General features: G+C 74.1%; 53 protein-coding genes, 2 tRNA genes, 2 pseudogenes and 1 riboswitch (1 of these 58 only partly in view). Of the genes and pseudogenes, 31 read left to right on the plus strand and 26 right to left on the minus strand.

Annotated elements, in window-relative coordinates; genetic code table 11:
- Positions 1–46 precede the first annotated feature (46 nt).
- A pseudogene (locus QWJ13_RS07820) lies at positions 47–1,369 on the minus strand (SpoIIE family protein phosphatase); the annotation flags it as partial.
- Between the two features lie 195 nt (positions 1,370–1,564).
- Entirely contained in the window at positions 1,565–2,968 is a 1,404-nt protein-coding gene (locus QWJ13_RS07825; RefSeq protein WP_316523916.1) for an NAD(P)/FAD-dependent oxidoreductase, read from the minus strand.
- 521 nt (positions 2,969–3,489) lie between these two features.
- On the opposite strand from QWJ13_RS07825, the gene QWJ13_RS07830 reads away from it, so the two are divergent.
- The gene (locus tag QWJ13_RS07830) at positions 3,490–4,365 is read left to right on the plus strand and encodes a TetR/AcrR family transcriptional regulator (protein ID WP_316521771.1); all 876 of its coding nucleotides are present in this window, start codon (positions 3,490–3,492) and stop codon (positions 4,363–4,365) included.
- Positions 4,366–4,703: 338 nt separating this feature from the next.
- Complete coding sequence (locus QWJ13_RS07835; protein WP_316521773.1) at positions 4,704–6,986, plus strand: sigma-70 family RNA polymerase sigma factor; 2,283 nt, start codon at positions 4,704–4,706, stop codon at positions 6,984–6,986.
- A gap of 75 nt (positions 6,987–7,061) precedes the next feature.
- Here the strand turns inward: QWJ13_RS07835 and QWJ13_RS07840 are convergent, their stop codons facing one another.
- The 3 genes from QWJ13_RS07840 to QWJ13_RS07850 all read right to left on the minus strand — a co-directional run bounded on the left by QWJ13_RS07840 (position 7,062) and on the right by QWJ13_RS07850 (position 10,736).
- Positions 7,062–7,766: a DsbA family oxidoreductase gene (locus tag QWJ13_RS07840; protein ID WP_316521775.1), complete on the minus strand. Its 705-nt coding sequence runs from the start codon at positions 7,764–7,766 to the stop codon at positions 7,062–7,064.
- A gap of 111 nt (positions 7,767–7,877) precedes the next feature.
- Complete coding sequence (locus QWJ13_RS07845) at positions 7,878–8,399, minus strand: universal stress protein (RefSeq protein ID WP_316521777.1); 522 nt, start codon at positions 8,397–8,399, stop codon at positions 7,878–7,880.
- Positions 8,400–8,606: 207 nt separating this feature from the next.
- Positions 8,607–10,736, minus strand: coding sequence for an asparagine synthase-related protein (locus QWJ13_RS07850; RefSeq protein ID WP_316521778.1), 2,130 nt, complete (start codon positions 10,734–10,736; stop codon positions 8,607–8,609).
- A gap of 785 nt (positions 10,737–11,521) precedes the next feature.
- Between QWJ13_RS07850 and QWJ13_RS07855 the strand changes: the two genes are divergently transcribed.
- The 10 genes from QWJ13_RS07855 (at position 11,522) to QWJ13_RS07900 (ending at position 20,936) form a co-directional block, all read left to right on the plus strand.
- Positions 11,522–12,949: an NsdA family TPR-like regulatory protein gene (locus QWJ13_RS07855; protein WP_316521780.1), complete on the plus strand. Its 1,428-nt coding sequence runs from the start codon at positions 11,522–11,524 to the stop codon at positions 12,947–12,949.
- Positions 12,950–13,074: 125 nt separating this feature from the next.
- Positions 13,075–13,905 carry a tRNA (guanosine(46)-N7)-methyltransferase TrmB gene (gene trmB, locus QWJ13_RS07860; RefSeq protein ID WP_316521783.1) on the plus strand — a complete coding sequence of 277 codons (831 nt, stop codon included), beginning with the start codon at positions 13,075–13,077 and terminating at the stop codon, positions 13,903–13,905.
- Positions 13,906–14,020: 115 nt separating this feature from the next.
- Entirely contained in the window at positions 14,021–15,274 is a 1,254-nt protein-coding gene (locus QWJ13_RS07865; RefSeq protein ID WP_316521785.1) for a PrsW family intramembrane metalloprotease, read from the plus strand.
- A gap of 86 nt (positions 15,275–15,360) precedes the next feature.
- Positions 15,361–15,434 (plus strand) — tRNA-Met (locus QWJ13_RS07870).
- Between the two features lie 193 nt (positions 15,435–15,627).
- Positions 15,628–16,428 (plus strand): hypothetical protein, encoded by an 801-nt coding sequence (locus QWJ13_RS07875; RefSeq protein WP_316521788.1) that lies wholly within the window; start codon positions 15,628–15,630, stop codon positions 16,426–16,428.
- A gap of 368 nt (positions 16,429–16,796) precedes the next feature.
- Positions 16,797–17,903 (plus strand): hypothetical protein, encoded by a 1,107-nt coding sequence (locus QWJ13_RS07880; protein ID WP_316521789.1) that lies wholly within the window; start codon positions 16,797–16,799, stop codon positions 17,901–17,903.
- A 142-nt stretch (positions 17,904–18,045) separates the two neighbouring features.
- Positions 18,046–18,852 carry a helix-turn-helix domain-containing protein gene (locus tag QWJ13_RS07885; protein ID WP_316521791.1) on the plus strand — a complete coding sequence of 269 codons (807 nt, stop codon included), beginning with the start codon at positions 18,046–18,048 and terminating at the stop codon, positions 18,850–18,852.
- Entirely contained in the window at positions 18,849–19,169 is a 321-nt protein-coding gene (locus tag QWJ13_RS07890) for a DUF397 domain-containing protein (protein WP_316521792.1), read from the plus strand. The genes QWJ13_RS07885 and QWJ13_RS07890 overlap by 4 nt, the downstream gene beginning before the upstream one ends.
- A 213-nt stretch (positions 19,170–19,382) precedes the next feature.
- On the plus strand, positions 19,383–20,261 hold the full coding sequence (locus QWJ13_RS07895; protein ID WP_316521794.1) for a hypothetical protein: 879 nt from the start codon (positions 19,383–19,385) through the stop codon (positions 20,259–20,261).
- Positions 20,262–20,294: 33 nt separating this feature from the next.
- Positions 20,295–20,936, plus strand: a complete 642-nt coding sequence (locus QWJ13_RS07900; protein ID WP_316521797.1) for a DUF6461 domain-containing protein — start codon at positions 20,295–20,297, stop codon at positions 20,934–20,936.
- An 18-nt stretch (positions 20,937–20,954) separates the two neighbouring features.
- On the opposite strand, the gene QWJ13_RS07905 is transcribed toward QWJ13_RS07900, so the two are convergent.
- From QWJ13_RS07905 to QWJ13_RS07920, 4 genes are all read right to left on the minus strand, one after another.
- Entirely contained in the window at positions 20,955–21,410 is a 456-nt protein-coding gene (locus QWJ13_RS07905) for a GNAT family N-acetyltransferase (protein WP_316521798.1), read from the minus strand.
- Positions 21,411–21,446: 36 nt separating this feature from the next.
- Positions 21,447–22,190, minus strand: a complete 744-nt coding sequence (locus QWJ13_RS07910; protein WP_316521800.1) for a hypothetical protein — start codon at positions 22,188–22,190, stop codon at positions 21,447–21,449.
- A gap of 78 nt (positions 22,191–22,268) precedes the next feature.
- Positions 22,269–22,997 (minus strand): sensor domain-containing protein, encoded by a 729-nt coding sequence (locus tag QWJ13_RS07915; protein WP_316521802.1) that lies wholly within the window; start codon positions 22,995–22,997, stop codon positions 22,269–22,271.
- A gap of 114 nt (positions 22,998–23,111) precedes the next feature.
- Positions 23,112–23,705 (minus strand): GNAT family N-acetyltransferase, encoded by a 594-nt coding sequence (locus QWJ13_RS07920; protein ID WP_316521804.1) that lies wholly within the window; start codon positions 23,703–23,705, stop codon positions 23,112–23,114.
- Between the two features lie 42 nt (positions 23,706–23,747).
- Here QWJ13_RS07920 and QWJ13_RS07925 point away from each other — a divergent pair, with 42 nt between their 5' ends.
- Complete coding sequence (locus tag QWJ13_RS07925) at positions 23,748–24,695, plus strand: hypothetical protein (protein WP_316521806.1); 948 nt, start codon at positions 23,748–23,750, stop codon at positions 24,693–24,695.
- Positions 24,696–24,747: 52 nt separating this feature from the next.
- On the opposite strand, the gene QWJ13_RS07930 is transcribed toward QWJ13_RS07925, so the two are convergent.
- On the minus strand, positions 24,748–25,581 hold the full coding sequence (locus QWJ13_RS07930) for a M23 family metallopeptidase (RefSeq protein WP_316521808.1): 834 nt from the start codon (positions 25,579–25,581) through the stop codon (positions 24,748–24,750).
- A 12-nt stretch (positions 25,582–25,593) separates the two neighbouring features.
- A riboswitch (cyclic di-AMP (ydaO/yuaA leader) is annotated at positions 25,594–25,752 on the minus strand.
- 195 nt (positions 25,753–25,947) lie between these two features.
- Between QWJ13_RS07930 and QWJ13_RS07935 the strand changes: the two genes are divergently transcribed.
- The 10 genes from QWJ13_RS07935 (at position 25,948) to QWJ13_RS07980 (ending at position 33,654) form a co-directional block, all read left to right on the plus strand.
- Positions 25,948–26,238: a YiaA/YiaB family inner membrane protein gene (locus tag QWJ13_RS07935; RefSeq protein ID WP_316521811.1), complete on the plus strand. Its 291-nt coding sequence runs from the start codon at positions 25,948–25,950 to the stop codon at positions 26,236–26,238.
- A 156-nt stretch (positions 26,239–26,394) separates the two neighbouring features.
- Positions 26,395–27,225, plus strand: coding sequence for an alpha/beta fold hydrolase (locus QWJ13_RS07940; RefSeq protein ID WP_316521813.1), 831 nt, complete (start codon positions 26,395–26,397; stop codon positions 27,223–27,225).
- Between the two features lie 51 nt (positions 27,226–27,276).
- Positions 27,277–27,843, plus strand: coding sequence for a TetR/AcrR family transcriptional regulator (locus QWJ13_RS07945; protein ID WP_316521815.1), 567 nt, complete (start codon positions 27,277–27,279; stop codon positions 27,841–27,843).
- 303 nt (positions 27,844–28,146) lie between these two features.
- Positions 28,147–29,355 (plus strand): ATP-binding protein, encoded by a 1,209-nt coding sequence (locus QWJ13_RS07950; protein WP_316523918.1) that lies wholly within the window; start codon positions 28,147–28,149, stop codon positions 29,353–29,355.
- A 51-nt stretch (positions 29,356–29,406) separates the two neighbouring features.
- Entirely contained in the window at positions 29,407–29,820 is a 414-nt protein-coding gene (locus QWJ13_RS07955; protein ID WP_316521817.1) for a roadblock/LC7 domain-containing protein, read from the plus strand.
- Complete coding sequence (locus QWJ13_RS07960; protein ID WP_316521820.1) at positions 29,817–30,164, plus strand: DUF742 domain-containing protein; 348 nt, start codon at positions 29,817–29,819, stop codon at positions 30,162–30,164. Before QWJ13_RS07955 ends, QWJ13_RS07960 begins: the two co-directional genes overlap by 4 nt.
- Positions 30,142–30,777 carry a GTP-binding protein gene (locus QWJ13_RS07965; RefSeq protein WP_316521822.1) on the plus strand — a complete coding sequence of 212 codons (636 nt, stop codon included), beginning with the start codon at positions 30,142–30,144 and terminating at the stop codon, positions 30,775–30,777. Before QWJ13_RS07960 ends, QWJ13_RS07965 begins: the two co-directional genes overlap by 23 nt.
- The gene (locus tag QWJ13_RS07970; RefSeq protein WP_316521825.1) at positions 30,774–32,258 is read left to right on the plus strand and encodes a cytochrome P450; all 1,485 of its coding nucleotides are present in this window, start codon (positions 30,774–30,776) and stop codon (positions 32,256–32,258) included. The genes QWJ13_RS07965 and QWJ13_RS07970 overlap by 4 nt, the downstream gene beginning before the upstream one ends.
- On the plus strand, positions 32,222–33,367 hold the full coding sequence (locus QWJ13_RS07975; RefSeq protein WP_316521827.1) for a cytochrome P450 family protein: 1,146 nt from the start codon (positions 32,222–32,224) through the stop codon (positions 33,365–33,367). Before QWJ13_RS07970 ends, QWJ13_RS07975 begins: the two co-directional genes overlap by 37 nt.
- A gap of 26 nt (positions 33,368–33,393) precedes the next feature.
- Complete coding sequence (locus QWJ13_RS07980; protein ID WP_316521828.1) at positions 33,394–33,654, plus strand: hypothetical protein; 261 nt, start codon at positions 33,394–33,396, stop codon at positions 33,652–33,654.
- Between the two features lie 124 nt (positions 33,655–33,778).
- Here QWJ13_RS07980 and QWJ13_RS07985 read toward each other — a convergent pair whose 3' ends face one another.
- Positions 33,779–34,636, minus strand: a complete 858-nt coding sequence (locus QWJ13_RS07985; protein ID WP_432277458.1) for an isocitrate lyase/PEP mutase family protein — start codon at positions 34,634–34,636, stop codon at positions 33,779–33,781.
- Positions 34,633–35,118, minus strand: coding sequence for a carboxymuconolactone decarboxylase family protein (locus QWJ13_RS07990; protein ID WP_316521829.1), 486 nt, complete (start codon positions 35,116–35,118; stop codon positions 34,633–34,635). The genes QWJ13_RS07985 and QWJ13_RS07990 overlap by 4 nt, the downstream gene beginning before the upstream one ends.
- 132 nt (positions 35,119–35,250) lie before the next feature.
- Between QWJ13_RS07990 and QWJ13_RS07995 the strand changes: the two genes are divergently transcribed.
- The 3 genes from QWJ13_RS07995 (at position 35,251) to QWJ13_RS08005 (ending at position 37,362) form a co-directional block, all read left to right on the plus strand.
- Positions 35,251–36,033: an NRDE family protein gene (locus QWJ13_RS07995; RefSeq protein WP_316521831.1), complete on the plus strand. Its 783-nt coding sequence runs from the start codon at positions 35,251–35,253 to the stop codon at positions 36,031–36,033.
- An 85-nt stretch (positions 36,034–36,118) separates the two neighbouring features.
- Positions 36,119–36,328 (plus strand): hypothetical protein, encoded by a 210-nt coding sequence (locus QWJ13_RS08000; protein WP_316521833.1) that lies wholly within the window; start codon positions 36,119–36,121, stop codon positions 36,326–36,328.
- Positions 36,329–36,435: 107 nt separating this feature from the next.
- Positions 36,436–37,362 (plus strand): undecaprenyl-diphosphate phosphatase, encoded by a 927-nt coding sequence (locus QWJ13_RS08005; RefSeq protein WP_316521835.1) that lies wholly within the window; start codon positions 36,436–36,438, stop codon positions 37,360–37,362.
- Here QWJ13_RS08005 and QWJ13_RS08010 read toward each other — a convergent pair.
- Positions 37,347–37,454 (minus strand): annotated as a pseudogene (locus QWJ13_RS08010) (alpha/beta hydrolase); the annotation flags it as partial. The gene QWJ13_RS08005 and the pseudogene QWJ13_RS08010 sit on opposite strands and share 16 nt — an antisense overlap.
- Positions 37,455–37,614: 160 nt before the next feature.
- Between QWJ13_RS08010 and pdxR the strand changes: the two are divergent.
- Positions 37,615–39,051, plus strand: a complete 1,437-nt coding sequence (pdxR, locus tag QWJ13_RS08015) for a MocR-like pyridoxine biosynthesis transcription factor PdxR (protein ID WP_316521837.1) — start codon at positions 37,615–37,617, stop codon at positions 39,049–39,051.
- Positions 39,052–39,218: 167 nt separating this feature from the next.
- On the opposite strand, the gene QWJ13_RS08020 is transcribed toward pdxR, so the two are convergent.
- The 10 genes from QWJ13_RS08020 to QWJ13_RS08065 form a co-directional block, all read right to left on the minus strand.
- Positions 39,219–39,392, minus strand: coding sequence for a DUF6126 family protein (locus QWJ13_RS08020; RefSeq protein WP_316521839.1), 174 nt, complete (start codon positions 39,390–39,392; stop codon positions 39,219–39,221).
- Positions 39,393–39,424: 32 nt separating this feature from the next.
- On the minus strand, positions 39,425–40,060 hold the full coding sequence (locus QWJ13_RS08025; RefSeq protein WP_316521840.1) for a helix-turn-helix domain-containing protein: 636 nt from the start codon (positions 40,058–40,060) through the stop codon (positions 39,425–39,427).
- A gap of 85 nt (positions 40,061–40,145) precedes the next feature.
- Positions 40,146–41,909, minus strand: coding sequence for a pyruvate dehydrogenase (locus QWJ13_RS08030; RefSeq protein ID WP_432277459.1), 1,764 nt, complete (start codon positions 41,907–41,909; stop codon positions 40,146–40,148).
- 103 nt (positions 41,910–42,012) lie between these two features.
- Positions 42,013–44,418 carry a glycoside hydrolase family 65 protein gene (locus tag QWJ13_RS08035; protein WP_316521845.1) on the minus strand — a complete coding sequence of 802 codons (2,406 nt, stop codon included), beginning with the start codon at positions 44,416–44,418 and terminating at the stop codon, positions 42,013–42,015.
- Between the two features lie 22 nt (positions 44,419–44,440).
- Positions 44,441–45,190, minus strand: coding sequence for an HAD family hydrolase (locus tag QWJ13_RS08040; protein WP_316521847.1), 750 nt, complete (start codon positions 45,188–45,190; stop codon positions 44,441–44,443).
- Between the two features lie 150 nt (positions 45,191–45,340).
- The gene (locus QWJ13_RS08045; protein ID WP_316521849.1) at positions 45,341–46,141 is read right to left on the minus strand and encodes a VOC family protein; all 801 of its coding nucleotides are present in this window, start codon (positions 46,139–46,141) and stop codon (positions 45,341–45,343) included.
- A 156-nt stretch (positions 46,142–46,297) separates the two neighbouring features.
- Positions 46,298–46,783 carry an SRPBCC family protein gene (locus tag QWJ13_RS08050; RefSeq protein WP_316521851.1) on the minus strand — a complete coding sequence of 162 codons (486 nt, stop codon included), beginning with the start codon at positions 46,781–46,783 and terminating at the stop codon, positions 46,298–46,300.
- 131 nt (positions 46,784–46,914) lie between these two features.
- Positions 46,915–48,582, minus strand: coding sequence for an LCP family protein (locus QWJ13_RS08055; RefSeq protein WP_316521853.1), 1,668 nt, complete (start codon positions 48,580–48,582; stop codon positions 46,915–46,917).
- A gap of 626 nt (positions 48,583–49,208) precedes the next feature.
- A tRNA-Lys gene (locus QWJ13_RS08060) sits at positions 49,209–49,281 on the minus strand.
- A 46-nt stretch (positions 49,282–49,327) separates the two neighbouring features.
- A complete protein-coding gene (locus QWJ13_RS08065; RefSeq protein WP_316521855.1) occupies positions 49,328–50,089 on the minus strand; it encodes a nucleotidyltransferase domain-containing protein in 762 nt (253 codons plus the stop codon).
- Positions 50,090–50,206: 117 nt separating this feature from the next.
- Here QWJ13_RS08065 and QWJ13_RS08070 point away from each other — a divergent pair, with 117 nt between their 5' ends.
- Together QWJ13_RS08070 and QWJ13_RS08075 are read left to right on the plus strand one after the other, a co-directional pair.
- Positions 50,207–50,968, plus strand: a complete 762-nt coding sequence (locus tag QWJ13_RS08070; protein WP_316521857.1) for an SDR family oxidoreductase — start codon at positions 50,207–50,209, stop codon at positions 50,966–50,968.
- A 102-nt stretch (positions 50,969–51,070) separates the two neighbouring features.
- The gene (locus tag QWJ13_RS08075; RefSeq protein WP_316521860.1) at positions 51,071–51,763 is read left to right on the plus strand and encodes a tyrosine-protein phosphatase; all 693 of its coding nucleotides are present in this window, start codon (positions 51,071–51,073) and stop codon (positions 51,761–51,763) included.
- 18 nt (positions 51,764–51,781) lie between these two features.
- Here the strand turns inward: QWJ13_RS08075 and QWJ13_RS08080 are convergent, their stop codons facing one another.
- The gene (locus QWJ13_RS08080) at positions 51,782–52,246 is read right to left on the minus strand and encodes an RICIN domain-containing protein (protein ID WP_316521862.1); all 465 of its coding nucleotides are present in this window, start codon (positions 52,244–52,246) and stop codon (positions 51,782–51,784) included.
- A 146-nt stretch (positions 52,247–52,392) separates the two neighbouring features.
- Here QWJ13_RS08080 and QWJ13_RS08085 point away from each other — a divergent pair, with 146 nt between their 5' ends.
- Entirely contained in the window at positions 52,393–53,487 is a 1,095-nt protein-coding gene (locus tag QWJ13_RS08085; RefSeq protein WP_316521864.1) for a hypothetical protein, read from the plus strand.
- A 74-nt stretch (positions 53,488–53,561) separates the two neighbouring features.
- Positions 53,562–53,897, plus strand: a complete 336-nt coding sequence (locus tag QWJ13_RS08090; RefSeq protein ID WP_316521866.1) for a hypothetical protein — start codon at positions 53,562–53,564, stop codon at positions 53,895–53,897.
- 60 nt (positions 53,898–53,957) lie between these two features.
- Here QWJ13_RS08090 and QWJ13_RS08095 read toward each other — a convergent pair whose 3' ends face one another.
- Positions 53,958–54,785 (minus strand): TIGR02452 family protein, encoded by an 828-nt coding sequence (locus QWJ13_RS08095; RefSeq protein WP_316521868.1) that lies wholly within the window; start codon positions 54,783–54,785, stop codon positions 53,958–53,960.
- Between the two features lie 166 nt (positions 54,786–54,951).
- A protein-coding gene (locus tag QWJ13_RS08100) for a DEAD/DEAH box helicase (RefSeq protein ID WP_316521870.1) crosses the window boundary here: on the minus strand, positions 54,952–55,371 show its final stretch. 1,836 nt of this gene lie beyond the right edge of the window; 420 of the gene's 2,256 nt are visible here — the last part of the coding sequence; its start codon lies beyond the right edge, outside the window — the gene reads right to left on this strand; the stop codon is at positions 54,952–54,954.

The following is a 55,371-nucleotide window of genomic DNA, read 5'->3' on the forward strand; positions in this document are numbered from 1 at the left end:
CCCCTGTCAGGCAGCTCGAAGAATACTAGACCTTCGGGCGGGCCGAGTCAACCGTTGCGTCGGGCGCAACCGGATTTTCGGCTTCCTCCTCCGCCGGCAGCTGGAAGGCCAGCACCGCGACGTCGTCGTCGTGCTCGGAGGTCACGCCCATCGCCCGCAGCAGCCGGGAGCAGACCACCTCGGGGGCGCCGATCGCGCCGGCCAGGGTGCGGGCCAGGAGGTCGAGGCCCTGGTCGATGTCCTCGTCGCGACGTTCGACCAGTCCGTCCGTATAGAGGACACCGGTCGTACCGGGGAGCAGGCGCAGGGTGTGGGAGACGTGCAGGCCGCCGCCGGTGCCCAGGGGCGGGCCGTTCTGCTCCTCGCTGCGCAGGATGGTGCCGTCGGGGCAGCGCAGCAGAACCGGGAGGTGTCCGGCGGAGGCGTAGGAGAGGGTGCGGCGCCGCGGGTCCCAGACGGCGTAGGTGCAGGTGGCGATCTGGTTGGCGTCGATCTCCATCGCGATGCCGTCGAGCAGGCGCATCACCTCGTGCGGGGGCAGGTCGAGCCGGGCGTAGGCGCGCACGGCGGTGCGCAGCTGGCCCATGACGGCCGCGGCGCGCAGGCCGCGGCCCATCACGTCGCCGATGACGAGCGCGGTGCGTCCGCCGTCGATGGCGATGACGTCGTACCAGTCGCCGCCGACGGCGGCCTCGGCGCCGCCGGGCTGGTAGGTGGCGGCGACCCGCAGGCCGGCCGGCTGGTCGAGCTTCTGCGGGAGCAGGCTGCGCTGGAGGGTGACGGCGGCCTCGCGCTGGCGGCGTTCGGCTTCGCGCAGCCGGGCGGCGGCGAGGACCTGGTCGGTGACCTCGGCGGCGAAGATCAGCACGCCGGTGGGCTGGCCCTCGGCCGGGGCCTCGCCGTTCTCGCCGGTGCCGAGCGGGACGCAGGAGACGTTGTAGTAGCGGTTGCCGGTGAGGCCGAGGATGCAGCGGGCCTTGACGCTGCGCGGGCGGCCGCCGCGGATGACCTGGTCCATCAGGGGCAGCACGCCCATGCTGCCGAGCTCGGGGAGCGCTTCCGCCGCCGGCAGTCCGGTGGGGCGGTCGCCGAAGAGTTCGCGGTACGCACGGTTGGCGTAGCCGAGCTGGTGGAGCGGGCCGTAGGTGACGGCGACCGGGGCGGGGATGCGGTTGAGGACCTCGCGCAGGTTCTGCGGCTTGTGCGGGTCGAGCAGCTCGACGGTGGCGGCGGGGCCGCTCGGGTCGCGGGGGCTGGGCACGACGACGCCGTCGGGGCAGGGCGCGCCGTCCTCGGTGCCGGTGCCGGTGGGCAGGGCGGCACGCCAGGGGACTCCGGTGAGCCGGGCGCTCCAGCGCATGAGGTTCAAACGACGGCCGCTTCCTCGTTTTCCAGTCATATCATCACTTTTTGTGCGCGCAGCAGCACACGGGGTAATGACCAGGTCGGGGCTGATCCTGTCAGGCGGAGGCCCGGTTCCGGAAGTCGCGCGCCCGGCGTGCCCGTCCCGTTCGCCCTCCGATCCGGCGCACGGCCGGTGGCCGGCCCGGATCGACGGGGGCGGTCACCGGGGAGCATCCGGTCCGGCGTCGGACGGCCGTCCGAACCTCGGGTCGAACCCCTCCTCGAAGGCCGAACGCGGATGCTCCATCGCGCCCAGCGAGACCGCTTCGCGGGCGAACACCCCGCCGAGCATCCAGTCCATCAGCACCCGCACCCGGCGTTCGGCGGTCGGCAGCCGCCGCAGGTGCCGGGCCCGGTGCAGCCACCAGGCCCGGCGGCCGGTGAGCTTGCCGCCGCGCCGGGTGTGCGCGACGGCGCGGCGCGGGCCGAGCGAGGTCGAGCAGGCGGCGGGGCCGGGGCGGTAGTCGGCCAGGCCCGGGGCATGCGGTCCGCCGTCCAGCGCCACCACGACGTTGCGGGCGAGCAGTGCGGCCTGGGCGAAGGCGTGCTGGGCGTTGGGCGCGCAGGGGGCGCCGTCCGCGTTCGGGTCCGGTACGGCGGCGCAGTCGCCGGCCGCCCAGACGCCGGGCAGGGCGCGCCCGTCCGGTCCGACGGCCTGCAGGGTCGCCAGGCAGCGCACCCGGCCGCGGGCGTCCAGTGGCAGGTCGGTCTCGCGCAGCAGCGGGGACGGCCGAATGCCCGCTGTCCAGACCAGGGTGCGGGCGCCGAACCGGCTGCCGTCGGAGAGCGCCACGACCCGGTCCGCGGCGGACTCCAAGGTGGTGCCCAGCCGGATGTCGACGCCGCGTTCGCGGAGTTCGCCGAGGGTGTGCTCGGCGAGTTCGGGCGACTCCTCGGCGAGGATCCGGTCGGTCGCCTCGACCAGGACCCAGCGCAGGTCCTCGACGCCGACGTTGTGGTAGCCCCGGATGGCGGTGCGGGCCATGTCCTCCAGCTCGGCGAGGGCGCCGACGCCCGCGTAACCGGCGCCGACGAAGACGAAGGTGAGCGCGGACTGGCGCAGCGCGGGGTCGCGGGTGGCGGAGGCGAGGTCGAGTTGCTCCAGGACGTGGTTGCGCAGGCCCACCGCCTCGCCCACGGTGGAGAAGCCGCGGCCGTGTTCGGCGAGGCCGGGCACCGGCGCCGTGCGGGAGACCGAGCCCGGGGCCACCACCAGGACGTCGTAGGGCAGTTCGACCGGCGCGGGGGCCTCGCCGGGGCCCGCGGCGTCGGCCAGGGCGCGCCGGGCGGCGTGTTCGATCCGGGTGATCCGGGCGGTGAGCACCCGGCAGTCCGGCAGGACCCGGCGCAGCGGGACGACCACGTGTCTCGGGTCGATCGAGCCGGCCGCCACCTCGGCCAGCAGCGGGTGGTAGGTGAAGTAGGCCTGGGGCTCGACGACGGTGATCTCCACCTCGCCGCGCCGCAGCCGCTCCCGTAGAGCGCGCTGGAGGTGGAGCGCTGCGGCCGTTCCGGCGCAGCCGCCGCCGGCGATCAGGATCCTGATGGTGCACCTCCTGCCGATGTGACGTTTCGTCCCGGCTTCGCGGCCCGGGGTGGCCCCCCGACACGCCCCCCTATGAAGGACCGACGGGGGTGGTCTTGTCCACAGTCCGTACGGGGCGGGTTGCGACGCGAGTGGCCTCCGTGGCCAGTTGTGCTTACTGGGCGACTTTCTGACGCACTTTCGGCCGCGAACAGTGGTGAACTATGGTCGGATTGTGTACCGGGGCGGCCGTCGCCATGACAATCGGCGGCGACGCACCGTGGAGCGGCCATTACGGCCAGTTCCAGCGTTGGCGTGAGAAGCCGACTGGGGCACGGTCATCCGGGGAAGGGTAGTTCCCGGACAGGGCCCCGGACGGTGCCGACGCGCCGAGCCGGACGTGGACCCGGCACGGCGGCACGAACCGTGGTCACCGGAACGGGACGGGCGGCACGAGCAATGGGTCATCGGGTCACTTCTGACGAGCTGAGCTGCACCGGGGGGTGCAGGGGCGGGCGACGACAGGGTCCGGATTCGGACGCCTGCGGGGGAGAGTTGGGATGATGGAGCAGGAGCAGGTGTTGGGGCGGGCGGGAGCACCGCAGGCCGGGCCGGGAACGGTCCCCGAGCAGCGAGGCCCGGTGGACCTGCCGCCGCAGGGCGGGGTGGGCTACTCGGCCGTCCCGTACCGGGCCGAGCCCGCACCGGCCACCGTGCCGGTGCCCGGGGCCCGGCTGCGGGTGGACGCCAGGCGGAACCTGGAGAGCGTGCTGCGGGCGGCCCGCGAGGTGTTCGGCGAGTTCGGCTACGGCGCGCCGATGGAGGAGGTCGCGCGCCGTGCGGGCGTCGGGGTCGGCACCGTCTACCGGCGCTTCCCGAGCAAGGAGGTGCTGGTCCAGCGGATCGCCGCCGAGGAGGTGGCGTGGCTGACCGCGCAGGCGCGGGAGTCGCTGTACGGCGGCGACGGCGCCTGGGACGCGCTGGCCGGCTACCTGGCCCGCGCGGTGAGCAGCGGGGCCGGCCGGCTGCTGCCGCCGGAGGCGTTCCGGTACGCGGAGGAGCTGGGCCGGGTGCCCGAGCAGCGGGCGCCGGAACCGCCCGCCGCGGTCCGGTTCGACCTGCGCAGCGAGGAGGCCAGGGCCGGCGGGGTGGTCGAGCCCTCGGCCGCCGACGCCGATCCCCGGCTGCTGCTCCAGCTGCTGGCCGCCCTGGTGGCGCGGGCCGGTGCGGCGGGCGAACTGCGGCCGGGCGTCACGGTGTCGGACGTGGTGCTGGTGCTGACGGCCTCGGTGCCGGTGCACGCGGCCCGTCCGTCGGTCTCCGCTCCGGCGGCCGGCGGGTTCTCGCCGATTTCTCCGCAGACGGACGGTCAAGCGGCCGCCGGGCCCTCGGACCGGCTGTTGCAGATCCTGCTGGACGGCCTGCGGGCGCGCTGAGGCCGGTCGGCCGATCGGGCCGCCACGCCCGGCGGGCAACGGAGTTGAAGGGATGACCGGCGCGCGGGCCATGGGCGCGCGCCGGGTGCGGGAGCCGCACACCCCGCCGTCGCACGCTGGGTGAACGCCTCCGCAACAGCCTCTCCGAGGAGTGGTAGATGGCCGGTCCGGCTACCGCCCGTCCCTGCGCTATGCCATCCTTTGCCCGTGGTTGGAGCCAATGTCCCGATGCGCGCCCTTCGCGCGCCGTCGGCGCCGTACACCGGGGATCCGTGCGCCCACGCACTCCCGCGCGCCCTTCCACGCTACGGGGGCAGTCGTGGAATCTGGGGTCCGTTGTGAGCGCCGAGGAACAGAACGACTACGGGTACGGCCTCGACTTCGGAGGCTTCTCCGGTCATAGCGCCGAGGGGTCCGCCGCGGGCCCGTGCAGCCTCGGCGGGGCGGCCCAAGTGCCGGGCTCCGCAGCGGGTTCGGCCGCCGGCCACGTTCCCGACCAGGGCGGGATGCCCGGCCGCGAGACGCTCTCCGCCTCCCCGCTGCCCCCGGGCCGGGTGCCCGGGCAGGCCCCCGCGGGCCTGGGCGGGGTCGCCCCCGAGGCGTTCGTCGGCGAACGGTTCACCGGGAGCCGCACCGCCCGGCCGACCGTGCCCGCCCCCGCCGACCCGGTGGACGGCGAGCGCCCGGCCTCCGACGCCGAGTTGACCGCCCGGGTCAGGGCCGGGGACGACACCGCGTACGAGGAGATCTACCGCCGGCACGCCGAGTCGGTGCGCCGCTACGCGCGCACCTGCTGCCGGGACAGCTTCACCGCCGAGGACCTCGCGGGCGAGGTGTTCGCCCGCACCCTCCAGGCGCTGCGGGCGGGCAAGGGCCCGGAGTTCGCCGTCCGCGCCTACCTGCTGACCGCCGTGCGCAACGTCGCCGCCGCCTGGCACCGCAGTGAGCGGCGCGAGCAACTCGTCGACGACTTCGCCGTGTTCGCGCAGACCTCGGCCGCCGTGGTCGACGTCGACCTGGCCGACCCGGGCGCCGACGCCTGGGCGATGGCGATGGCCGACCAGCGGATGGTCATGCGGGCCTACGCCGAACTGCCCGAGGACGACCGGGTGGTGCTCTGGCACACCGAGGTCGAGCGGGAGTCCCCGAAGACCGTCGCCGTGATGCTCGGCAAGACCGCCAACGCCACCGCCGTCCAGGCCCACCGAGCGCGTGACCGGCTCGCCGCCGCGTTCCTCCAGGCGCACGTCTCGGGCAGCCAGGACAGCGGGTGCGAGGCCTACGCCAACCGGCTCGGGGCGTACGCGCGCGGCTCGCTGCGCAAGCGGGCCTCGGCGGAGGTCGGACGGCACCTCAGGGAGTGCGACCGCTGCACCGCCGCTTGCCTGGAACTGACCGAGATCAACACCGGGCTGCGCGCCCTGCTGCCCGGCGGGGTGCTGGTCTGGCTCGGCGTCGGCGGCTTCAGCGCCGCGGCGGCCACCGTCGGCGGTGTCGCGGCGGTCGGCGGAGCGGCTGCCGGCGGCGCGGCGGCCGCCGGGACGGCCGGTGCCGGTGGTGCGGCAGGTGCCGCCGGTGCGGCCGGCGGGGCCTCCGGTGGGGCCGGGGCGGGTGCCGGCGCGGTCGGCGAGGGCCTGGGCACCGCCGCCAAGGCCGGGATCGTCGCCGCCATGGCGGTGGCCGCGGCCGCTGTCGCCGCCTACGCGTTCACCGGTTCGTCCGAGCCGGCGCCCCCGGCGGCCGCTCCCCCGGTCGCCACCGCTCCGGCCGCCGCCCCGGCGCCGCCCGCGCCCCCGGCCGGGACGGCAGCGGCCCAGGCTCCCGCACCTGCTCCGGCGCCCGCCGGCGCCGCACCCGCGGCCCCGGCGGCACCCGCCCCGGGCCCCTCGGGCAGCGCCCCGGCCGCCAAGACCGCGCCCGCACCGCCGCCCGCCACCACCCGGGCGCCGGAGTCGAGCACGCCCGTGGCCGACAGTCCGGAGGAGCCGGTGCCGGCCATCACTCCCCCGGTCGTGACGCTGCCGCCCCTGCCGACCATTCCGCCGCTGCCCGACGTACCGGTCGTGGAACTGCCGACCGTGCCGCCGGTGCCGACCCCGACACCGAAGCCGACGCCGAAGCCGACGCCGACGCCGACGCCGACCGCCAGCGCGCCCATCCCGCCCGTGCTCAGCGACTTCTGGGGCAACGCGCTGCCGGTGCTCAAGCCGGGCAACAACCGGGTGCCGCCGGACCAGCCGAGCATCCGGCAGAAGGGCAGCGACAAGTTCTGGCAGCGGGACGGCGGCTGGATCGACGGCACCTACCACCCGCACACGATCACCGTGCACGCCCCGGCGACCACCCTGATCGACCTCAACCGCAGTTGCACGTCCTTCGACGCGCTGGCCGGGGTGGACGATGCCACGCTGTCGCCCGGCGGAGTCGTCTTCTCCGTCCAGGGCGGCGACGGCCGCACCCTGTGGCGCTCCCACGCGCTGTCCGCCGGCGACGGCGCGGTGCCGGTGCACGTGCCGCTGAACGGGCAGACCTCGGTCAGGCTGGTGGTCACGCCGGTGAACGGGATCTGGTCGGCGCTGAACGTCGCGGACTGGGCGCAGGCCCGCTTCCGCTGCTCGTGACGTGGCCGTCGTGACATGACGAAGGCCCGCTCCGGGAGTCCTGGAGCGGGCCTTCTCGGCTCTTGGGCCGGGACGTCAGATGGCGCAGGAGCCGTCCGCGCAGGCCTCGCCCGCCGGGGCGACCTGGTCGAGGGCCGGGCGGCGCTCGCCGATCTCGTCGGCGACCTGCTCCAGCACCTTGCGGAAGGTCTCGGCGTCCTGACCGCCCTGGACCGCCCACTTGCCCTCGAAGACGAAGGTCGGCACGGCGTTGATGCCCAGCGACCGGCCCTCGGCCAGCTGGGCGTTGACCTCGGCGGTGCCCTCGTCGCCCGCCAGGTAGTCGGCCACCCGGGCCCGGTCCAGGCCGGCCGCCACGGCGACCTCGGTCAGCGCGGCGCGGTCGCCGACGTCGACGCCGTCGGTGAAGTGCGCCTTCAGCAGCGCCTCCTTGAGCCGCCCCTGGACGGCCGGGCCGTACTCCACCTCGGCGAGGTGCAGCAGGCGGTGGCCCAGGAAGGTGTTGGCGTGCAGCGCGGCGTCGAAGTCGTACGTGATGCCCTCGGCGAGGCCCAGCTCGGCCACCCGCGCGTCCATCGCCACCGACTGCGGGCCGTAGCGCTCGGCCAGCCAGGCGCGGTGCGGGCTCGCCGTCGCGGGGGCGTCCGGGACCAGCTGGTACGGGCGGTAGACGACCTCGACCTGCTCCCTGCCCGGGAAGTCCGCCAAGGCCTGCTCGAAGCGGCGCTTGCCGATGTAGCACCACGGACAAGCCACGTCGCTCCAGATTTCGACCTTCATTGCGGGTGACTCCAGGGCGTCTCGATCGGAACAGTACGAGATGGGTGAACGATGAACCATCTCGGTACATTCCCGGCACCCGGGCCGCGGGGGCGGGGTCAGGCGGCGGGGTCAGGCGGCGGGCGGCGCCGGGACCACCAGCACCGGGCAGGCCGCGTGGTGGACGACCGCGGAACTCACCGAGCCCAGCAGCAGCCGGGTGAAGCCGCCGTTGCCCCGGGTGCCGATCACCAGCGTGTGCTGCCGGGTCGCCGCCGCCAGCAGCACCTCGATCACATTGCCCAGCACCACGTGCAGCGACAGCTCCCCCGCGTACGGGGTGGAGCGCTGACGCTGCACGGCGGCCACCGAGCGGCGCAGCCCGTCCGCCATGCTCTCGACCAGCGTCTCCACGCTCTCCTGCACCAGCTCCGCCATCCCCGGCGGGTAGCCGGCCGGCGCCGGGTTGACCACGGCGAGCACGTACAGCGGCAGGCCGAACACCTCGGCCTCCGTCATCGCCCGGTCCAGCGCCCACAGCGAGCCGTCCGACCCGTCGCACGCCGCCAGCACGCCGGGCGGACGCCCCGTCGGCGGACGCCCGAGCACCGACAGCACGACGGGCACCTCCCGCCCCGCGCTCCCACCGGCCACCGCACATCCTCCTCACGCCGGGTCCACAACCCCGCCATCATCACCGGCCCGCCGACCAGCACCCGGCAACCGCGCCGCAGGGGGGCAGCGGGGAGAGGACCGGCGGGCGGGGCCGGGGACGGCGGGCAGGCGCGCCGTAGCGGCGGAGCGAGTGCGGGCGCGGGCTCTCGACGGAACGCGGCCGGGAGGGCGGCCCGGCGGACCGGGTCAAGGGGTGAGGGCCGGGAGGCGGGGAGTGGGGAGGCCGGTCCAGCAGCCGCCGTGGCGGCGGGCGTGGACGCGGCGGAGCCAGAGTTCGGTGGAGACGAGGTCGGCGAGGCCCGCGAGGGCGGCGGGTGGGAGGGGGGTGGCGGGGTCGGCGGAGTGGGCGAGGTCGGCGCGGACGGCGGGGAGGTCGATGAGGCCGGCTTCGGCGAGCAGCGGGGCGTCGAAGAGTTCGGCGAGGCCGTCGGCGGCGAGGCGCAGGCCGGCCCGGGTGGGGGCGGTGCGGTCGGGGCGGGGGCCGCGGCCCCAGTCGGGGGGCAGGTCGGTGCGGCCGGCGCCGGTGAGGACGGCGTGCAGGAGGGCGTGGCGGGCGCCGGGCTGGAGGCGGATGTCGTCGGGCAGCAGCCGGGCGGCTCGGACCACCTGGTTGTCGAGGAAGGGCGCGTGCAGCCGCTGGCCGGGCTGTTCGGCGGCGTGCACCAGCGTGCGGAAGGAGCGCGCCTGCCGGTAGAGGGCGTGCCGGGCCCGGTGCGCGCCGGGGTGTTCCTCGGGCGCCGGTCTGCGCGCCGCCAGGCGCAGCCGCAGGGCCACCGAGGAGAGTGCCTCGTCGGAGAGCCAGCGGGCGGCCGGGCCTGGCACGCACCAGGCGAGGTCGACGGCCGAGCGGCCCCCCGCCGTACCGCCGCCGTCCGGGACGTGCCGGGCGGTCAGCTTGGCGGCCGCTTCGTCCAGCGCCTCGGCGTAGCGGACCCGGGAGAGCCGGTGGGCGGCCCGGATCACGGTGAGCGGGGTGCGCAGGGTGCCGGTGAGGACGCCCGCGGCGGCCCGGTCGGCGCCGGCCAGGGCGGCGACCGGGGGCAGGAGTTCGCGGGTGCGCCCGGCCCGGATGAGGTCGGCGAGCCGGGCCGGGTGCCCGTCCAGGACCTGCCGGGCGCCGTAGCCGGTGAGGTGGTCGGTGCCGCCGGCGTCGAACCGGGCCTCGGCCCGGGCGGCGGCGACGAGTTCGGGCCCGGGCTCGTCGGTGAGCCGGCCGGTCTGCGGGTCGGCGCCCAGCCCGGCGTACGGGAGGGTGTCCGGGCCGGGGTCGAGCACGGTGTGCCGCAGCCGCGGGGTGTCGGGGGTGAGCGCGAGGCGGGCCGTGGGTTCGGTCTCGCCGAGCGTGACGGCGGCCAACTGCTCGGGGGCGCTGGGTCCCTGGGCGGCGGCGCGGGCCCAGGAGCCCTTCACCGCGCCGCTCCTGGCCGCGGCCTCGGCCGCCCGGGCCCCGACGGCGGTGGGCACCGGCGGCAGCGGTACCGCGGCGGCGAGCAGCGCGACGGTCGCGGAGGCCGTCCCGTACGAGAGGTCGACGCCGAGCCGGGTCCGCCCGGCTCGGTCGGGGGTCGGCGTGGTGCGGACCCGGGAGCGGACGGACTCCAGCAGGGCGCGGGTGAGTTCGCGGACGGCGGGCGCCTCGTCGCGCGGCTGTTCGGAGCCCGCCGGGTCGTCGTAGCCGGACAGGTACGGGCGGCCGCCGCGGATGCCGAGCACATGGCCGGGTGGCACCCGCTGGACGCCCAGGTACGGGGTGCCGCTGCCGAGCGCCTCGGGGGACTCCGGGCAGGCGAGCCGGGCGGCGAGGTGGCCGGTGTCCAGCGGGGCGCCGACCAGGTCGGCCAGTGGCAGGGCGGCGGTGGCGTACGCGGTGCCGCCGCCCCACGGGGTGTGGAAGACGGGCTGGGCGCCGGCGAGGTCGGTGAGCAGCAGGGTGGAGCGGGTGCCGGAGCGCAGCACGACGGTGTAGCTGCCGGGCCAGGCGGTCAGGTGGCGGACGGCGCCGCCGCGGGCGGCGGCGAGGCCGGCCGCGAGTTCGGCGTCGCTGGCACCGCAGTGGCCGAGGACGGCGAGCCGGGAGGTGGCGGGGGTGTCCTCGGCCTGGTCGGGGGCGGTGGGGCCGGTGCTGACCACGGCGGCGGCCCCGGGGCGGAGGGTGACCAGGCGGATCTCCGCGGGGCGCCAGTCGCCGACCGCCCAGAGCGGGTCGGGCCCGGTCCACAGCGGGCGTGCGGCGATCGGCGCGATCCCGCCGGGCGTCTCGTGCGCCGGGGTGCCCGCGCTCGGCGTGCCCGTGCACCAGCCCGTCAGCCACCGCATCGCGCCTCCACCGGACGAGGTCCTGCTCCCGTGTGGCGCGCTCGCCGCCCGCCGGGCGGCCGGGCGGGTGTGCCGTGGCGGCCCGTGCGCGTCCCGGCGCGCCCCCGCAGCTCGACGCACCGTCAGGAGACATCGTGCCACCGCGGGACGCCACCGTGGCCGGTGTTTCCGGGTTCCGTCTCTGTTCGAACCGCGCGCTCGACGGCGGCCCCGGCCGTGCGGGCCCGGTCCCGCACGGCCGGGGCCGATCGCGGGCGGCGGGCAAGTCCCGTGCGCTGAAGGAGAGTTCGATCATTCACGAACTCCGGGGGCGGGGCGGGCCGGGCCTCCCCCTCCCCGGCCCGGACCGCCCGGGAATGCCTTTGTCATGGGCATCGCGAGATGGCCGAAAGGCATCGCCCGGCCCGGGAGGGCATCCGCATGCCCTCCCGGACTTCACCGCCGCCCGCGGGGATTGAGGCGGCGGCTTCCCCGGCCCGCCGGGTCCTCGACGGCAGGCCGACCCACGGGCATCAGCGAATCGCCGACCAGCCGGTCGGGCCAGGGAGCACGGCCGGGCGCACATGAACACGGGACCGGAGCACAGGGCTCCGGCGCGCGGGAAGGACGGCCGGATCCGAGCGGTCCGGACCAACTTCCGTGCGGCGTCGGCGAGTGCGCGATCCCGCCATCCGGAATGCGACCTCTTAACCGTCGGAACGCGTCCGACTACTCTAGGTACAGCAGCTACGGCCCGGTGCCGCCCGGGCCCCGCGCACAAGGCCGCAGGAGGTGCCGCCGCCACCATGACCGTCAGCCCACGAGGACCGAACGAACGGCTCGGCACGCTCCTGACCCTCGCCCAGATCAGCAACGCCGGACTGGCCCGCCGGGTCAACGACCTCGGCGCACAGCGCGGGCTGACCCTGCGGTACGACAAGACCTCGGTGGCCCGCTGGGTCAGCAAGGGCATGGTCCCGCAGGGGCCCGTCCCGCACCTGATCGCCACCGCGATCGGCGGCAAGCTCGGCCGGCCCGTCCCGCTGGAGGAGATCGGCCTGGGCGACACCGACCCGGCGCCCGAACTCGGCCTGGCCTTCCCGCGCGAGGTCGCCGACGCGGTCCGCTCCGCCACCGACCTGTGGCGGGTCGACCTCGACCTGCGCCGGGGCCCCGGCGGCGGCCGCTGGAGCGACAGCCTGGCCGGCACCTTCTCGGTCGCCGCCTACGCGACGCCCGTCTCCCGCTGGCTGATCACCCCGGCGGACGGCTCGGTGGCCCGCGAGGCGCCGCGCTCCCCCAGTGACACCTCCTCCTACCGGGTCGGCCACTCGGACGCCGCCAAGCTCCGCGAGGCCGCCCACGAGGCCCGCCGCTGGGACTCCAAGTACGGTGGCGGGGACTGGCGTTCGTCGATGGTGCCGGAGTGCCTGCGGGTGGAGGCGGCACCGCTGCTGCTCGCCTCGTACAGCGACGCGGTCGGCCGGGCGCTGTTCGGCGCGACGGCCGAACTGACCAGGCTGGCCGGGTGGATGGCCTTCGACACCGGCCAGCACGAGGCCGCCCAGCGCTACTACATCCAGGCGCTGCGGCTCGCCCGGGCCGCCGCCGACGTACCGCTCGGCGGCTACGTGCTGGCCTCGATGAGCCTCCAGGCCGGTTACCGGGGCTTCGCCGAGGAGGCGGTCGACCTCGCGCAGGCCGCACTGGAGCGCAACCGGGGCCTGGCCACCGCCCGCACCATGAGCTTCTTCCACCTGGTGGAGGCCCGGGCCCAGGCCAAGGCCCGCAATGCCGCGGCGTGTGCGACGGCGCTCGGAGCGGCGGAGAGCGCACTCGAACGGGCGCGCGCCGGGGATCCCGATCCGGCGTGGATCGACTTCTACGCCTACGACCGGCTCGCGGCCGACGCCGCCGAGTGCTTCCGCGACCTCGGAGTGCCCTCCAAGGTCCGGCAGTTCACCCGCGAGGCGCTGGCCACGCCCACCGAGGGCTTCGTCCGCTCGCACGGCCTGCGGCTGGTGGTCTCGGCGATGGCCGAGGCGGAGGCGGGCAATCTGGACGCCGCGCTCGCCGCCGGCGAGCGCGCCGTCGAGGTGGCCGGCCGGATCTCCTCGCAGCGCAGCCGGGAGTACGTGGTGGAGATGCTGCGGCGGCTGGAGCCGTTCCAGGGTGAACGCCGGGTACGGGAGTTGACCGAACGGGCCCGGGCGGTGATCGTCGCCCCGGCCTGAGCCCGGGCGAACGCGGACGGGCGGGCGCCGGGAGAGGAGGCGGGCCCGAGTCCCGGCGGAGGCGGAATGAGCCCCGTCACAGGCCCGGTCGGAGAGCCCCGGCCGCCCCGTAGACTCGGTTGATTGTGACTGCCACCGCCCCGATCCCCCAGCCCTCGCCGTCCGCCCGGCTGTCCGCCGCGCCGGCCGCCTACCCCGCGCCGATGTACCCGCACAAGGCCACCGAGGCCCAGCACCGCGAGCGTCGCATCCGCAGCTTCCAGCCGCGCCGGGGCCGGATGACCAACGCCCAGGCGAGCGCCCTGGACCGCAGCTGGGAGAGGTACGGCATCCCGATCGACGGCAGCCCGCTGGACCTGCGGGAGCTGTTCGGCGGACTGCCGGTGACCCTGGAGATCGGCTTCGGCATGGGCGAGACCACCGCCGCGATGGCCGCCGCCGACCCGGCCATGGGCATCCTCGCCGCCGACGTGCACACCCCGGGCCACGGCAACCTGTTCGGCATGCTGGAGCGCGACGGCTCGGAGAACGTGCGGACGGCCGCCGGGGACGCGGTGATCCTGCTGCGCGACATGCTCCAGGACGCCTCGCTGGCCGGCCTGCGGGTCTACTTCGCCGACCCGTGGCCCAAGCCGAAGCACCACAAGCGCCGGCTGGTCCAGGCCGAGTTCCTCGACCTGGTGCTGCCCCGGCTCGCCCCCGGCGCCCTGGTGCACTGCGCCACCGACTGGGAGCCGTACGCGGAGCAGATGCTGGAGGTGCTGTCCGCCTCGCCGGAGCTGGAGAACCTGCACCCCGAGGGTGACGGGACCGGCTGGCTGGAGCCCGCGGACCACCCGGACGGCAGCGTTCCGGGCTACGCCCCGCGGCCGGACTGGCGCCCGCTCACCAAGTTCGAACGGGCCGGGATCGCCAAGGGCCACGTCGTCCACGACCTGCTGTTCCGCCGCCGCTGACCCGTCCTCAGCGTTCGAACGGGCCGCCTCCGGGCGGCCGTTCGGAAGTTCCCACGGTGGCCGGTTCGTCCCGGGTCCTCCCGACGGGCCTCCGCCGTGGCCTACCCTGTGCCGCATGGGCAGCCCGTCCGGCGACCGGCCCCGAACGAATGATCGGACGACTGTTCGAGCCGCCGCCGACGCACCGGAGACGGCCCCGAGCACCGGTGGCACCCGGACCATCCCGGGGCCCCGGAGGCACCGGGCCCACCGGCCGCTGCCCGGGCCGGTCGCCGCGCTCCTCCCGTCCTCGAACGCCCCGCCGGCCCCGCGCGGCCGCCCGACGGCGGTCTCCTCCGTCACCGCGACCACCGTCCTGACCCTGCTCGGCTGCGGGGTGCTGATCCTGCACCTGGTCCAGCGGCAGACCGGCACGGTCGGGCTGCTGGTCGGCCTGGGCCTGGCGATGGTGCCGCTGCCGTTCGTGCTCGGCGGCCTGGCCTGGCTCAACCTCACCGCCCGGGTGCCGCTGCGGCACACCGTGTTCTGCCTCGGCTGGGGTGCCTTCGCGGCCACCACCCTCGCCATCCTGGCCAACAACTGGACGGCGAACTACCTGACCCGGCACCGGGGCGCGTTCGGCGGACTGCTCGACGCCGGGATCGCCACCCCGGTGATCGAGGAGAGCGCCAAGGCCACCGCCCTGCTGATGCTGCTGCTCCCGCTCGGCCGACGGCTGCACTGCCGCGGCCGCCACACCGGGCGGCCCTGCGCGCCGTTGCTGCACCGGCTGCCCGCGCGCCCCGGTCGACCGCGGCCGCGCCCGTACCTGCGGCCGCTGCCCTACCTGCGCCCGGCCCCGCCCTCCGGCGGCGGGCCGCACCCCCGCTCCCGGCCGCGCACCCTGGCCGCCGGGGTGGTGCTCGGCGGGATGGCCGCCTGCGGCTTCGCGTTCACCGAGAACGCCCTCTACCTGGGCCGGGCCTACACCAGCGACCAGCGGCAGCGGCTGGACAGCATCGGCCTCGGCGACCCGCCCAGCCTGCGCGACTTCGACAGCACCGTGCAGACCTTCGTGCTGCGCGCCCTGCTCTCCCCCTTCGCCCATCCGCTGTTCACCGCGCTCACCGGGATCGGCCTGGCCGTCGCCCTGACCACCGCGCGCCGCTGGCTGGCCCGGCTGGCGGTGCCGGCCGGGCTGCTGCTGGCGATGACGCTGCACGGCACCTGGAACGCCGCCGCCGACCTCGGCACGGACGGCTTCCTGGTGGTGTACGGAGCGCTGATGGTGCCCTGCTTCGCCGCGCTGGTCTGCTTCGCGGCCTGGACGAGATCCCGCGCCGCCCGGCACCCGGCGCGCGGGCGGCGGCGGGCCGCCGAGGCCGGGTGAGAGGCCGGTTCGGGAGCCGGCCGACGAGCTGGTTGAAGAAGCGATTTCCCATCCCGGCGACTTCCCCGTATTGTTGTGTTCACCGACGCGGGGTGGAGCAGCTCGGTAGCTCGCTGGGCTCATAACCCAGAGGTCGCAGGTTCAAATCCTGTCCCCGCTACTCAGTAGCCGAAAGGCCCGGAGGATCTTCCTCCGGGCCTTTCGCGTTCCCGGGCACCGTCGGAGCACGGTCCTGCCACGAAGCTGTAACGGCGGCCCGTCTGTCGATCACCTGTCAGATCCCTCACTCATACTGATGAAAAATTCATCCGAATTGGGGGCTGCTCGGGCCGTCCCCGGACAGGAAGCACCACATGCTGTCGAAGCGCCTGGTCAGTACCGCCGCGATCTGCCTCCTCCTGGTGGGCGGCACCGCCGCGTGCGGCAGTTCCAAGAGCGACGGCAAGAGCGGGGACGCCAAGGGCGACACCAAGGCGAGCTCCGCCGAGAAGCTCGACACCGACAAGCTCAGCGCCCAGGAGATCGAGAAGAAGGCCAAGGACGCCCTGGCCACCGCGACCTCCCTCCGGATGGCCGGCACCATCGACACGGGCAAGGGCGCGATGGAGCTGGACCTGTCGATGGACGACAAGAGCCAGTGCACCGGCACCATCGGGATGCCGGGCATGGGCAAGTTCGAGATGATCAGCGACGGCAAGACCTCGTACGTCAAGCCGGACACCGCGTTCTGGACCAACGCGGGCGGCCCGAACGGTGCCAAGGCCGCCGAGATGTTCAAGGGCCGCTACCTGACCGGCTTCGAGAGCGACCCGTCGATGGGCTCCCTCACCAAGATGTGCGACCTGGGCGACTTCGGCAAGAAGATCGCCGACGGCGGCGTCAGCGGCAAGACCGAGAAGGGCTCCGCCGGCGACGTCAACGGCGTGAAGACCTTCAGCCTGAAGACCACCGACGCCCAGGGCGAGTCCTCGACCCTCCAGGTCGCCACCGAGGGCAAGCCCTACCCGGTGCAGATCGAGCACAGCGGCGCCAAGGACGGCAACGGCAAGATCGGCTTCAGCAACTACGACAAGCCGCTGACCATCCAGGTCCCGCCGGCCGACCAGACGATCGACTTCAGCAAGTTCAAGGACCAGATGAAGAAGCCCGCCTGAGCGGAGCCCCCGGGGCGCGGAACCTCGAAATAATCCGTTGCCTCCCGCCGGTGTGCTGCCTAGGCTGGCAAGCACACTGAAGGGAGGTGATCCTGAGTTGAGTTACACCAGGATGCGTGAGGTGGCTGCTCGCTAGAGCCGCCCCTGCCTGCGCAGGGTGAGGCCCCAGGCCTCCGGCAGGCGAAATCCATAGCAGTCACCCGGCCCGTGGGCTCACCGGTACATCCCCGGTGCCTCGGCGCCTGGCCAGTGCACGGGCCGGCGCGGAGGAGCAGCCCACGGGCCGTCTGCGTTCCCGTGCCGGGGGCGCGGCGCTAAAGTCTGCGCGAGGTTCCGGAGCGGAGCGGCGCGGGCACAGGGGGTAGGCGATGGCGAGGGCGCGGCGGCTGGGCGGCGGGTCGACGGCGCGGACGGCGCGGTGGGGTGCCACCGGGGTGCTGGCCGGGACGGGCCTCCTCGGGCTGCTGCTGTTCGCGTTCGGCCGGGAGCACCCCGGGCAGGCGCTCGGCGGCGGGCTGGTGGTGGTCGGGGCCTCGGTGGTGCTGGGCGGCGCGCTGGGCTTCCTGTTCGGGGTGCCCCGGGTGCGCGGCGGCGCCGAGGAGCCGCAGGGCTCGTACGCGCCGAACACCAATCTGGAGCAGGTCTCGGACTGGCTGACCAAGGTGCTGCTGGGCGTCGGGCTGACCCAGCTCGGCTCGCTCGGCGAGCGGCTGCACAGCCTCGGCGCGACGCTGGCGCCCGCGCTCGGCGGGGGCGAGGGCGCGGTGCCGTTCTCGGCGGCGCTGGTGCTGTACTTCCTGGTCTTCGGTTTCCTGGCCGGCTGGCTGGTGACCCGCCTGGCGCTGCCGCAGGCGCTGACCGAGACCGACCAGGCGTTGGACCTCTTCCTCGCCGGGCAGGACCGCGACCGGCACGGCGACAAGGTGGGCGCGGACGACCTGCGGGTCCGGGCGATGCAGCAGCTCGGGCTGCTGGGCGGCAGCGCCGAGCACCCGGCCGCCCTGGCCGGGCAGCTGCCGCCCTCCGCCGACCCGGCGGCCGGGCCGGGGGGCGTGGTGGCCGAGGTCCGCTCGACCGCCCGACGCTCGGCGCTCACCGCCGACCAGGTGCGGGACCTCTTCGCGGACGGCTCCGAAGGCCGCCGGATCCAGGCGCTCGCGCTGATGCAGGGCGATCCGACGCTCGGGGACCTGTCGAGCGTGCTGGACGCGATCGAGCACCCGCGCTCGGGCTTCGAGCAGTACCACGCGCTGCTGGCCGCCCGGGGGATGCTGTCCTGGCTGCCCGCCGACGGGGCGCAGCGGCTGCGGGACGCGGTGGCGGCGCAGCTGGTCGACCCGCAGGGCATCCCGTACGGGTCGGACCGCAGCTGGCTGGCGGAGAAGATCCTCTCCCGGCTTCCGGCGACGGCTCTGCTGCCGGACCGGCCGGCGGCGGGAGTGCCGGCGCAGCCGGATGCCGGGGGCAACTCCTAAAAAGTCTGCTTCACTCGGGAGAGCTGAGTTCGGCCATTTCACTCTTCAAGCCTCGGCAGGCGGGAATAGCCTCGGGAGCAACACCGCAGGTACAGCGAGAGCTTGACCGCCCTGTGGCCAGGGCAGGAAGGGGCGCGGGGCCGTGAGCACGCCGAATCAGTACCCGATGGCTTGGAAGTACGGCGGCGATCAGGTCAAGCGTTCTCGCCAACGGGCGGGCGTGACACGGGAACAGTTGGCCAAGGCGTCCAACTACGACATCGAGAGCGTGCGGTCGATGGAGGCGGGTCGGCGGCGGCCGACACTCCAACTGCTCGAAGCCGCCGATGAGTTGTGTGACGCGAGCGGGATGCTGGTCGCGGCAGCCGCATTCATGGTGCCGGAGAAGTTCCCCTCCTACTCGCAGGACTTCATGGATTACGAGCCCGAGGCGGCCGTCTTGAGCTCATACGAAAGCCAGCTCATCCCCGGTCTGCTCCAGACCGAGCCCACGGTCCGCTCCCTGCTGAACGTGAACTGGCCACCGCTGGACGATGACACCCTGGAGGCGCGACTCCTGGCCCGATTGGCTCGCCAGGAGATCCTCGGCAACCAGACCAAGTCGTTCAACTTCCTCATCGACGAGTTCGCCCTTCTCCGCCGGATCGGCACGGCTGCGGAGCACAAGGAGCAACTGGAGCGCCTCCTTGAGGCCGGCAAACCCCGGCACATCGACATCCAGGTGGTGCCCGCCACCGCCCTGCACCCGGGAGTCAACGGCGCCTTCGTCCTGCTGGAGACTCCCCAGCATGAGCGCCTCGCCTACGAGGAAGGCCAGGACATGGGACTCCTCTATTCCGACCCAGTGAAGGTCAATGGACTGTGGCAACGCCATGCGATGATTCAGCGGCAGGCCCTCAGCCCCGAGGAGTCGGCGCGTTTCATCAGCAAGGTGGCGGAGGAGCTATGAGCACCAACCTGACCTGGGTGAAGTCCAGTTACAGCGGGACCGCCGGCGGCAACTGCGTCGAAGTCGCCGTCGCCTGGGTGAAGTCCAGTTACAGCGGGACCGGGGGCGGCAACTGCGTCGAAGTCGCCGCCTCCTGGGTGAAGTCCAGCTACAGCAACACCGAAGGCGGCGAGTGCGTCGAGGTCGCCGCCTGCCCCTCCACCATCCATGTCCGCGACTCCAAGGACAAGACCGGCCCGACCCTCGCCTTCTCCCCCGAAGCCTGGTCCGCGTTCGTCTCGTTCGCGCCCGAAGCTCAAGGGGCGCCCGTCGAGTGACCCTCAATGGAACGGTGAGGTAAAACCACCTACCTAACCGGCCCTGCGAGCTGCACATATGACTTATCGTCACGACTTTTCCACAGGCAGTTCGGCCATGTAGCGTGCGCAGCAACGAAACAACCCCCGGCCGGTGCTCGCAACACCGAACGGGGGTCTGACCGACACGACCGAATCGAGCTCGATCCTGTGGCTACCCACGACTCTACCGCGATGGCCGTCCCCGGGTACGGCAAGCAGTCCGCGCCGGAGCAACTTCCTCGCTCCGCCACCGACTTCACCCACCTCCCGGTCCGCGAGGCCTATCTCGCCTCGCTCATCGACCACCTCCCCGACGGCGCCGCCATGGACATCAAGTCCCTCGCCGTCCTCCAGCCCCACTACGGGCAGGCGGCCTGCCGCACCGCCCTCAACAGGCTCTCCACCGCAGGCCACCTGCGCCGCGTCCGTGAGCGCATCAGCTCCAAGGACTGCCGCTGGGTGTTCCACACCTACTTCTCCCGCACGCCCCGCTCCGACGCCTGGTGGAACCACTTCCTCGCCACCGGCGGCAGCGGCGACACGGGTGGCGCGTCAACGCCCGCCGACCCCGATCCCCCGGACGAGCGAACGCCCGTCCGCAACCACACCCCGCTCTCCTCGGCCGCCTACGCCGCCCTGGCCGGCCTCGGCCTCGCCGACCCCCGTCTCGCCCTCTCCGCCGCCGACTGCACCGCCCTCGAACCCCTCGCCGCCGAGTGGTTCGCCCGGGGCGCCACCCCGGCCCTGTTCACCATCGCCCTCACCAACGGCCTCCCCCAGGACATCCACAGCCCGGCCGCCTTCACCCGCCGCCGCCTGCTCGACAAACTCCCTCCGGAACGCCCCCACCCGCCCCAACCACTCGCCCGCGTCCCCGAGTGCACGGCCTGCCGCACTCCCTGCCGCCCCGAAGCCCTCCTCGGCGGCCTCTGCCGCTCCTGCCGAGGCACCCCGGCACCCCCGCCACCCCGCCCGGGCGCGCTCCCCCCGGCCGCCGTCCATCGCCACGCCGCCCAAGTCAGAGAAGCACTCAGGCGGAACAGCGCCCCACCCTCACCCGCGTACGCCTAGGGTCTGTCGGTGCGGTGCGGCAGGATCTCCCGCATGACGGACGGAATCGCCTGGCTCGCGGAGCCACAGAGCATCGCCTTCGGCGGCTACAGCGTGACGCTGGCCCGAGGGCTCGGGGTCGAGGCGCTGGCAGCGCGGATCGCGGCCTCGGCCCAGTGGTCGGAGCGGACGGTGGAGCCGGTCGGGGAGCTCACCGGGGACGGGCTGGTCGAGGCGTTGGACTCGGAGTACGGGGACGCCTGGGACGGGATCGGACTGCGGTTGGGGGTGAGCGACGGGTGGACCTTCGCGGTGGCGTACGGGGGCTGGTTCGGGGAATTCCGGAACGATCCGGCGATCTCCGAAGGCGAGGCCGAGGTCTTCCTGATGGAGTACGAGGAGGAGAACGGCAAGCCGGTGCCGCCGATGTTCCACTACCACCGGGACGGCCGGACGGTGTGCTCGTTCAATCTGCACCTGGACGACTCCTGGGGCAACGGCCAGGTCGCCGGAGACCCCGGAGTCGCGAGCGCCGTCAAGGAGTTGCTGAGCGCCGAAGGTTTGCCGGACGAGGAGCGAGCGGACCGCGAGGTGCACCGGACCACCCTGGGGGTGCTGGAGCGGCACTTCGGTCTGACGCTCCCCCGGGCCCTGGTGCTGGAGGCCCCGCTGCCGGCCGTCCTGCTCGCCGAGTAGGGACCAACGAGACCGCCTCTAGCGGGCCCGGACGGTGAAGCGCAGTTCGGGGCGGTCCCAGGTGATCCGCCCCCGGGCCGGGAAGGTGCCGACGCGTTCGGCACCCACCCGCAGGTAGAACTGCTCGGCGGGCGGGTTGGAGACCACCCGCACCTCCGCAATCCCCGCGCGGCGGGCCAGCTCCAGCATGTGCCCGATCAGCTCGCGGCCGGTGCCGCGCCCCTGGGCCTCGTCGGCGACGAACATCAGGTCCAGTTCGGCTGGTTCGCGGATCAGGCCGTAGAAGCCGAGCAGTTGGCCGGTGGCCGAATCGGCGGCGAGGAACACCTCGTGGCGGGCGATGTACTCGGGCGTCACCCGGTAGCCCTCAAGCATCGGGGCGTACTCGCCGTGGTAGGCGGAGGACGCCTGGACCAGGTCGGTGAGCCGGTCGGCGTCGGTCTCGTCGGCGCGCCGGATGGTCGTCTCGATCATGAAGGCGAGTATAGGGGCGCAGAGGCATTGTGACTATTACATGACCGTCGACCGGGCGCCCCGGCGCCGGTGGTCGGCGGCCCGCAGCACCAGGACCCGGAGGGTCCGGCCCTCCACCGGCCCGGGGACACGACGGACCTCGCTGGCTATCCGGCGCTCGCCGAGCGCGTACCGCAGCGGGTCGAGATGGCCGCAGCGGTGGCCGTACCCGTCGCACAGCGGCTGCACCCGGACCTCACCATCCGCCGCAGTGACCCGGACCAGCTCCACCAGCGCGGCCAACTGGCCCTCCAGGCCGAAGAATTCGGGATAGGCGAAGAGCAGGTGACCGCTCAGGGTGAGGGCGAAGGCGCCGTCCGCGAAGGGCAGCCGGGGCAACGCGGCGGCCACGTACCGCTGCGGGTGGGCGGCCGAGTCGGCGGCGAACAGCCGGCGGGCGCGGTCCCAGCTGCGCAGATAGCGCTCGGACCGGTGCGGGCGGGGCGAGGGGTAGAGCCAGGGGCGGGCGGCCATCGCGGCGGCCATCGCCGCCCGGGCCGCCAGGGCGCGGTCCGCGACCGCCGACAGCGGCAGCGCGTACGCCGGATCGACGGCGATCACCCGGCACCCGAGTTCGCGCGCCTCGGCGGCCAGTGCGGCCGCACCGCCGGGGCAGTCCAGCAGCGGTCCGGGCAGGGCGGCGAGCCCGGCCCGGGTGAGGCCGAACAGGGCGCAGTACTCGTCCAGCGGACGGGAGGTGACCAGGACGTCCGGGGAGGCGAGGGGGATGCCGACGGCCACCCGGCCATCCGAACACGCGGCGGCCCCGCCCGCATCCGGAGTCCGATCCGGAGGCGGGCGGGGCCGAGGCGGTGGACGTCAGCGGCCGAGCAGGCCCCGGACGGCGACCCGGTTGACGTTGGTCACGCCGCGGACCAGCTGGGTGGTGAGGAAAACCAGCACCAGCCCGATGAAGGACACCCCGGCGATCTGCCACACCGACTGGATCTCGTAGAAGTGCCGGACCCCGTCGTCGTCGAGGGAGTCGAACAGCCGCAGCCCGCCCCAGGGGGTGTAGGCCTTGTAGATCCAGTGGTACAGCGGGTAGAGCGTCAGCCCCCAGCCGAGCAGGAAGAACACCAGCGTCACGGTGAAGCTGAACACCGCCCAGGGGAACATCACCACCTGGTACAGCACGGCCTTCCAGCCGGCCGCGTCCCCCAGCCGCGCGGTGATCGCGCCCCAGGCACCCGGGCGGACCTGGCGCACCGGCTCCGGGCCGGGGACGTCCAGGGCCAGCATGCCGCGCACCCGGGCCCGCTCCAGCCGGCCGAAGCCCCGGGCCGTACTGGTCAGGGCACCCAGCACGGGCAGACCGAGGACGGTGACGAAGGTGCCGAGGCCGAAGCAGAACATGATGATCGAGACGGCGAAACCGGCGATCGCCACCGGCAGGCCGCTGAGCGCGTAGCCGACCTCGCGGTGGTAGTACGCCGAGAACGGCGCCCGCCACAGGGCCGGCCGCTGCCCCGTCGGGCGGGCCCCGGCCGGGCGCCGGTCGCTCTCGTAGCCCCAGTCCCGGTCCTCCACGCTGTGGCTGCTGCTCATGCTCCCGGCCCCCGGCCCCTCGTGCTGACGTCTCGTTCGTCCCGCTGACGTCGTCCAGTCTGGCGGATGCCCAGGTCGGAGGGGATGTGGAGGCCTGGCGGATCGGGGGTGGGGTTAACCCCCGGGTCGGCCTCCCGCCGCCGCGTCCGGCCGCCACTCGTCGGCGAGCAGCGCGTAGAGGTACGAGTCGTACCAGGCGCCGTTCTTGAACCCGTCGTGCCGCAGCCGCCCCTCCCGCCGGAAGCCCAGGCCGGTGAGCACCTTGACGGAGGCCGTGTTGTCCACGGCCACCCGGGCGGTCAGCCGGTGCAGGTCCAGGGCGCCGAAGGCGAGGCCGCAGAGCAGGCCGACGGTCTCGCCCGCGTAGCCGCGGCCCCAGGCGTCGCGGGCCAGCACGCACCCGAGGTCGGCGGCGCGGTGCCCGCCGAGGCCCAGCGAAGCCTGCCCGATCGGCGGCGCCGCCCCCGGATCGTCGGCGTCGGCGAGCCTCGTGACGGCCAGCCGGTAGGTGTCCCGCTCCTCGGCCAGCGCCTCCTCCAGGTAGAGCTCCAGCTGGTCGGCGCAGTCCTCCCGGCCGCTCGGCCCGAACGGCAGGTACCGGGTGACCTCCGGGTCGCCGAACAGCGCGTGCAGCGCCTCCACCTCGTCCTCGGTGTGGTGGTACTCGCGGATGCCCAGGCGCGGGCCGGTGAGTCGTACAGGGACCATGGCTGCCGACCCTATCCCCGCCCGGCGGCTACCGTTCGGACTATGAACGACGAAGACCTGCGGCTCGCCCCGCGCACCAAGGCCGCCGACCTGCTCGCCTGGGCGGCCGAGCAGGGCCGCGCGCCGGTGGCCGAGCAGCCGCTGCGCGCGGTGCTGGCGCTGCTGGAGCTGGGCGAGGGCAGGATGCACGACGGCTGGCCCGAACTGACCTCCAACGCGGTGGAGCACCTGCTGTACGAGCGCCTCCACCTGTACGTCCAACCCGCCCCCGAGGAGGACCCGCTCGCCTACGGCGACGCCGTCCGGCTGCTGGTCGACCACCAGCGGGCGGCCCGGCGGCTCAACGCCAAGCGCCAGGAGCGACTGCACGCGGAGGCCGAGTGGCAGGGCGAGGTCGCGGCCGGGCTGCTGCGCCGCGCCGATCTGGTGACCTGGCCCCGGCTGTACGCGCTGCTGCTGCACGCGTACGACGTGGACGTCACGGACCCGGAGGCGGTCCGGGACTGGCTGGCCGGCTTCGGCGAGCTGGCGCAGGAGGAGCGACTGGCCGCGTTCGAGGCCCTGGCGGCGACCGGCTGGCTGGACGAGCCGGACGAGCAGGGCTGGGGACCGGGCCGGATCCTGTCGGTCGGCATGGCCACGGACGGCGCGCGGCGACTGCTGGAGCAGGGCCTGATGCGGCGCAGCTACCGCAACCTCGCGGAGCTGACCGCGCAGGGGCGGCCGATGCCGGACGAGCTGACCGGGGACTTCGACCGGTTCGAGGAGGCCGCGGTGGAGGCGGCGCTCGACCTGTTCGGGGAGTGGACGGTGCCGGGGCTGCCGCGGCTGCTGGTGACGGAGTTCCCGGAGCTGGCGCCGGAGCCGGGCCAGGAGGAGATCGAGGCGTACCTGGCCCAGCTGCCCGCCGAGGAGCAGCTGCCCGCCGAGGAGCAGCTGCTCTTTGAGGGGCAGTCGCCCGCCGAGGAGCAGCTGCCCGCCGAGGAGTAGAGCGCGAAAAGCGGAGCCCCCGGGTTCGGGGGCTCCGCGGGTGGGGCTGGGATCAGGGGTTGAGGCCGCGCTGCTGGAGCCAGGGCTCCGGGTCGACCGGGGCGCCGCCGCCCGGGCGGACCTCCATGTGCAGGTGCGGGCCGGTGACGTTGCCGGTCGCGCCGACCTTGCCGATCTGCTGGCCGGCGACGACCTGGCCGGAGCCCTTGGTGATCGAGGAGAGGTGGCAGTACCAGATCTCGGTGCCGTCGGGCAGGGTCTCGACGATCCGGTAGCCGTACGCGCCGGCCCAGCCGGCCGAGGTGATGGTGCCCTGGCCGAGCGCGTGGACCGGGGTGCCGGTGTCGGCGGCGAAGTCCAGGCCGGTGTGCAGATGGGCCCAGTAGCGGGCGCTCTGGCCGTAGTGGGCGGAGAGCCGGTAGTCCGTCACCGGGAGGGTGAGGGCGGCGGCCTTGGCCCGCTCGGCCTCCTCGGCGGCGCGCTTGGCCTCGGCCTCCTTGGCGGCGGCCTTGGCCTCGGCCTCCTGCGCGGCCTGGACCCGGGCACTCTCCTCGGCGGCGGTGCGCTGGCTGTCGGCCTGGTGCTGGATGCGGGCGGCGAGCGCGAGGCCGGGGTCGGCGGCGAGCGCGACCGGGGTCTCGTCGGGGATCTCGACGGCGGGCGCGGCGGCCGGGGTGGCCGAGGCGAAGCCGGTGGCGCCCAGGGTGGCGGCGACGGCGGTGACGCCGAGCAGCGGGGAGGTTCCGCGGATCTGACGCGGCATCCGGTGGCGGTTGGCCTCGGCCTCCGCGCCGAAGGCCTCCGGACCGAAGTCCTCGGGGCCGTCCGTGCCGGGGTGGTCGAGAAGCTGGGTACCGGCTTGTGCCTGGGTATGCGTCGACGCCACGGAGGCGCGCTCCTTTCCTTCCTTCGCGCCTACCGGGTTAGCTGACGGGTTCGGAGCAGGAAGGTCTCCTACGGCCGGGCCGGGGCCCCGCCGATTCACCCCAAGGAACATGGTTCCCCGGCTCCCTGGCCTGCCCGGAGGCCGGCCGGCGGGATTAGGCGACGGCGCACGGTGCCGTCTGGGTACGGCGTTGACAACCGCGCTGCGTTATCAAACGTTAATCCTAGGAGGCCCTGATTCCAAGCCACCCGTTTGGAGCAGCTTAGGCCCTGGTGATCGGACGTCAACGAACGGCCCCTCATACCCGGGCCCATCTGAGTACACCTACTCATGTGCGGCCCGCGCCGGCGGTCGCATCCTGACGCCATGAGCGCACCGATGAAGACTCGCACCACGGCCGCCTACCACGTCCAGGCCGTCCTCTCCTTCGCCCTGTCGGGCACCGCCCTCGCCGCCGGGATCGCCTGCCTGCCGGTCGGCGCCTGGACCCGGGCTTTCCTCGGGCTCGGCCTCCTCTACACCGTCACCTCCGCGTTCACGCTGGCGAAGGTGATCCGGGACCGCCAGGAGTCCAACGAGATGGTCACCCGGGTCGACCAGGCCCGGCTGGACAAGCTGCTCAGCGAGCACGACCCGTTCAAGGTCGAAGGGGTCTGACGCGCCGGCCGAGTCGGATGCCGGGCGGTCGCGTTCGACGGTCACGCTTGGCGGTCACGCTTGACGGTCACGCTTGACGGCTAAGGCTATTAGCCTTAGCTTTATGGCTATCGGCAGTAACGCCGACCCCGCGCCGGCGGCCCGAGGAGGACCCCCATGAACGGCACCATCACCCCGAGCACCCAGTACCTGGCCGTTCCCGGCGGCCGGATCTCCTTCGACGACACCCGGCAGGGCGAGGGCACCCCCGTCGTCCTGCTCCCGGGCATGCTCGACAGCCGGGCCACCTACCGGCACCTGCGCCCGCTGCTGGTCGCGGCCGGCCACCGGGTCGTCACCATGGACCTGCGGGGCTTCGGCGAGTCCTCCCTGATCTGGGACGACTACAGCCCGGCCGCCCTGGCCGGCGACGTGCTCGCCCTGCTCGACCACCTCGGCATCGAGCGCGCCGTCCTCGCCGGGAACTCCTACACCGGGGCGACAGTCGTCAAGGCCGCCGGGGACGCGCCCGAGCGGGTCGCCGGCATCGTGCTGATCGACGCCTTCGTCGAGAACCCGCCGCCGGGCGCCCTGATGCGCGGCGCCATGGGGCTGCTGGGCGCGGCCCTCGTCCACTGGCCGGCCGCCTGGGGCTTCTACCTGCGCAAGATGGCCTTCCCGGGCGCCAAGCCCGCCGACTTCGACGCGTACGTGGACGGGCTGGTCACCGCGCTGCGCACCCCCGGGCGGAAGACCGCCACCCGCGGGTACGTCCACGGCGACTCGGCGCCGGTCGGCTGGACGGCCGCGGTGCGGTGCCCGGCGCTGGTGGTCATGGGCAGCGAGGACCCCGACTTCCCGAAGCCGGAACTGGTCGCCGACCGGCAGGCCGCCGCGCTGGGCGGCGCGCGGAAGGTGATGATCGAGGGCTCCGGGCACTACCCGATGGCCGACAACCCGGCGGCCACCGCGGACGCCCTGCTGCCGTTCCTCGCCGAGCTCGGCTGAACGCCCCCTCCTCTTTCCTCCATCCGACCGCCGCACGAAGGACCCGAAGCCATGCCCCGCGTAGGACTGACCCCCGACCAGGTCGTCGACCACGCCCTCGCCCTCATCGACGACCAGGGCGCCGAGGCGCTCACCCTGGCCTCCGTCGCCGCCCGGGCGGGCGTCGCCACGCCCTCGCTGTACAAGCACGTCAGCGGCGGCCTCGCCGAACTGCGGCGGCTGATCGCCGTCCGGGTCACCGGGGACCTGGCCGACCGGCTGGCCGCGGCGGCGGTCGGCCGCAGCGGGGACGACGCGGTGGCCGCCGTCCTGCGCGCCTACCACGCGTACGCCACCGAGCACCCGCACCGCTACAACGCGCTGCCCCAGGCGCCGCAGCCGGACGACGACCTGGCCGCGGCGGGCGGGCGGCTGGTCGGCGTGATCATCGCCGTCCTGCGGGAGTACGGCCTCGACGGCTCCGAGGCGATCCACGCCGCCCGGACCGTCCGCTCCGTCGCCCACGGCTTCGCCTCCCTCAGCACCGCCGGCGCCTTCCAGCTCGGCGAGGACCTGGCCACCACCCACGACCGGCTCATCGCCACGCTCACCACCGGGCTGCGCGCCTGGCCGGCTTAGGGTCCCCGCGCCCGACCACGCCCGACCGCGCCCAACCACGCCCGATCACGCCCGACCACGCCCTTTCGCGACACCGCGAGCACCAACCCCACACATCGCGGGACGCGATCCGGCCAACCGGCGCGATTCCGACGCTGTCGCGGGGACCGGCCGGAGCGCTCGGACGCCTCCCCAGGTGGAGGGATCGAGGTCGAACGAGTGCCGATTGGCGCCGAATTGACTCGATATTGACAAGATCCGGTCACTTGGCGAGATCCGTTCACACCTTCGTAGGATCATCACCCTAGAATTCGCGGCGTGACGATGACTCAGTGGTCCGTAACGGCAACCGGCGTGCTCGCCGTCCTCGCCCTGGTGGCCGCCGCGCGGTACCGAGCCGTGTCCGTCACCCAGCGCGGCCGCGCCGACCGGCTGCACCGCGAACTCGCCACCGCCCAGGAGCGGCTCGCCACCGAACTCGCCCGCCGCGGCGCCGAACTCGCCGCCGCCCAGCAGGAACACGAGCACACCGCCTCCACCCAGCGGGCCTTCCTCAGCGTCGCCCGCCGCATCCTGGTGATGGCCCACGACCAGCAGGCGCTGCTGGACGAGATGGAACGCACCCACGACGACCCGGCGCTGCTGGAGGGCCTGCTCAAGGCCGACCACGCGGCCGCCCAACAGGCCAGGCTGGCCCAGACCCTGGCCGTACTGTGCGGCGCGCGGGCCGGCCGGCACTGGCCGGAACCGGTCTCCCTGGAAGACGTCGTCCGCGGCGCCCAGGGACGCATCCTGCCGTTCCAGCGCGTGGTGGTGCGCAGCCGGATCGAGACCGCGGTGGTCGGCGCCGCGGCCGAGGCGCTGATCCACGCGATCGCCGAGCTGCTGGACAACGCCACCCGCTACTCCCCGCCCAGCACCCAGGTGTTCGTCACCCTGATGCCGGTGCACAACGGCGCCGTCATCGAGATCGACGACGGCGGCGTCGGCATGCCCGAGCAGGCCGTCGCCAAGGCCGCCGCCGCGCTGGCCGGGGGCAGCACCCTGGAGGTCTCCCGACTGGGCGAGGTGCCGCAGTTGGGCCTGGCCGCAGTCGGCCGGCTCGCCGAGCAGTACGGCTTCCGGGTCACGCTCAGCTCGGCGCCCTCGCCGTACGGCGGTGTCCGGGTGGTCCTGCTGCTGCCGAACGCGCTGCTCACCGAGCCGCTGCCGCCCACCGTCCCCGGACTCGGGCCGGACGACCGGGCGTTCACCCCCGACCCCCGGCCGGCCTTCCCCGCCGGCCACCCCCTGGTGGAGACCCCGCCGCCCGGGCGGTCCGCGGCCGCCGGCGACACCCCGCCGCCGCTGCCCCGCCGCAGCCACCGGCGGGACCGCGGGTCCCGCCCCGCCCAGCACGCCGCTCCCACCCCACCGCCCGCGCCGCCCTACCGCTCGGCCCGGGACGCGCAGGCGTTCATGGCGATGTTCCAGGCCGGTACCGCCAGCGGCCGATCGGCCGCCCGGACCCAGATCCCGCCCGGACCCCACTGACCGTTCCCCGCCCCGCTTCCCCCCGACTTCCCCAGCGCTCCGGAGAGTTCCATGACCACCACCCCTGATCTCGGCTGGCTGCTCGCCGACATCATCGCCGTCCCGCAGGTCCAGCACGCCGTCGTCGTCTCCAACGACGGCCTGGAGATCGGCCGCAGCGGGGACATCGCGCGCGAGGACGCCGAGCGACTGGCCGCCGCCTGCTCCGGGCTCCAGTCGCTGGCCCGCGGCGTCGCGGCGGGCTTCGGCGGGCCGGGCAGCGCCACCCGCCAGATCATCATCGAGTACGGCGGCGGCTACCTCTTCGTGGTCGCGGCCGGGGCCGGCGCGCACCTGGCCGTGGTGGCCGGCGAGGCGGTGGACGCCGGCCTGGTCGCGTACCAGATGCAGGTGCTGGTCGAGCGGATCGGCACCCACCTCACCAGCCCGCCGCGCGTCGACCACGCGCCGGGGGGCCACCGGTGAGCGGCCCGGTCCGGCCGTACGTCATCACCGGAGGGCGCAGCCGCCCCACCCGGGCCGAGTTGGCCGTGGAGAGCCTGGTCAGCGCGTTACCCGGGCCGCCGGAACTGCCCGAGCACGCGCTGCTGAACCGGGAGCACCGGCGCATCCTCGGCCTCTGTCACAGTCTGCTGTCCATCGCCGAGGTGGCGGCCCACCTGGGGTTGCCGCTCGGCGTGGTCAAGGTGCTGGTCGGGGACCTGTGGGACCTCGGCGCCGTGCAGGTGCTCCCGCCCGTTCCGCAGGCCGAACGCCTGCCCGCAACCCTCCTGGAAGAGGTGCTCGTTGGCCTCCGCCAACTCCGCTGAAGCCGTCCCCGGGGCCTCCGGGTCCGCCGACGGGCCGCAGTACCTGCCGTCCTCGGTGCAGGGCGCGGTCAAGATCCTGGTCACCGGTCCGTTCGGGGTGGGCAAGACCACCCTGGTCGGCTCGCTCAGCGAGATCACCCCGCTGCGCACCGAGGAGACCATGACCGCCGCCAGCAGCGGCGTCGACGACCTCACCGGCCGCCCCGGCAAGTCCACCACCACGGTGGCGCTGGACTTCGGCCGGATCACGCTCAACTCCCGGCTCGCGCTGTACCTGTTCGGCACGCCCGGACAGCAGCGGTTCTGGCCGCTCTGGGACGACCTGTCGCGCGGTGCGCTCGGCGCCATCGCCATGGTCGACCTGCGCCGCCCGGACGAGAGCTTCGACGTGCTCGGCCGGCTGGAGGAGCAGCGGATCCCGTTCGCGGTGGCCGTCAACACCTTCCCCGACACCCCGAGTTACCCGGAGGAGGAGCTGCGCTCGGCGCTGGACCTGCTACCGGAGGTGCCGATCCTGTTCTGCGACGCCCGGGACCGACGGCAGTCGTACGACCTGCTGATCGACTTCGTCGACCACCTGCACCGCAGCTCGATCCTGGAGCTCCAGGGATGACCGCCCCCGAACCCCCCGGCATCCCCGGCGCCCCCGGCAACCCCGGCGGCTGCCCCGTCGCCCACGGCGGCGGCCTGCCCGGCGGGCTGCCCGTGGGCGTGCCGCTGACCCCGCTGTACGGCCCGGCCCTCGCCGAGGACCCGCACGGCCTGTACGCCCGGCTGCGCGAACGCTACGGCCCGGTCGCGCCGATCGAGCTGGAGCCCGGAGTCGAGGCCTGGCTCGTACTCGGCTACGGCGAGCTGCTCGAACTCACCCGCAACGAGGCGCTGTTCTCCAAGGACTCGCGCCGCTGGCGGGTGCCCGCCGAGGGCCGGCTGGCACCCGACTCCCGGCTGATCCCGATGACCTCCTGGCGCCCCACCGTGCTCAACCTGGACGGCGCCGAGCACCAGCGGCTGCGCACCGCCGTCGTCGACACCTTCGCCCAGATCGACCACCGGCAGCTGCGCGGCACCACCGAGGCCGCCGCCAACCGGCTGATCGACAGCTGGGGCCCGGACGGCACCGCCGACCTGGTCACCCAGTACGCGCGGCTGCTGCCGCTGCTGGTCTTCACCCAGCTGCTCGGCCTGCCCACCGAGGCCGGTCCGCACTTCATCCGGCTGATCAACGACATCTCCGACAGCGGCGCCGAATCCATCCGCGCCAACGAGGAGTTCCACGCGATCGTGGTCGACCTGGTGCGGCGCCGCCGGGCCGTGCCCAGCGCCGACCTCACCTCCTGGCTGCTGGCCCACCCGGCCGCGCTGAGCGACGACGAAGCGGTGCACCACCTGGTGGTGATGATGGTCGCCGGGAACGAGACGACCATCTGCTGGATCGGCAACACGCTGCGGCTGCTGCTCACCGACCGGCGCTTCCGGGCCACCCTCACCGGCGGGCGGCTGACCGTCTCCGACGCGCTGGAGGAGGTGCTCTGGCGGGACCCTCCGACGCAGAACTTCCCCGGCCGCTGGGCCACCGGCGACACCGTCCTGGGCGGCCAGTACATCTCCCAGGGCGACCTGCTGGTGCTCGGCCTGGCCGCGGCCAACGCCGACCCGGCCGCGCAGGGCGTCTCGGCCGCCGCGCAGGGCTCGCTCGGCGGCAACCGGGCGCACCTCGCCTGGGGCGCGGGCAAGCACGTCTGCCCGGCCCAGCAGCCGGCCCGGATCATCGTCGAGACCGCCGTCGAGACCCTGCTGCACCGCCTGCCGGATCTCCAACTGGCCGTACCAGCCAGCGAGTTGACGTGGCGACCGTCCCCCTGGGCGCGGTCCCTGAACGCCCTTCCGGTGCTCTACAGCGCCTTCACCCCGCCCCGTCCGCCAGCCCCCGAGAGGCCCGCATGGACACCGCCGCCGTTTCCGGACACCGCGCTGAACCCGTCAGACTCGACCCCTTCGGCCGCGACCAGCACGGCGAGAACGCCCGGCTCCGGGCGGCAGGCCCGGCGACCCTGGTGGAACTCCCTGGCGGGGTGGTGGTCTGGGCGGTAACCCACCACGACACCCTCCAGTCGCTGCTGGCCGACCCCCGGGTCGGCAAGGACGCCCGGCACTGGAACACCTTCCGGGAGGGCGGGCTGCCGGAAGGCTGGCCGCTGCTCAGCTTCGTGACCGTCCCCGGCATGGTCACCGCCGACGGCGAGGACCACCGGCGGCTGCGCGGGCTGGTCTCGCAGGCCTTCACCCCGCGCCGGATCGCCGCGCTGGCCCCCGCCATCGAGGCCCGTACGGTCGCACTGCTGGACGAAGTCGCCGAGCTGGAGGGCGAGTTCGACCTGCGCCGGCACTTCGCCTACCCGCTGCCGATGCAGGTGATCGGCGAACTGCTCGGCCTGGCTCCGGAACAGCAGGACGAGCTGCACGAGCTGTCCGACACCATGATCTCCAGCGCGGCCACCCCGGCGGCGGCGCTCGCCGCGCAGCAGGGCCTGGACGCGCTGCTGGCCTCGGTGGTGGCCGCCAAGCGGGCCGAGCCCGGCGACGACCTGACCAGCGGCCTGATCGCCGTCCGCGAGGCGGGCGACCGACTGAGTGAGGCCGAACTGGTCGGCACCCTGCTGCTGATGCTGGTCGCCGGACACGACACCACGCTCAACCTGATCACCAACGCCGTCCGCGCCCTGCTCGCCCACCCGGACCAGCTGCGGCTCGTCCTGGACGGGCGGCAGCCCTGGTCGGCGGTGGTCGAGGAGACGCTGCGCTACGACTCCCCGGTCGGGCAGTTCCCGCTGCGCTACGCGATCGAGGACATCGCGGTCGGCGACGTGGTGATCCGGCGCGGCGAGGCGCTGCTGGCCTCGTACGCGGCGGCCGGACGGGACGGCGGGCACTACCCCGACGCGGACCGCTTCGACCTCACCCGGCAGCCCGCCAAGCACCTGTCGCTCGGCCACGGCCCGCACTTCTGCCTCGGCTCCGGGCTCGCCCGGCTGGAGGCCGAGACGGCGCTGCGACACCTGTTCGCCCGCTTCCCCGGGCTGGCCCTGGCGCCGGGGCGGACCAACGAGCCGCTCCCGTCGTTCGTCGGCAACGGCGTGCGCACCCTGTGGGTGACGGTCCGACCTTGTGCGGGTGACGGTCCGGGCCGGCCGGTTACCTGAGGGCGGTCCGGGTCGTTCGCCAGGGCATGAAGAAACTCGCCACCCTGGCCGCCCTCACCATGGCGGGCCTCGCCCTCGCCGTCCCGGCGGCCTCCGCCACCACCCAGACCGCCGCCTCGCCGGACGTCACCGGCGGGCTCACCGACGGGCTCAGCCTCTCCCCCACCGACCTCGCCCTGAAGACCGCCGGCAAGCTCCCGGTGGTCGGGAAGGCCGCCCACGAGATCGAGGCGATCGGGGACAACCAGATGGAGCACCCGGGGCTCAGCGGGCACGTCCTGAACTGACCCGGCCCGAACCGCTGCCGGGCAGCCCTGCTCGGCAGCCTTGTTCCGCGGGCAGCCTTGTTCCGTGGGCAGCCGGCCGACCCCCGAACGGCCGGCCGCCCGCGGCGGCCACGAAGCCCCGGGATCAGTCCGCGGACGACAGCCGGTTGAGTTCCGGATAGCTCAGCCCGTCGGCGAGAGCGGTGTACGTACCGCTCCGGTACACCTCCTCGGCGGCCCGGCGCACCGCCGCGTACGCCGCCTCGGCCAGGCCGGGGCCCAGGCTGATCCGGGCCACCCCGAGCTTCGCCAGCTCCGCCACCGACAGGGTGGTCGGGCCGGCCATCACGTTCAGCGGCGCCGGGACGGCCTCGGCCAGGGCGGCGATGGTCTCCGGGTCGGACACACCGGGGACGAACACCCCGTCCGCGCCCGCCGCCAGGTACGCCCGCAGCCGCTGGACGGCGTCGTCCAGCCGGCCCTCCGGCGCGCCGATCCCGCGCAGGTAGACGTCGGTGCGCGCGTTGACGTAGAGCGGCACCCCGGCCGCGTCCGCGGCCGCCCGGGCGGCCGCGATCCGCTCGGCGGCCTCCGCCACCGGGCGGCCCTCGTCCTCCAGGTTCACCCCGACGGCGCCGGTGGCGAGCAGCGCGGTGATCGTCTCGCCGACCCCGGCGGCCGTGTCCGCGAAGCCGCTCTCCAGGTCCGCGGTGACCGGCAGGTCGACCGCGCGGACGATCTGGGCGGTCCGGGCCAGCACCTGCTCACGGTCGGCGCCCCCGCCGTCCGCGCAGCCGAGCGACCAGGACACGCTGGCGCTGGCCGTCGCCACCGCCCGCGCCCCGGCGTCGGCCACCAGCCGGGCGCTCGGCACGTCCCAGGCGTTCGCCAGCACCAGCGGCTCGCCCGGCCGGTGCAGCTCGCGCAGCAGCCGGGCCTTCTCCCGCTGGGCACTCCCGTCCACGGCGTTCCCGTCCACGGCCTTCACGTCGGCGGCGCTCACTTCGCGGCCGGGCTCATCCGGATGGCGATGCTGAGCCGGTTCCAGACGTTGATCGTGGCGATCAGCCCGATCAGCTGGGCCAGCTCGGTCTCGTCGAACTGCTCGGCGGCCACCGCGAAGACGTCGTCCGGCACGTGGGTCTGGGCCACCAGGGTGATCGACTCGGTGAGGGCCAGGGCGGCGCGCTCACGGGCGGTGAACCACGGGGCCTCGCGCCAGGCCGGGAGGGAGAGCAGGCGGTGGTCCTGCTCGCCGACCTTGTGGGCCTCGTCGGAGTGCATGTCGATGCAGAAGGCGCAGCCGTTGATCATCGAGGCGTGCACCTTGACCAGGTGGGCGAGCCGCGGATCGAGGCCCTTCCGGGAGGCCCGCTCCACGGCGATCATCGCCTGGTAGTACTCGGGGGCCAGCTTGAACATCTCCAGGCGCTGCTCGGGAGCGGGCACCGGGGCCCCGTTCACGGTGGTCTCGTTCGTCGTCATGCCGCCAGCCTAGGAGGGCGGTGGCCTGCCGTCCTGGTGCGTTCGGGCATCTGATTCCTGGGCCACTTCCGGGGTACGAACCTCCGTACGAGGATCGCCGCACTGTGCGGTGCGAGGTCAGGGGGCAGCGAGGTGTGCACGGCGTTCGTCAGCATCGAGCCGGAATCGGCGGTGCCCGTCCTGCTGCTGTCCGTCCGGGACGAGTACCTGGGCCGCGCCTGGCTGCCGCCGGGCCACCACTGGCCGGACCGACCCGAACTGCTCGGCGGGATGGACCTCGTGGCCGGCGGCACCTGGCTGGCCGTCGACCCGGGCCGGCGCACCGCCGCCTGCCTGCTGAACGGCTTCGGCCCGCCCGCCCCCGCTCCCGCCCGGCTCACCCGCGGCCGGCTGCCGCTCACCGCCGTCGAGGAAGGCGGGATCGGCCGGCTCGACCTCACCCCGTACGACCCGTTCCACCTCGTCCTGGTCCGGGCCGACGGCGCCCGGGTGTCCAGCTGGGACGGCCGGCGGCCGGCGGAGCGCGAACTGCCCGCCGGCCTCAGCGTGGTGCTCAACGACGGGCTGGAAGGCCTGGCCGCCGGGCGGACCACTTCCGAGCGGGTCCGCGCGCTGATGGCCGCGCGCGCCGCCCACTTCCGCGCCCGCTTCGCCGCCGGGCCCCGGCCGGAGCCGACCGGCGCGGGGCCGACCGCGGCGGCCTGGGGCGGCTGGCTGCCGATCGTCACCGGGGACGGGCTGGCGCCGGACGCGGACGCCGCACTGGTCCAGCGGCGGGACTTCGGCGACGGACGGATCTGGGGCTCCTCGTCGATCTCGCTGCTCGCGCTCGGGCCGGAGCTGCTGCGCTACGACTTCGCGGTCGCGCCGGTGGGCTCGGACGGGGTGGGGTGGCGGCGGATCGCGGCGGTCTGACCGGCTCCGGCCACCGGGAAGGACTTGAACCTGACGCTGCGGGAGGCGGCACCGTGAGCCGGGTCGAACCCTGAGGAGACCCGCCATGGACCACCCGACCCAGCCCCGCCGCCGCCTGCTCGCCGCGCTGACCGTCGCCCTGCCGCTGGTGGGCACCCCGGCCGCGGTGACCGCCCTCGCCGTGCTCGGCGGCGCGGCACACCGGGCCGTCCCGTCCGCCTCCGTACTGGCCACCGTGGCAACGGCGTTGATCGAGCACCTCGCCCCCGGTGTCCGGTGGCCGTACGGTCGGTGAACTTCTGACGGCGAGGGCGGCTGGGGCTGCCGAACGTCTACATGCGCGTAGTAGCTTCGCGACGGCCCCGGACCCGGCGGGCCACCGACCCCCAGTGAAGGTGCGCGATGTCGACCCTGACCTACCCGGAAGCCATAGGCGTCGGCCTGCTCCAGGGCGTGACGGAACTCTTCCCGGTCTCCAGCCTCGGCCACAGCATCCTGCTGCCCGCCCTGCTCGGCGGGAAGGTCCAGCACGACCTCGACATGACCGCCGAGGGCTCCTCCTACCTCGCCGCCCTGGTCGCCCTGCACCTGGCCACCGCCCTCGCGCTGGTGGTCTACTTCCGCAAGGACTGGGTCCGGGTGATCGACGGGCTGCTCGGCTCGATCCGGCACCGCCGGGTGGAAACCCGCAACGAGAAGCTCGCCTGGCTGCTCGTCCTCTCCACCATCCCGGTCGGCGTGGCCGGCCTCGCACTGGAGAAGGCACTGCGCAACGCACTCGGCAAACCCGTCCCGGCCGCGGTCTTCCTCGCCCTCAACGGGCTGGTGCTGCTCGGCGCCGAGCGGCTCAAGCGCGGCGGCACCGGCCGCCGCCGAGCCGGGCACGCCGCCCCCGCCCCCGCCACCGGCGGGCCGGGCGCGGACCCGGCGATCGCCTCCGACCAGCGGCTGACCAGGCTGAGCTTCGGGCAGGGCGCCTGGATCGGCGCCGCGCAGATCCTCGCGCTGTTCCCCGGCATCAGCCGCTCCGGCGTCACCATGAGCGCCGGCATCCTGCGCGGCCTGCACCACGAGGACGCCGCCCGCTTCTCCTTCCTGCTCGCCACCCCGGTCATCCTGGCCGCCTCGGTGCTGAAGGTGCCCGAGCTGTTCAAGCCGGAGAACTCCGGCGTGCTCGGACCGGTCCTCGCGGGCAGCCTGGCCGCCTTCGTGGCCGGCTACGTCTCGGTCCGGTTCCTCACCAGGTACTTCGAGACCCGCAGCCTGACCCCGTTCGCGCTCTACTGCTTCGTGGCCGGCGCCGGCAGCGCGATCTACCTGTCGCTCTGAGCCCGACTCCCCACCGCTGCCAGGACCTTGGCGAGTTCGACCGGCCGGGAGAACATCGGCCGGTGCCCGGTGTCCAGCTCCACCAGCCGCCAGCGGAGTCGCCCCCGCCGCGATCCGGGCGATCCGCCCGACCGTCAGCCCCGGCCCTCCCGCAGCCCCGCCACCACCTCGTCCCACGCCCCGGCCCCGAGCCAAGCACCTGCCGCCACCACGAAGTTCGCCATGCGCGGCACCGTAGCGAGAATGGGGACCGTGAGCACCTCCCGGACCACCCCCTGGACCACCTTCGGCGGCGACCTGCACCTGGACCTCACCGAGCGGCGGGCCGCCGGCGCCGGACTGCGGGCCGCGCTGGAGGACGCGCTGCGCGAAGCCGTCCAGGAGGGGCGGCTCGCGCCCGGCACCCGGCTGCCGTCCTCCCGCGCGCTCGGCGAAGACCTCGGGATCGCCCGCAACACCGTCGTCGAGGCGTACGGCCAGCTCACCGCGGAGGGCTGGCTCAGCTCCCGGCAAGGCTCCGGCACCACCGTCGCCCGCCGGGCCGTACCCTCACCCGCCGTACGGCCGACCCGGCCCCAGACCCGGCGCCCCGCCGCCCGCTACGACCTGACGTCCGGCCGGCCCGACCTGTCGCTCTTCCCCCGCACCGCCTGGCTCGCCGCCGCCCGCCGCGCCCTCGCCACCGCACCGCACGAGGCCCTCGACTACAGCAGCCCGCTCGGCCGGCTCGAACTGCGGCAGGCGCTCACCCACTACCTGGCCCGGGTCCGCGGCGTGCGCACCGACCCCGACCACCTGCTCGTCTGCACCGGCGTCACCCAGGGCCTCGGCCTGCTCTGCGCCGCCCTGCGGGAGCGCGGCGCCCGCGCGCTGGCCGTCGAGGAGTACGGGCTGCCGCCGCAGCACGCGATCGTCCGGGCCGCCGGGCTCACCACCGTCCCGGTGCCGCTGGACGCGGACGGCGCCCGGGTCGACCGGCTCGACGCCAGGGCCGGCGCCGTCCTGCTCACCCCCGCCCACCAGTACCCCACCGGCGCGGCACTGTCCGCCGAACGGCGGGCGGAAGCGGTGCGGTGGGCGCGGGAACAGGACCGGTACGTCATCGAGGACGACTACGACGGCGAGTTCCGCTACGACCGCCAGCCGCTCGGCGCGATGCAGGCGCTGGACCCGGAACGGGTCGTGTACGCCGGCACGAGCGCCAAGAGCCTCGCCCCCGGGCTGCGACTGGCCTGGCTGGCACTGCCCGACGCGCTGGTCGAACCGGTCGCCCGGCTGAAGGCACTGGCCGACACCATGTCCCCGGTGCTGGACCAGCTGACGCTGGCGGAGCTGATCACCTCCGGCACGCACGACCGCCACGTGCGGCGCTGCCGCCTGCACTACCGGCGCCGCCGTGACCAGCTGGTCGCGGCGCTCGCCGAACACGCCCCGCACGTCCGGGTCACCGGCATCGCGGCCGGCCTGCACGCCGTCCTCCAGCTGCCGCCCGGCTCCACCCCCGAACCCGAACTCCTCGCCCGCGCCCGGCAGGCCGGCCTCTCCCTCAACGGCCTCTCCTGGCACCGCGCCCCCGCCCTGCCACCGGCCGACACCCCGCCCGCCCTGGTGATCGGCTACGCCACCCCGCCGGAGCACACCTTCCCGGCAGCCGTCCGGGCCCTCTGCGAGCTGCTGCGCGAGGCCTGAGGGGATGCCCGCGCGGAACCTCCGCGGGCTGCCGCACAGGGGGTGAACGAGCGGCCCGGGCCGTCGAAGTCGGCGCCCCGCCGCCGGGGTTGGCCGGCGGGGCCGGTTCGGGAGGGGCGGGCGCCCGCCTCCCCCGGGGGTGGGAGGCGGGCGTTCGGGGGGTGGGGCTACTTGTTGCGGCTGCCGAGTTCGAACAGGAGGATGATGAAGCCGGCGAAGGCGTGGCCGCCGACGGTGTAGATCAGCAGGCGGAGGTAGATCCGCTTGTTGGCCCACTTGCCGGCGTCCATGGTCTTCGGGCCGGCCGCGGTGTCGGGGGCGATGGTGGTGGGATCGGCCATGGTGATCTCCTCCGGGGTGTTCTGACGGCAGGTCAGTGGATGGCGGCGGGGCCGCCGCCGAGGCAGAGTTCGCCGCCGGGGCTCTGCAAGAGGGTGTGGACGAAGAGCAGTTCGACGCCGGTGTCGGATTCGGCGGCGATGCAGTGCGGGGTGAGCGAGTCGTAGTGGGCGGAGTCGCCCACGCCGAGGTGGTGGACGCGGTCGCCGAGGGTGACCCGGAGCGCGCCCTTCAGGACGTACAGCCACTCCTCGCCCGGGTGGACCCGGACCACCGCGTCCTGGACGCCCGGCGGGACGTGCACCCGCAGGGCCTGCATGGCGCGGCCCGGGGCTCCGGCCCGGCGGTAGCCCCAGCCACCGGCCCGGCCGGGCTCGATGCCCCCGCCGCGGACGATCGGGTCGGGCTCCGCCAGTGCCTCGCCGAGCAGGCCGGAGACCGAGGTCCCGTACGCGCGGGCGAGGCCGAGCAGGACGGGCAGCGACGGCTGCCGCCGACCGGTCTCCAGTCGGGACAGATAAGCTGGGGACAGCCCGACCCGCCCGGCGGCCACCTCCAGCGTGAGGCGACTGCTGAGCCGGTGCTCGCGAAGGCGGGCGGCGAGGCCGGCGACCTCCTGGTCGTCGAGCTGTTCGCCTGCGGCGGCGGCACCGGTGGAGCTGCTGGTCATGTGTCCAGTGGACACCCGCCGTGCCCCACGGGCAAGGAATTTGCCTCACTGGCAAGGATCGGGACTTTGGTCCCGGGCCTGGCGCTCACGGCCTCGGAATGTTCCGCAGATTGCTCCGGGCCAAGTCGATCATCCGCCCCACGCCACCCGAGAGCACGGTCCTGCTCGCCGCCAGCGCGAAGCCCTTCAGCTGGGCGGCGGTGATGTGCGGCGGGATGGACAGCGCGTTGGGGTCGGTGACCACGTCCACCAGGGCCGGCCCCGGCCGCTCCAGCGCCTCCGTCAGCACCTCCCGGACCCGGGCCGGCTCGGTCACCCGCTTCGCCTGGATGCCCATCGCCCGGGCGATCCCGGCGTAGTCCACGTCCCCGTTGTCGATCTCGGACTCCGGGTAGCCGGAGACCAGCATCTCCAGCTTGATCATGCCGAGCGCGCCGTTGTTGAAGACCACCGTCTTCACCGGCAGCCGGTGCTTGGCCACCGTGAGCAGCTCGCCGAGCAGCATGCCGATCCCGCCGTCGCCCGCCATCGCGACCACCTGCCGCCCCGGGCAGGCGAGTTGGGCACCGATCGCGTGCGGGAGGGCGTTGGCCATCGAGCCGTGCAGGAAGGAGCCGATCACCCGGCGGCGGCCGTTGGGCTGGAGGTAGCGGGCGGCCCAGACGTTGTTCATGCCGGTGTCCACGGTGAACACCGCGTCCTCGGCTGCCACCTCGTCGAGCACCGCGGCGACGTACTCGGGGTGGATCGGCAGGTGCTTCTCGATGTCCCGGGTGTACGCGCCGATCACGCCCTCCAGCGCCCGGACGTGCCTGCGCAGCATGCCGTCCAGGAAGGCCCGGTCGCTCTTGGCGTCCAGCAGCGGCAGCACGGCCCGCAGGGTGGCGGCGACGTCGCCGTGCACGGCCAGGTCGAGCGCGGTGCGGCGGCCGAGCCGGGTGGCGTCGTGGTCGACCTGGACGGTGTGCGCCTGCGGCAGGAAGGAGTCGTACGGGAAGTCGGTGCCGAGCAGCAGCACCAGGTCGGCGGAGTGCAGCGCCTCATGGCAGGAGCCGTAGCCGAGCAGGCCGCTCATCCCGACGTCGTACGGATTGTCGAACTGGATCCACTCCTTGCCGCGCAGAGAGTGGCCGACCGGCGCGTTCAGGGCCCGCGCGGCCGCCAGCACCTCGGTGTGGGCCCCGCGCACCCCGGCGCCACAGAACAGGACCACCTTGCGGGCCGCGTTGAGCAGCCGGGCCAGCTCCTGCACCTGGGACCAGGGCGGCGCGGCGACGGCCTGCTCGGTGAGGAAGTGGCTGGTGCCGGTGGGAGCGGCGGCGGACAGGGCGGCCACGTCGCCGGGGAAGGAGAGCACCGAGACGCCGTGCGAGCCCAGCGCGTGCTGGATGGCGACCCGCAGCAGCCGGGGCAGCTGGGCGGGAGTGGAGAGCATCTCGCACCAGTTGCTGCAATCGGTGAACACCCGCTCGGGGTGGGTCTCCTGGAAGAAGCCGGTGCCGATCTGCCCGGACGGGATGTGCGAGGCGAGCGCGAGGACGGGCAGGCCGCTGCGCTGGGCGTCGTAGAGGCCCTGGATGAGGTGGGTGTTGCCCGGGCCGCAGGAGCCGGCGCAGACCGCGAGCCGGCCGGAGAGCTCGGCCTCGGCGGCGGCCGCGAAGGCGCCGGCCTCCTCGTTGCGCACGTGCACCCAGCCGATGCCCTCGGCCCGGCGGATCGCGTCCACGACGGGGTTGAGGCTGTCGCCGACGACGCCGTAGACCCGCTCCACCCCGGCCTGCCGGAGCACCTCCACCATCTGTTCGGCCACGCTCGGCACGGCTGCACTCCTTCGGTCACCACGGGACATCTGCACCCTCCGTCGGGGAGGGGTGCGGCGCAGCCGGGGCAGGCCGAAGGGGTGACGGGAGGGGCGACGGGAGCGCTGACAGACGGGGTGACGGGCGGGCCCGCTACTCCGCCGCCAGGTGGTCCTGCTGGCCGAGCTTGCCCGCGACCAGGCCCGCCTGGGGCTGGCGGCGGGCGGGTTCGCGGCCCGGGGGCTGGGCGACCCGCTCCTGGCCGGGCGGGGCGGTGGTCGGCACGGTGACCGGGGAGCCCGCCTTGACCTGCACCGCCTCGCCGTCGTGCCGCAGGTGGAGGATCTCACCGCGGCGCAGCGTGTAGGTCGTCCCGTCGTGGCTGATCCGGACGCCGAGCAGGTGCCCGCGCACCAGCAGCGAGAAGCTCAGCCGCATCAGCCCGGACGGCAGCCGGGGCCGGAAGGACAGCGAGTCGCTGTGGTCGCGCAGCCCGCCGAAGCCGGCCACCAGGGCGATGCAGGCCCCGGCGAGCGAGGCCATGTGCAGGCCGTCGCGGGTGTTGCCGCCGAGGTCGTGCAGGTCCATCAGGGCGGCTTCGGCGGTGTAGTCGTACGCGAGGTCGAGCTGCCCGACCTCGGCGGCGATGACCGCCTGGGTGCAGGCGGAGAGCGAGGAGTCCCGGACGGTCAGCCGCTCGTAGTACGCGAAGTTGCGGGCCTTCTGCTCGTCGGTGAAGGCGTCCCCGCGCACCTGCATGGCGAGCACCAGGTCGGCCTGCTTGACCACCTGCTTGCGGTACAGGTCGAAGTACGGGTAGTGCAGCAGCAGCGGGTAGTTCTCCGGCGGGGTGCGCTCGAAGTCCCAGACCTGGTGGTGGGTGAAGTCGTCGGCCTGCGGGTGGACGCCGAGGGCCTCGTCGTACGGGATGTACATCGCGGCGGCGGCGTCGCGCCAGGCGGCCGTCTCCTCGGTGTCCACGCCGAGTTGGGCGGCCTCGTGCGGGTGGCGGACGGCGGCCTCGGCGGCGGCGCGCAGATTGGTCTGCGCCATCAGGTTGGTGAAGACGTTGTTGTCCGCGATGGCGCTGTACTCGTCCGGACCGGTGACGCCCTCGATGCGGAACTTCCCGGCCACGTCGTGGTGGCCGAGCGAGCGCCACATCCGGGCCGTCTCGACGAGGAGTTCGAGCCCGTACTCGCGCTCGAACTCGTCGTCCCCGGTGGCCCGGACGTAGCGGGCGACGGCGGCGGCGATGTCGGCGCCGATGTGGAAGGCCGCGGTGCCGGCCGGCCAGTACCCGGAGCACTCCTCGCCGCGGATCGTCCGCCACGGGAACACCGCGCCGGACAAGCCGAGTTGGATCGCCCGCTCACGGGCCAGCGGGAGGGTGGTGTGCCGCCAGCGGAGCGCCTGGTTGACGGCCGAGGGCAGGCAGTAGGTGAGCACCGGCAGGACGAAGGTCTCGGTGTCCCAGAAGCTGTGGCCGTCGTAGCCGGGGCCGGTCAACCCCTTGGCGGGGATGGCCCGTTCCTCGCTGCGGGCGCCGGCCTGGAGGACGTGGAAGACGGCGAACCGGACGGCCTGCTGGAGTTCGACGTCGCCCTCGATCTCGATGTCGCTGGTCTCCCAGAACTCCTTGAGGTACTCGGCCTGTTCGGCGATCAGCCCGTCCCAGCCGGTGTACCGGGCGGCGGTCAGCGCGGCCTCCACCTGGTCCCTGAGGGCGGGCAGCGAGCGGGTGCCGGACCAGCCGTAGGCGATGAACTTGGCCAGCCGCAGCCGCTGTCCGGGCTTGAGCACGGTGGTGACGCTGATCCGGCAGTGGTCGGCCTCGGACTCGGCGACGGTGTCGGACTCCTCCGGACCCTCGATGACGTGGTCCATCCCGGCCGCGACCCGGATGCCGCTGTAGCGGGTGCGGTGCACCAGGACGCCCTTGGTGGCGCTGGCGTGGTGCGTCTCGGGGTGCAGCGGCGCCTCCAGCACGGCGGCGGCGCGCGGGTCGCCCTCGGGGCCGCCGGGCAGCTGCTCGTTGGCGACCAGCTCGGACTGGAGCACGATCCGCACCGGGCCGTCCACCGCCTCGACGCTGTACTCGACGGCGGCGATGGCGCGCTGGGTGAGCGAGACCAGCCGGGAGGAGCGCACCCGGATCGTCCGCCCGGCCGGGGAGGTCCACTCGGCCTCGCGGTGCAGCAGGCCCTCGCGGAAGTCCAACCATCGTTTGTGACTGACGAGTTCGCCGTAGCGCAGGTCGAAGGGCTCGTCGTCCACCAGCAGCCGGATGATCTTGCCGTTGGTCACGTTGATGACGCTCTGGCTGGACTCCGGGTAGCCGTAGCCGCCCTCGCCGTACGGCAGCGGGCGCAGCTCGAAGACGCCGTTGAGGTAGGTGCCGGGCAGGCCGTGCGGCTCGCCCTCGTCCAGGTTGGCGCGCAGGCCGATGTGCCCGTTGGAGAGCGCGAAGACGGACTCGGCGCGGGCCAACGAGCCCAGGTCCAGGCCGTGTTCGGTGATCTGCCAGGGGTCGATCGTGAAGTTGTCCGAGGAACTCATGCGCCCACCTCGCTGCGCTCGCTCATGAATCCTCCCGCGACAGCAGCTCGGAGAGGTCCTGGACGACCACCGTGGCGCCGTCGCGGCGCAGTTCGGCGGCCTGGCCGACGCGGTCCACCCCGACCACCGCGCCGAAGCCGCCGGCCCGGCCGGAGGCGACCCCGGCGAGCGCGTCCTCGAAGACCGCCGCGTGGGCGGGTTCGACGCCGAGGGTGCGGGCGGCGTACAGGTAGGTGTCGGGGGCGGGCTTGCCGGGCAGGCCTTCGTCCTTGGCGACGTTGCCGTCCACGATCACCTCGAACAGGTCCTCGATGCCGGCCGCCCGCAGCACGTCGCGGCAGTTGGCGCTGGAGGAGACCACCGCGCTGGGCAGTCCGGCCGCCCGCAGCCGGTGCACGTAGTCGACCGAGCCCTGGTACGGCTGGACGCCCTGCTCCCGGATCAGCCGCAGCACGGTGTCATTCTTGGCCCGGCTGATCCCTTGCACGGTACGGGAGTTGGGCGGATCCTCCGGGGTGCCCTCGGGCAGGTCGATGCCCCGGCTGCGCAGGAAGGCGCGGGTGCCGTCCAGTCGCGGGCGGCCGTCCACGTAGGTGTCGTAGTCGGTGACGGCGTCGAAGGGGACGAACTGCCCACCGGTGCGGGCGGCTTCGGCGCGCAGGAAGGCGTCGAAGGTGTCCTTCCAGGCCGCGGCGTGCACCTTCGCGGTCTGGGTGAGCACTCCGTCGAGGTCGAAGAGGAAAGCGCGGATGTCGTCCGGTAGCCCCAGCATGGGTGCAGTCTTACCCGGGAACGCGGGGGATGCCGCCCATTCCCGGCGGCGCGTCGCGGGAAGGGCGGCTTCCGGCTGCCCGGCATTGCTCGGCATTGCCCGGCGTTGCCCGGCGTTGCCCGGCGTTGCCCGACGTCGTGGGGATCGGGGTCAGGGCGAGTCGGGCATCTGCGCCTCGGGCGACTGGATCACCGCGAAGATCGCGCCCTGCGGGTCGTTGACCACGGCCATCCGGCCGGCCTGCATGTCGAACGGCGGCTGGATCACCGAACCGCCGGCCTTGACCAGGGCGTCCACCGTGGAGTCGGCGTCGTCCACCAGGAAGTACGTCATCCAGTGCGAGGGGGTGCCGGGCTCCAGGTACTTCGGGACGGCCTGCATGCCGCCCACCGTGCGGTCGCCGACGTTCAGCGAGAAGTAGCCGTCCATGCCCTGGATGGTGGCCGGGCGCAGCCCCACGGCGGACTGGTAGAAGCGGCCCGCCGCACCGGTGTCGGCGGTGTTGAGCTCGTTCCAGACCAGCGCGCCGGGCTCGTTGACCACGCCCGCGCCGATGAAGTCCACCGCCTGCCAGACGCCGAACACCGCGCCGGTCGGGTCGGCGGCGACCAGCATCCGGCCGATCGTGCCGACGTCCATCGGGTCGTACAGGACGGTGCCGCCGGCCTCGACGATGGACGTCCGGGCCGCGTCGGCGTCGTCCGAGGCGAGGTAGGTGGTCCAGGCGACGGGCGGCACCGGCTGCCCCTCGGGCGCCATCTGCGCCATGATCCCGGCGACCGGCCTGCCGTTGAGCGTACACACGGCGTAGCCGCCGAACTCGGCCGGGCCGACCTTGCCCTGCCAGCCGAACAGGTCGCGGTAGAAGTCGAGCGCGGCCTGCTGGTCGCTCGCCATCAGGTCGACCCAGCACGGGGTGCCGGGCTTGTACGGATCGGTGACTACGGGCATTGCTGGGCCTCCCGGAGGCAGTGGTGGCCGGCTGTGGTGGTCGGGCCGTCGGATCGGTCGGGGCGACGGCGGTACACCGCCACCTTCGGCCCGCCGCCGCGATCCCGCCACCGGACGGCGCCTGGCGGGCGACCGGCCGCCCGCTCCGGACGGGCTTCACGGGCCGTCGTGGCGGTGCGCGGTGACGAAGTACGGCTGCACCTTGCCGCTCTGCGCGTAGTCCTTGAGCCGGACCAGCAGTTCGGCCCAGGTGCCGGCCACCGCCGGGACGCCCTCCTCGCTGCCCGGCTGCCAGCCGCCGTGGCGGAACAGCAGCCGGGTGCGCTCGGGCTCGGCGGGCTGCTCGGGTGCCGTGGGGCGGCCGGACGCGGCGGGCTGGTCGGCCAGTTCCCAGCTGATCCAGGTGCCCGCCCAGTGCGGCGGGAAGGAGCCGGCGTTGGTCCACACCACCCGGTCCCGGTCGGCCCGCTCCACCCGCAGCCGGAACGGCTCGGGGACGTCGGGGAAGTCGAACAGCAGGACGTCGTCGTCCCGGTCCACCGCGGTGGTCCACCAGGCGGTCAGCCCGTCGTGGGTGGTGAGCGCGGCGAGCACCACCTCCCGGGGCGCGGCGATGTCGAGCTGGAGGGCGATCTCGGGCATGGGGTCCGCCTTTCGCGGTGACCGCGGGTCCGTGCGGTCCCCTCCCGGCCCACCATGGCACGACCCCCGGGCCCGCGCGCCCCGGAGGGCGCCGGCCCGGGGGTCGCCCGGGTGCGTGCAGGTGGCCTCGATCAGCCGCCGCTGCCGTAGCTGGTGTTGGCGCAGATGTCGTCGTCCGCCGAGCGGGCGTCGTTGGTGATGGTGGTGGGCAGCGGTTGCGGGGGCGTCTGGACCCCCGGGGTGGTCGGCGCGCCGCCGGCCGGAGCACCGGAGGCCAGCCCGGCCGCGGCCGCGAAGTCCTGGCCGACGATCACCGAGATGCCCCGCGAGGTGCTGGACTCCAGGCTCGCGCCCGGGAACTGCTCGGCGACCTTCTCGGCGCTCGCCTTCTGCCCGGGGCCGTACTCGATCGTGGTGGTCTTGTACTTGGTGCTCATCGCCTGGCCCGCCGTGCTGGCGGTGAACTTGGCGCTCTTCAGCTGGTCGGTCGCCTTGCCGGCCAGGCCGTTGAGGAGCGTTCCGTTGTAGACCGCCACCCTGATCGCGGAGTTGGCGGCGTCCCCGGCCGGCGCGGCCGGGGTGGTGGGCGGCGCGGGCTGCTGCGGGGCCGGGCTGGTGCCGCCGGCGTCCGGCTGCTGGCCGGTGGCGTTCTGGCCGTCGATGGTCTGGTCGGCCTTGAGGGTCTCCCAGAGCTTGTTGGCGTCCGCCTCGACCAGGTCGATGTTCTTGTCCTGGGTCCGGTAACGCCAGGGCGCCGTCACGAACTTGAGGTTGTGCATGTCGATGTTCTTCAGCGACAGGCTGAAGGACAGCAGCTTGTCCGCCGAGTCCAGGCCCGGGTCGACGGTGAGCGACTTGGTCGCGGCGTCGGCCAGCGGCAGAAGGGTGGTGGGGCTCATCCCGTCCTTCTTGATCTTGCTGGCGAGCGAGCTGAGGAAGGCCTGCTGGCGCATCATCCGGCCGATGTCCGAGCCGTCGCCGATGCCGTGCCGCAAGCGGACGTAGTCGAGCGCCTGCTGGCCCTCCACCGTCTGCTTGCCCTGGGGCAGGACCAGGTCGCCCTTCTTGTGCAGGTTGGGGTTGATGTCCCCCTCGTAGATCGCCTTCGGCAGGCAGATGTCCACGCCGTTCACGGCCTTGGTCATCGCCGAGAAGCCGTTGAAGTCCACCACCAGGGTGTGGTCGACCCGGATGCCGGTGAGCTTCTCCACGGTGTTCTGGGTGCAGGCCGGGTTGCCGTCGTCGCTGCCGCCCATCGAGAAGGCCGCGTTGAACAGATCGGTGTTCCCGCCCTTGGTCCACTTGCCGTTGGGCAGCTTGCAGGACGGCATCTGGACCATCGCGTTGCGCGGTATCGAGATGCCCACGCCGTGTTTGTGGTCGGCGTAGACGTGCAGCAGGATCGTGGTGTCCGAGCGGGCGCCGCCCTCCTCGCCGCCGCCGAGGTCGGAGTTGTTCTTGCCGCGGCTGTCCGAACCGATCAGCAGCACGTTGACCGGCTTGTTGCCGTCCGCGTCGGCCTGCGCCTCCGGGGGGCGGTTGCGGGCGATCGCGTCGCCGTCGAAGGACTTGATGTTGGCGTTCAGCTTGAAGTAGATCGCGCCGCCGACACCGGCCAGGACCACCATCACGCCCGCCGTCGACCAGGCGACGATCTTCTTCGCGTTCTTCTTGGGCTTGGCGCCCTTGCGTGCCGCCGCCCTGCCGCCACCGCGCTGACCGGGTACGGAGCCCGTGGTGCCTTCCGTCTTGGGCGCGCCCCCACCCCGAGCCGGGCTCTCGCCCCTCCGACCTGCCATGCGCGTACCTTTCACCGACGGAAGCGACGCCCCGGAAGATCTGGCGCACCGCACACAGAGAGACGGCCCGTACCGTTCCCAGGTTGCACATACGACCGTCAGCCCTGACGACGATCGCGGCTTCCGATCATATTTAGGCCTGACGCGATCACCGACCTCCGGTCCGGAGGCAATCCCGTCAATCAACGGACAAAACCCAGGCAGAACACCTGAAAATACCTGATTCCGACGTGACCCATGCCACTGCGCGAAGCCTCCCGGCCACCCCCGGACGCGAGGAGGCCGGCGAAGGCCTTCCACGGGTGCCATGGCACGACGAGCCGCCCCCGAACCTGAGCCGCCATCAGATCGACGCCCAGGCAGGGAAACCGATCACAAGATGCCCACCACGCAGGCGATCCCCCTCCGCCACACGCCGGCATCCAGGCCGGGATGGCCACGGCCGTGGTCTCGATCGCGCTCGCGGCCGTGCTCGCCTGGACGGTCCGGCTGCGCCGGGCGCTCCGCCCGGCCGCCTGACCGGCCGACTGACCGCGCGTCCGTGTGACGCAGGTTACCGACCGGAGGCCCCGTCACACGGCGAAGGGCGCCCTCCCCGAAGGGAAGGCGCCCCGACCTCGACCAAGTGGGCCACCAGGGGCTCGAACCCTGAACCTACGGATTAAAAGTCCGCAGCTCTGCCAATTGAGCTAGTGGCCCGCGGCCCCGCACGCCGGGGGTACCGGATGGGAGGGCCATGGCGATCCTACCCGGTGGGGCCCACGGCTCCGCCAGTGGTTTGCCCGGGCGTGCCGGGCCCGCCGAGCGCCTCCCGAAGCGCCCCGTAGTGCGCGGCGCGCACCCGGCGCAGCCAGGCCTCGACGGGGCGCGGGTCGGGAGCCGCGGGCAGGACGCCGGGGCGGCCGAGGCGGTCGGCGGCCTCGGCGAGCAACGGCTCCGCGAGGGCGGGGCGGTCGGCGATGCGTTCACCGCACTCGCGGACGCGTTCGGGGTCCGGCAGCCGGATCAGGTGGTGGCCGGTCTCGTGCAGCCGGACGGCCTGATCGACCAGCCGGACCAGGTGCCGGGCATGCTTGGCGGCCCGGCGGCGGGTGGCCGGGTCGGTGGTGTCGCGGCTGAGCAGCTTGCGGAACTGCTGGTCCGCGTAGCCGAGATAGGCCTTCCGTACGGCGGTCGCGCTGAGGAACGAGCCGCGCAGGCCGACCAGTTCGTCGCCGAGCGGGGTGCGGACCTCGTACAGGTCCTCCGGCAGCCAGACCAGCTCGGAGGCGGTCGGGTTGCAGTTCAACGCCAGCCGGCACCACTTGGCGGCCTCGTGCAGGGTGCGGTCCGGCGCGGTGGTGACGTGGGACTCGGCCGGGCGGTCGAGGCCGTGCAACTCCTCGGTGGGGACGGCGAACAGGCCCAGCCGGTCGAGGTCGGAGCCGGCGTGGGCGAAGCCGTACGCGGTGGAGCCGACGATGCCGGAGAGCAGAACGGTGCCGGGGACGGCGGGATCGGCGGGCACGGGCGGGCTCCCCTCGGACGTACGGGCGGGTACCGCATCCTCGCCCGAACGGGCCGTGGCGGGCGAACGAATTCGGGGCGGGCGTGGCCGGCGGGGCGGGCGGGTAGCGTACGGGGCATGTCGACCACCACCACCGACGAGGTCCTGATCATCACCGGCGCCGGGCGCGGCATCGGCGCCGCCACCGCCCTGCTGGCCGCCCGGCGCGGCTACCGGGTGTGCGTCAACTACCGTACGGACGAGGCCTCGGCGGCCGCCGTCGTGGACGGGATCCGGGCCGAGGGCGGCACCGCGCTGGCGGTGCGCGCCGACGTCACCCGCACCGCCGAGGTGGAGCGGCTGTTCACCACCGTGGACGACGAACTCGGGCCGCTCACCGGGCTGGTGAACAACGCCGGCACGCTGGAGAAGCAGTGCCGGCTGGAGGACATCGACGAGGACCGGCTGAACCGGATCTGGGCCGCCAACATCACCGGCCCGTTCCTCTGCGCGGCCCAGGCCGTCCGCCGGATGTCCACCCGGTACGGCGGGCGCGGCGGCGCCATCGTCAACGTCGGCTCGGCCGCCTCCCGGATCGGCTCGCCGAACGAGTACGTCGACTACGCGGCCGCCAAGGGCGCGGTGGACTCGATGACCCGCGGTCTCGCCCTGGAGGTCGCGGCCGAGGGCATCCGGGTCAACACCGTGCGTCCCGGGCTGATCCACACCGGCATCCACGCGCTCGGCGGCGAGCCCGGCCGGGTCGACCGGGTCGCGCCCAACCTGCCGATGCGCCGCGGCGGGCAGCCGGAGGAGGTCGCCGAGGCGATCCTCTTCCTGCTCTCCCCGGCGGCCTCGTACACCACGGGGGCGTTCCTGGAGGTCTCCGGCGGGCGCTGAACGGCCCTTCCGGGGCCCGGTTTCGGCCAGCGATCGCCCGTCATCGAGCGGCCCCCTCCGGTTTCCTTCCGCCCGACCGCCCCCGCCCGTACGGTGGTGGCCATGACCGAAGCCTTCATCGACATCCCCGGTGTGCGCAACTTCCGTGACGCGGGCGGGATCGGCGCCCTGCGCCGGGGCGTGCTGTACCGCTCCGGGTCCTTCCACACCCTCACCGAGGACGGCTCCCGGCGGCTCAAGGCCCTCGGCCTGCGGACGGTGTTCGACCTGCGCAGCCCGTTCGAGCTGGCGACCTGGCCGGACCAGCGGTTCGACCTCGACCACGAGACCCTCAACCTGCCGACCCTGCCCGACAACCGGGGCGGCACCCAGTACTGGCCCGAGGACCAGACCGCGCTCTACCCCTTCATGGCCGAGTCGGCCGGCCCCTCGCTCGCCGCCGTGATCCGCCGCCTCGCCGCGCCCGGTTCGCCGGCCGCCGTCGTGCACTGCGCCGTCGGCAAGGACCGCACCGGCCTCACCATCGCCGTCCTCCAGTCCCTGCTGGACGCCTCCGAGGCCGAGATCACCGCCGACTTCCTGCTCTCCAACATCGGCCTAGGCCTCGACAAGGGCCCCGTCCCGTACCTCGACGAGACCGGCACCGAGCGCCTCTCCCGCCCGGTCGGCGCCGAACTCCTCGCCTCCTCGCTGGGCTGGATCCAGGACCACCACGGCAGCATCCCCGGCTACCTCCGGAGCCACGGCGCCACCGACGCCGAGCTCGACGCCGTCCGCGTCAACCTCTCGGCGTGAGCCCGGACTTCGAAGCCGTCAGAGCGGTTCGAAGCGCCACCACTGGGCGGGCGAGTCGACGTCCTCCCACTGCTGGACCTCCGCGTCCGGCGTCGCGGTCAGCGGCTTGCCGCTGATGAAGCTGCTGACCGTGTAGGTGCCGGGGGCGTCCACGTGGCCCTCCAGCAGCCACTCCTGGGCGCCGAAGGCGTTGGCGGACCACTGCTGGATCCGGACGCCGTCCTCCGTCGAGGCGCCGGTGACGTCCAGGCGCTTGCCGCTGCCGGCGTTCTCGATGTGGAACAGCGCGCCGCCCGGGTGGACGGCGGTGAGGCGCCAGCGCTGGGCGTCGGTGCCGTCGTCCGGGCCGAGGACGATCCGGGCGCCGCCGCGCCGGGAGCCGTCGGCGACCCTCAGCAGCAGGCCGCTGCCGACGTTGCGGATGAGGTAGCCGCCGTCGGTGATCACGGAGTCGGGCGCGGGGTCGGTCGAACTGTCGGTCACGGTCGAAGTCTGCCACCGGGCACCGACAGGCCCCGCACACGACGACGGGCGGAGCCAGGGCCGGAGCCACGGCCACAACCACTGCCACGACCCACTGCTGCAGAAACGTTTCCGCCGGACCGGCTCCGCCCCCTATGCTGCGGCGAATGTCCACCGAGCAGATACCGTCGCACCGTCACCAGCCCTCCTTCACCGATGCCGTGGCCGACCTGGAAGCCGTGGTCGCGGCCGGGGACGACGAGCGGTTCGGGCCCGCCCTCGGCCAGGTCGGCGGGCTGTTCGGCGCGGCCGCCCCGGCGGAACGGGTGGCCGCCGGTCCCCGGCTGGCCGCGCTGCTGCCGGACGCCCCGCCGTTCCCCCGCGCGCACCTGGCCATGGTGGTGGGCGCCTGCGTCGAGCACGGCGCCGACCCCGTCGCCTGCTCCGGCCCGGTACTGGCCGGCCTGCGCGGCGCCCTGACCGGCGCACAGCTGCTGGTGCGGCGCTGGGCCTCCACCGGCGGCGGCCCGCTGCCCAGCCCGGAGGAGGACGATCCGGCCGAGGCGCACGAGCGGATCGAAGACCCGGCGCACATGGACGAGTGGCACGCCCACCTGGCCGTGGTCGCCTGGTGGACGCTGCACCTGTGGCAGCAGGCGGCCTGGACGGTGTACGCGCACGCCGAGGTCCGGGCCGAGGCCCGCGCCTCCGGCGTGACCGAGGTGATCCTGGAGCTGTTCGACCGCTACCAGGGCGAGCAGCACGACTTCAAGGGCCTCGTCCACCTGGCGCTGATGCTGGACGACGAGCCGCTGCTGGTGCTCGACCGCCCCACCGGCACCGGCTACCTGCTGCGGATGTCCGGCCTGAGCGACACCTTCCAGCTGCACACCCTGCTCGCCGACGTGCTGGTCAACGGCGGCCACCTGCCCGGCACCCCGCAGGACCCGGAGGTGGTGGCGCTGGCCCGTACCGGATTCCTGGACGGCCGCCGGGTGATCGCCACCGGCGCCTTCAACCTGATCGCCCCGGACGGCTCCTGGATCTGGAACGAGGGGACGCCGAGCGACATCCCGGTGGTGGACGGGGTCCGCACCCTGGTGCTGGAGCCGCTGCCGTACGAGCGCAGCTGGTCGGCCGGGCGGTTCATCCAGGAGATCCCGGGCGACCTGCGGTTGGAGCGGGTGCTCGACCCGGCGGACGCCGCCCGCCGGCTGGCCGCCACGACGCCGGGGCAGACGCCCGCCGAGGCGTTCCGGTAGGGCCCCGGCAGCGCCGTACGTTCACCGGGTTATCGTCGGAAACCGACACAGCCCCCCCACGAGTGGAGTCGACGATGGCGAAGGTCCCGAACGTGCTCACGGCCGCCGCGCCCGCCGCGCTGACCGCGGCGAGCGGTCTGGTCGGCGGTTACGGCGTCGCCCGCTGGAGCGGCCGCCGCGAACTGGGCGGCGCGGTGCTGGCGGTGGCCGGTGCCGGGGCGGCCGCGCAGTGGCGCCGGGCGGCGGGCACCGGCACCGCGGCGGCGCTGACCGGCCTGTACCTGGCGGCCTTCGGCGGCTCGCACCCGCTGGCGAAGAAGATCGGCGCCTGGCCGTCCGTCTTCGCGGTGACCGGCGTGGTCGCGGCGGCGTCCACGGCCGCGACGGCGCTCTGCACCCGCAAGAAGTAGCCCGCGGGAAGCAGCCCGCGCGAAGCGACCGGCGGGAAGCAGCCCGCCGGCAGCAGGCGACTACGCCGCGGTGAACCGGGCCTCGAAGGCGGCCCGGTTCACCGAGACCGGCGAGCGGTCCCAGACCGCGAACACCACCCGCTCGAAGGCCGCCCCGTAGCGGGCCAGCGCCCCCTCGAAGGCCTCGGCGACCTGCGCCGGGTCGTTGCGGAACACCCCGCAGCCCCAGGCGCCGAGCACCAGCGTGCGCACCTCGTGCCGGGCGGCCGCCGCGAGCACCCGTACGGCCCGCTCGGCGAGCACGCCCCGGACGTCCGTCCCGGGTGAACGCCGTTCCAGCTGACCGGCGTTGGGCGCGGGCGAAGTCAGGAAGGTGACCGGGTACGGCCGCTCCAGCAGCTCGCCGCGCCCGCCGCGGATCACCGGCACCGCCGGGGAGACGATCACCCGGTGGCTGTACCGGAGGTCGCTGGAGGCCCGGTGCGCCTCGTAGTAGTCCGGCGCCTCCAGCAGGCAGCTGTACAGCAGCGCGCTGCGGCACAGGTCCTCCTCCTGGGCGCGGGCGCCGCGCAGGTAGCCGCCGCCGGGGTTGCGCGCGGAGGCGAAGTTCAGCACCCCGACCGGGCCCGCCCCGGCCTCGACCAGCCGGCGGGCGGCCTGGACGCTCCCCTCGGCCGTCACCTCGATCCGCCCGCCCGACGGCCCCGGACCGGCCTCACCGGCGGCCAGCAGCGCGTCCAGATCCCCCGGCGCGTAGGACACCGTGCCGGCCTTCGCCGCCGCCAACTCCTCCCCCAGCCGCACGAGTTCGCCCCCGGCCGTCCGGTAGCTCCCCCGCTCGGCGATCTCCTCGTTCACCCGTGCCACTTCGTGCATTCTGCTGCTCATGGCGGCGACGCTACGGGACTACCGCGCCCGCCCGCCACAGGTTATTCTCACTCCCAGAACAACACCCCGGGGGGACACGGGGGAACGCGAAGGGCCCGCTCCGGGAGACGGAGCGGGCCCTTCGTGTGTTCAGCCTTCGCGGCGGTCGACTACCGCCGGTGCGGCGTCAGTTCTTCCAGCGCGGCTTGCGGTCGTCGCCACCGAAGCCACCGGAGCGACGGTCGTCGCGGTCACGGCCGCCACCGAAGCCGCCACGGTCACGGTTGAAGCCACCGCGGTCGGCCTGCGGACGGCCGCCGGAGCGGTGGTCGTCACGGCGCGAGAACGGACGGCTGCTGCTGCCGCCGCGCTCGTCGCGGTCACGGCCGAAGGACGGGCGGTCACCGAAGGAGCGGGCCGGACGGTCACCGAAGGAGCGGCCGCCACGGTCGTCACGGTCACGGCCGCCACCGAAGCCACCGCGGTCGCGGTCGAAACCACCGGAGCGACGGTCGTCGCGGTCACGGCCACCGCCGAAACCGCCACGGTCACGGTTGAAGCCACCACGGTCGCCACCACGGTCGCGGTCGAAACCGCCCGAGCGACG

The organism is Kitasatospora brasiliensis (assembly GCF_032654805.1).
Classification (GTDB): domain Bacteria; phylum Actinomycetota; class Actinomycetes; order Streptomycetales; family Streptomycetaceae; genus Kitasatospora; species Kitasatospora brasiliensis.

Bases quoted from the DNA above. Each gene is read 5' to 3' on its own strand.
- QWJ13_RS07830 (WP_316521771.1), top strand. From the start codon at position 3,490: ATGATGGAGCAGGAGCAGGTGTTGGGGCGGGCGGGAGCACCGCAGGCC.
- QWJ13_RS07840 (WP_316521775.1), bottom strand. From the start codon at position 7,766: ATGAAGGTCGAAATCTGGAGCGACGTGGCTTGTCCGTGGTGCTACATC.
- QWJ13_RS07850 (WP_316521778.1), bottom strand. From the start codon at position 10,736: ATGCGGTGGCTGACGGGCTGGTGCACGGGCACGCCGAGCGCGGGCACC.
- QWJ13_RS07855 (WP_316521780.1), top strand. From the start codon at position 11,522: ATGACCGTCAGCCCACGAGGACCGAACGAACGGCTCGGCACGCTCCTG.
- QWJ13_RS07865 (WP_316521785.1), top strand. From the start codon at position 14,021: ATGGGCAGCCCGTCCGGCGACCGGCCCCGAACGAATGATCGGACGACT.
- QWJ13_RS07875 (WP_316521788.1), top strand. From the start codon at position 15,628: ATGCTGTCGAAGCGCCTGGTCAGTACCGCCGCGATCTGCCTCCTCCTG.
- QWJ13_RS07880 (WP_316521789.1), top strand. From the start codon at position 16,797: ATGGCGAGGGCGCGGCGGCTGGGCGGCGGGTCGACGGCGCGGACGGCG.
- QWJ13_RS07890 (WP_316521792.1), top strand. From the start codon at position 18,849: ATGAGCACCAACCTGACCTGGGTGAAGTCCAGTTACAGCGGGACCGCC.
- QWJ13_RS07895 (WP_316521794.1), top strand. From the start codon at position 19,383: ATGGCCGTCCCCGGGTACGGCAAGCAGTCCGCGCCGGAGCAACTTCCT.
- QWJ13_RS07900 (WP_316521797.1), top strand. From the start codon at position 20,295: ATGACGGACGGAATCGCCTGGCTCGCGGAGCCACAGAGCATCGCCTTC.
- QWJ13_RS07905 (WP_316521798.1), bottom strand. From the start codon at position 21,410: ATGATCGAGACGACCATCCGGCGCGCCGACGAGACCGACGCCGACCGG.
- QWJ13_RS07915 (WP_316521802.1), bottom strand. From the start codon at position 22,997: ATGAGCAGCAGCCACAGCGTGGAGGACCGGGACTGGGGCTACGAGAGC.
- QWJ13_RS07920 (WP_316521804.1), bottom strand. From the start codon at position 23,705: ATGGTCCCTGTACGACTCACCGGCCCGCGCCTGGGCATCCGCGAGTAC.
- QWJ13_RS07925 (WP_316521806.1), top strand. From the start codon at position 23,748: ATGAACGACGAAGACCTGCGGCTCGCCCCGCGCACCAAGGCCGCCGAC.
- QWJ13_RS07935 (WP_316521811.1), top strand. From the start codon at position 25,948: ATGAGCGCACCGATGAAGACTCGCACCACGGCCGCCTACCACGTCCAG.
- QWJ13_RS07940 (WP_316521813.1), top strand. From the start codon at position 26,395: ATGAACGGCACCATCACCCCGAGCACCCAGTACCTGGCCGTTCCCGGC.
- QWJ13_RS07945 (WP_316521815.1), top strand. From the start codon at position 27,277: ATGCCCCGCGTAGGACTGACCCCCGACCAGGTCGTCGACCACGCCCTC.
- QWJ13_RS07950 (WP_316523918.1), top strand. From the start codon at position 28,147: ATGACTCAGTGGTCCGTAACGGCAACCGGCGTGCTCGCCGTCCTCGCC.
- QWJ13_RS07955 (WP_316521817.1), top strand. From the start codon at position 29,407: ATGACCACCACCCCTGATCTCGGCTGGCTGCTCGCCGACATCATCGCC.
- QWJ13_RS07970 (WP_316521825.1), top strand. From the start codon at position 30,774: ATGACCGCCCCCGAACCCCCCGGCATCCCCGGCGCCCCCGGCAACCCC.
- QWJ13_RS07980 (WP_316521828.1), top strand. From the start codon at position 33,394: ATGAAGAAACTCGCCACCCTGGCCGCCCTCACCATGGCGGGCCTCGCC.
- QWJ13_RS07990 (WP_316521829.1), bottom strand. From the start codon at position 35,118: ATGACGACGAACGAGACCACCGTGAACGGGGCCCCGGTGCCCGCTCCC.
- QWJ13_RS08000 (WP_316521833.1), top strand. From the start codon at position 36,119: ATGGACCACCCGACCCAGCCCCGCCGCCGCCTGCTCGCCGCGCTGACC.
- QWJ13_RS08005 (WP_316521835.1), top strand. From the start codon at position 36,436: ATGTCGACCCTGACCTACCCGGAAGCCATAGGCGTCGGCCTGCTCCAG.
- QWJ13_RS08020 (WP_316521839.1), bottom strand. From the start codon at position 39,392: ATGGCCGATCCCACCACCATCGCCCCCGACACCGCGGCCGGCCCGAAG.
- QWJ13_RS08025 (WP_316521840.1), bottom strand. From the start codon at position 40,060: ATGACCAGCAGCTCCACCGGTGCCGCCGCCGCAGGCGAACAGCTCGAC.
- QWJ13_RS08030 (WP_432277459.1), bottom strand. From the start codon at position 41,909: ATGTCCCGTGGTGACCGAAGGAGTGCAGCCGTGCCGAGCGTGGCCGAA.
- QWJ13_RS08035 (WP_316521845.1), bottom strand. From the start codon at position 44,418: ATGAGTTCCTCGGACAACTTCACGATCGACCCCTGGCAGATCACCGAA.
- QWJ13_RS08040 (WP_316521847.1), bottom strand. From the start codon at position 45,190: ATGCTGGGGCTACCGGACGACATCCGCGCTTTCCTCTTCGACCTCGAC.
- QWJ13_RS08045 (WP_316521849.1), bottom strand. From the start codon at position 46,141: ATGCCCGTAGTCACCGATCCGTACAAGCCCGGCACCCCGTGCTGGGTC.
- QWJ13_RS08050 (WP_316521851.1), bottom strand. From the start codon at position 46,783: ATGCCCGAGATCGCCCTCCAGCTCGACATCGCCGCGCCCCGGGAGGTG.
- QWJ13_RS08055 (WP_316521853.1), bottom strand. From the start codon at position 48,582: ATGGCAGGTCGGAGGGGCGAGAGCCCGGCTCGGGGTGGGGGCGCGCCC.
- QWJ13_RS08070 (WP_316521857.1), top strand. From the start codon at position 50,207: ATGTCGACCACCACCACCGACGAGGTCCTGATCATCACCGGCGCCGGG.
- QWJ13_RS08075 (WP_316521860.1), top strand. From the start codon at position 51,071: ATGACCGAAGCCTTCATCGACATCCCCGGTGTGCGCAACTTCCGTGAC.
- QWJ13_RS08085 (WP_316521864.1), top strand. From the start codon at position 52,393: ATGTCCACCGAGCAGATACCGTCGCACCGTCACCAGCCCTCCTTCACC.
- QWJ13_RS08090 (WP_316521866.1), top strand. From the start codon at position 53,562: ATGGCGAAGGTCCCGAACGTGCTCACGGCCGCCGCGCCCGCCGCGCTG.
- QWJ13_RS08095 (WP_316521868.1), bottom strand. From the start codon at position 54,785: ATGAGCAGCAGAATGCACGAAGTGGCACGGGTGAACGAGGAGATCGCC.